The 55,971-nt window shown below is 54.4% G+C and carries 57 protein-coding genes and 2 tRNA genes (2 of these 59 running past the window's edge); 29 read left to right on the forward strand and 30 right to left on the reverse strand.

Translation table 11 applies throughout. The features are described from left to right. The 11 genes from ABHF33_RS07905 to ABHF33_RS07955 all read right to left on the reverse strand — a co-directional run. A protein-coding gene (locus ABHF33_RS07905; RefSeq protein WP_348946451.1) for a DUF4253 domain-containing protein crosses the window boundary here: on the reverse strand, positions 1–584 show its 5' portion. 133 nt of this gene lie to the left of the window's left edge; 584 of the gene's 717 nt are visible here — the first part of the coding sequence; it begins with the start codon at positions 582–584; the stop codon falls past the left edge of the window. Between the two features lie 212 nt (positions 585–796). Next, a complete protein-coding gene (gene ybgF / locus ABHF33_RS07910) occupies positions 797–1,543 on the reverse strand; it encodes a tol-pal system protein YbgF (protein WP_348946452.1) in 747 nt (248 codons plus the stop codon). A 106-nt stretch (positions 1,544–1,649) separates the two neighbouring features. Next, positions 1,650–2,192 carry a peptidoglycan-associated lipoprotein Pal gene (gene pal, locus ABHF33_RS07915; protein ID WP_348946453.1) on the reverse strand — a complete coding sequence of 181 codons (543 nt, stop codon included), beginning with the start codon at positions 2,190–2,192 and terminating at the stop codon, positions 1,650–1,652. Between the two features lie 41 nt (positions 2,193–2,233). Next, entirely contained in the window at positions 2,234–3,511 is a 1,278-nt protein-coding gene (gene tolB / locus ABHF33_RS07920; RefSeq protein WP_348946454.1) for a Tol-Pal system beta propeller repeat protein TolB, read from the reverse strand. A 10-nt stretch (positions 3,512–3,521) separates the two neighbouring features. Further along, on the reverse strand, positions 3,522–4,400 hold the full coding sequence (locus ABHF33_RS07925) for a TonB C-terminal domain-containing protein (RefSeq protein WP_348946455.1): 879 nt from the start codon (positions 4,398–4,400) through the stop codon (positions 3,522–3,524). An 8-nt stretch (positions 4,401–4,408) separates the two neighbouring features. Then, entirely contained in the window at positions 4,409–4,825 is a 417-nt protein-coding gene (gene tolR / locus ABHF33_RS07930) for a protein TolR (RefSeq protein WP_348946456.1), read from the reverse strand. A gap of 9 nt (positions 4,826–4,834) precedes the next feature. Beyond that, the gene (gene tolQ / locus ABHF33_RS07935; protein WP_348946457.1) at positions 4,835–5,515 is read right to left on the reverse strand and encodes a protein TolQ; all 681 of its coding nucleotides are present in this window, start codon (positions 5,513–5,515) and stop codon (positions 4,835–4,837) included. Positions 5,516–5,762: 247 nt separating this feature from the next. Next, complete coding sequence (gene ruvB / locus ABHF33_RS07940) at positions 5,763–6,806, reverse strand: Holliday junction branch migration DNA helicase RuvB (RefSeq protein ID WP_348946458.1); 1,044 nt, start codon at positions 6,804–6,806, stop codon at positions 5,763–5,765. 64 nt (positions 6,807–6,870) lie between these two features. After that, positions 6,871–7,464 carry a Holliday junction branch migration protein RuvA gene (gene ruvA / locus ABHF33_RS07945; RefSeq protein WP_348946459.1) on the reverse strand — a complete coding sequence of 198 codons (594 nt, stop codon included), beginning with the start codon at positions 7,462–7,464 and terminating at the stop codon, positions 6,871–6,873. Positions 7,465–7,644: 180 nt separating this feature from the next. Then, positions 7,645–8,166, reverse strand: coding sequence for a crossover junction endodeoxyribonuclease RuvC (ruvC, locus tag ABHF33_RS07950; RefSeq protein ID WP_348946460.1), 522 nt, complete (start codon positions 8,164–8,166; stop codon positions 7,645–7,647). After that, positions 8,166–9,038, reverse strand: coding sequence for an energy transducer TonB (locus ABHF33_RS07955; RefSeq protein WP_348946461.1), 873 nt, complete (start codon positions 9,036–9,038; stop codon positions 8,166–8,168). Before ABHF33_RS07955 ends, ruvC begins: the two co-directional genes overlap by 1 nt. Before the next feature lie 133 nt (positions 9,039–9,171). Here ABHF33_RS07955 and ABHF33_RS07960 point away from each other — a divergent pair, with 133 nt between their 5' ends. From ABHF33_RS07960 to aroG, 4 genes are all read left to right on the forward strand, one after another. Next, positions 9,172–9,477, forward strand: coding sequence for a c-type cytochrome (locus ABHF33_RS07960; protein ID WP_348946462.1), 306 nt, complete (start codon positions 9,172–9,174; stop codon positions 9,475–9,477). A gap of 126 nt (positions 9,478–9,603) precedes the next feature. Further along, a complete protein-coding gene (gene dksA, locus ABHF33_RS07965) occupies positions 9,604–10,020 on the forward strand; it encodes an RNA polymerase-binding protein DksA (protein WP_157314930.1) in 417 nt (138 codons plus the stop codon). A 10-nt stretch (positions 10,021–10,030) separates the two neighbouring features. Continuing rightward, positions 10,031–10,447 (forward strand): Fur family transcriptional regulator, encoded by a 417-nt coding sequence (locus ABHF33_RS07970; RefSeq protein ID WP_348946463.1) that lies wholly within the window; start codon positions 10,031–10,033, stop codon positions 10,445–10,447. Positions 10,448–10,581: 134 nt separating this feature from the next. Beyond that, entirely contained in the window at positions 10,582–11,646 is a 1,065-nt protein-coding gene (gene aroG, locus ABHF33_RS07975) for a 3-deoxy-7-phosphoheptulonate synthase AroG (protein ID WP_348946464.1), read from the forward strand. Positions 11,647–11,864: 218 nt separating this feature from the next. Here aroG and ABHF33_RS07980 read toward each other — a convergent pair whose 3' ends face one another. Continuing rightward, a complete protein-coding gene (locus ABHF33_RS07980; protein ID WP_348946465.1) occupies positions 11,865–12,506 on the reverse strand; it encodes a chemotaxis protein CheD in 642 nt (213 codons plus the stop codon). 193 nt (positions 12,507–12,699) lie between these two features. On the opposite strand from ABHF33_RS07980, the gene ABHF33_RS07985 reads away from it, so the two are divergent. After that, positions 12,700–13,383, forward strand: a complete 684-nt coding sequence (locus ABHF33_RS07985) for a TIGR02117 family protein (RefSeq protein ID WP_348946466.1) — start codon at positions 12,700–12,702, stop codon at positions 13,381–13,383. 26 nt (positions 13,384–13,409) lie between these two features. Here the strand turns inward: ABHF33_RS07985 and zigA are convergent, their stop codons facing one another. Both zigA and ABHF33_RS07995 read right to left on the reverse strand, forming a co-directional pair. Continuing rightward, the gene (gene zigA, locus ABHF33_RS07990; protein WP_348946467.1) at positions 13,410–14,627 is read right to left on the reverse strand and encodes a zinc metallochaperone GTPase ZigA; all 1,218 of its coding nucleotides are present in this window, start codon (positions 14,625–14,627) and stop codon (positions 13,410–13,412) included. A gap of 153 nt (positions 14,628–14,780) precedes the next feature. Continuing rightward, positions 14,781–15,383: an FMN-dependent NADH-azoreductase gene (locus ABHF33_RS07995; protein ID WP_348946468.1), complete on the reverse strand. Its 603-nt coding sequence runs from the start codon at positions 15,381–15,383 to the stop codon at positions 14,781–14,783. Positions 15,384–15,480: 97 nt separating this feature from the next. Here ABHF33_RS07995 and ABHF33_RS08000 point away from each other — a divergent pair, with 97 nt between their 5' ends. Then, entirely contained in the window at positions 15,481–16,392 is a 912-nt protein-coding gene (locus ABHF33_RS08000) for a LysR substrate-binding domain-containing protein (protein ID WP_348946470.1), read from the forward strand. An 11-nt stretch (positions 16,393–16,403) separates the two neighbouring features. On the opposite strand, the gene ABHF33_RS08005 is transcribed toward ABHF33_RS08000, so the two are convergent. After that, entirely contained in the window at positions 16,404–17,138 is a 735-nt protein-coding gene (locus ABHF33_RS08005) for a substrate-binding periplasmic protein (protein WP_348946471.1), read from the reverse strand. Positions 17,139–17,324: 186 nt separating this feature from the next. Between ABHF33_RS08005 and ABHF33_RS08010 the strand changes: the two genes are divergently transcribed. Then, positions 17,325–18,806: an amino acid permease gene (locus ABHF33_RS08010; RefSeq protein ID WP_348946472.1), complete on the forward strand. Its 1,482-nt coding sequence runs from the start codon at positions 17,325–17,327 to the stop codon at positions 18,804–18,806. A gap of 103 nt (positions 18,807–18,909) precedes the next feature. Here the strand turns inward: ABHF33_RS08010 and ABHF33_RS08015 are convergent, their stop codons facing one another. Continuing rightward, positions 18,910–19,749, reverse strand: a complete 840-nt coding sequence (locus tag ABHF33_RS08015) for a substrate-binding periplasmic protein (RefSeq protein ID WP_348946473.1) — start codon at positions 19,747–19,749, stop codon at positions 18,910–18,912. A 126-nt stretch (positions 19,750–19,875) separates the two neighbouring features. On the opposite strand from ABHF33_RS08015, the gene ABHF33_RS08020 reads away from it, so the two are divergent. Continuing rightward, on the forward strand, positions 19,876–20,874 hold the full coding sequence (locus tag ABHF33_RS08020) for a hypothetical protein (RefSeq protein ID WP_348946474.1): 999 nt from the start codon (positions 19,876–19,878) through the stop codon (positions 20,872–20,874). A gap of 129 nt (positions 20,875–21,003) precedes the next feature. On the opposite strand, the gene ABHF33_RS08025 is transcribed toward ABHF33_RS08020, so the two are convergent. Beyond that, a complete protein-coding gene (locus ABHF33_RS08025) occupies positions 21,004–21,333 on the reverse strand; it encodes a DMT family transporter (RefSeq protein WP_348946475.1) in 330 nt (109 codons plus the stop codon). 272 nt (positions 21,334–21,605) lie between these two features. Here ABHF33_RS08025 and ABHF33_RS08030 point away from each other — a divergent pair, with 272 nt between their 5' ends. Continuing rightward, positions 21,606–23,126, forward strand: a complete 1,521-nt coding sequence (locus ABHF33_RS08030) for a methyl-accepting chemotaxis protein (protein WP_348946476.1) — start codon at positions 21,606–21,608, stop codon at positions 23,124–23,126. Positions 23,127–23,263: 137 nt separating this feature from the next. Then, positions 23,264–23,473: a hypothetical protein gene (locus tag ABHF33_RS08035; protein ID WP_348946478.1), complete on the forward strand. Its 210-nt coding sequence runs from the start codon at positions 23,264–23,266 to the stop codon at positions 23,471–23,473. A 132-nt stretch (positions 23,474–23,605) separates the two neighbouring features. On the opposite strand, the gene ABHF33_RS08040 is transcribed toward ABHF33_RS08035, so the two are convergent. From ABHF33_RS08040 to gloA, 4 genes are all read right to left on the reverse strand, one after another. Then, complete coding sequence (locus ABHF33_RS08040; RefSeq protein ID WP_348946615.1) at positions 23,606–24,376, reverse strand: inositol monophosphatase family protein; 771 nt, start codon at positions 24,374–24,376, stop codon at positions 23,606–23,608. A 269-nt stretch (positions 24,377–24,645) separates the two neighbouring features. After that, positions 24,646–27,120, reverse strand: coding sequence for a phosphoketolase family protein (locus ABHF33_RS08045; RefSeq protein ID WP_348946479.1), 2,475 nt, complete (start codon positions 27,118–27,120; stop codon positions 24,646–24,648). Positions 27,121–27,551: 431 nt separating this feature from the next. After that, complete coding sequence (locus ABHF33_RS08050; protein ID WP_348946480.1) at positions 27,552–28,952, reverse strand: sodium:proton antiporter; 1,401 nt, start codon at positions 28,950–28,952, stop codon at positions 27,552–27,554. 79 nt (positions 28,953–29,031) lie between these two features. Then, the gene (gloA, locus tag ABHF33_RS08055) at positions 29,032–29,412 is read right to left on the reverse strand and encodes a lactoylglutathione lyase (RefSeq protein ID WP_348946481.1); all 381 of its coding nucleotides are present in this window, start codon (positions 29,410–29,412) and stop codon (positions 29,032–29,034) included. 156 nt (positions 29,413–29,568) lie between these two features. Here gloA and ABHF33_RS08060 point away from each other — a divergent pair. The 9 genes from ABHF33_RS08060 (at position 29,569) to ABHF33_RS08100 (ending at position 37,305) form a co-directional block, all read left to right on the forward strand. Continuing rightward, positions 29,569–29,644, forward strand: a tRNA-Lys gene (locus tag ABHF33_RS08060). A 20-nt stretch (positions 29,645–29,664) separates the two neighbouring features. Beyond that, positions 29,665–29,737: transfer RNA gene (locus ABHF33_RS08065), tRNA-Lys, on the forward strand. 253 nt (positions 29,738–29,990) lie between these two features. Next, positions 29,991–30,800: a TlpA disulfide reductase family protein gene (locus ABHF33_RS08070; protein ID WP_348946617.1), complete on the forward strand. Its 810-nt coding sequence runs from the start codon at positions 29,991–29,993 to the stop codon at positions 30,798–30,800. A 20-nt stretch (positions 30,801–30,820) separates the two neighbouring features. Further along, positions 30,821–32,533, forward strand: a complete 1,713-nt coding sequence (gene dsbD / locus ABHF33_RS08075; protein ID WP_348946482.1) for a protein-disulfide reductase DsbD — start codon at positions 30,821–30,823, stop codon at positions 32,531–32,533. A 10-nt stretch (positions 32,534–32,543) separates the two neighbouring features. Further along, positions 32,544–33,407 carry a thiol:disulfide interchange protein DsbG gene (gene dsbG / locus ABHF33_RS08080; RefSeq protein ID WP_348946483.1) on the forward strand — a complete coding sequence of 288 codons (864 nt, stop codon included), beginning with the start codon at positions 32,544–32,546 and terminating at the stop codon, positions 33,405–33,407. 24 nt (positions 33,408–33,431) lie between these two features. Next, positions 33,432–34,067 (forward strand): response regulator, encoded by a 636-nt coding sequence (locus ABHF33_RS08085; protein ID WP_348946484.1) that lies wholly within the window; start codon positions 33,432–33,434, stop codon positions 34,065–34,067. 58 nt (positions 34,068–34,125) lie between these two features. Then, positions 34,126–35,433, forward strand: coding sequence for an ATP-binding protein (locus ABHF33_RS08090; protein WP_348946485.1), 1,308 nt, complete (start codon positions 34,126–34,128; stop codon positions 35,431–35,433). 12 nt (positions 35,434–35,445) lie between these two features. Next, positions 35,446–36,198, forward strand: coding sequence for a class I SAM-dependent methyltransferase (locus ABHF33_RS08095; protein ID WP_348946486.1), 753 nt, complete (start codon positions 35,446–35,448; stop codon positions 36,196–36,198). 357 nt (positions 36,199–36,555) lie between these two features. Next, entirely contained in the window at positions 36,556–37,305 is a 750-nt protein-coding gene (locus ABHF33_RS08100; RefSeq protein ID WP_348946487.1) for a 3-oxoacyl-ACP reductase family protein, read from the forward strand. Positions 37,306–37,586: 281 nt separating this feature from the next. On the opposite strand, the gene rtcR is transcribed toward ABHF33_RS08100, so the two are convergent. Together rtcR and ABHF33_RS08110 are read right to left on the reverse strand one after the other, a co-directional pair. Next, the gene (gene rtcR, locus ABHF33_RS08105) at positions 37,587–39,182 is read right to left on the reverse strand and encodes an RNA repair transcriptional activator RtcR (protein ID WP_348946488.1); all 1,596 of its coding nucleotides are present in this window, start codon (positions 39,180–39,182) and stop codon (positions 37,587–37,589) included. A gap of 51 nt (positions 39,183–39,233) precedes the next feature. Further along, complete coding sequence (locus ABHF33_RS08110; protein WP_348946489.1) at positions 39,234–39,458, reverse strand: hypothetical protein; 225 nt, start codon at positions 39,456–39,458, stop codon at positions 39,234–39,236. A gap of 331 nt (positions 39,459–39,789) precedes the next feature. Here ABHF33_RS08110 and ABHF33_RS08115 point away from each other — a divergent pair, with 331 nt between their 5' ends. The 4 genes from ABHF33_RS08115 to rtcA all read left to right on the forward strand — a co-directional run bounded on the left by ABHF33_RS08115 (position 39,790) and on the right by rtcA (position 44,272). Beyond that, positions 39,790–40,926, forward strand: coding sequence for a slipin family protein (locus ABHF33_RS08115; RefSeq protein ID WP_348946490.1), 1,137 nt, complete (start codon positions 39,790–39,792; stop codon positions 40,924–40,926). 65 nt (positions 40,927–40,991) lie between these two features. Further along, positions 40,992–42,212, forward strand: coding sequence for an RtcB family protein (locus ABHF33_RS08120; protein WP_348946491.1), 1,221 nt, complete (start codon positions 40,992–40,994; stop codon positions 42,210–42,212). A gap of 44 nt (positions 42,213–42,256) precedes the next feature. After that, on the forward strand, positions 42,257–43,189 hold the full coding sequence (locus tag ABHF33_RS08125) for a hypothetical protein (protein WP_348946492.1): 933 nt from the start codon (positions 42,257–42,259) through the stop codon (positions 43,187–43,189). Positions 43,190–43,219: 30 nt separating this feature from the next. Continuing rightward, entirely contained in the window at positions 43,220–44,272 is a 1,053-nt protein-coding gene (gene rtcA, locus ABHF33_RS08130) for an RNA 3'-terminal phosphate cyclase (RefSeq protein WP_348946493.1), read from the forward strand. Here rtcA and ABHF33_RS08135 read toward each other — a convergent pair. The 3 genes from ABHF33_RS08135 to ABHF33_RS08145 all read right to left on the reverse strand — a co-directional run bounded on the left by ABHF33_RS08135 (position 44,256) and on the right by ABHF33_RS08145 (position 46,452). Then, positions 44,256–44,603 carry a low molecular weight protein tyrosine phosphatase family protein gene (locus tag ABHF33_RS08135; RefSeq protein WP_348946494.1) on the reverse strand — a complete coding sequence of 116 codons (348 nt, stop codon included), beginning with the start codon at positions 44,601–44,603 and terminating at the stop codon, positions 44,256–44,258. The genes rtcA and ABHF33_RS08135 overlap by 17 nt on opposite strands. 77 nt (positions 44,604–44,680) lie before the next feature. Then, a complete protein-coding gene (gene prfH, locus ABHF33_RS08140) occupies positions 44,681–45,301 on the reverse strand; it encodes a peptide chain release factor H (protein ID WP_348946496.1) in 621 nt (206 codons plus the stop codon). Beyond that, positions 45,298–46,452 (reverse strand): RNA ligase RtcB family protein, encoded by a 1,155-nt coding sequence (locus ABHF33_RS08145; protein ID WP_348946497.1) that lies wholly within the window; start codon positions 46,450–46,452, stop codon positions 45,298–45,300. The genes prfH and ABHF33_RS08145 overlap by 4 nt, the downstream gene beginning before the upstream one ends. Positions 46,453–46,820: 368 nt before the next feature. Here ABHF33_RS08145 and ABHF33_RS08150 point away from each other — a divergent pair, with 368 nt between their 5' ends. Beyond that, a complete protein-coding gene (locus ABHF33_RS08150) occupies positions 46,821–49,223 on the forward strand; it encodes a putative bifunctional diguanylate cyclase/phosphodiesterase (RefSeq protein WP_348946498.1) in 2,403 nt (800 codons plus the stop codon). Here ABHF33_RS08150 and ABHF33_RS08155 read toward each other — a convergent pair. Further along, a complete protein-coding gene (locus ABHF33_RS08155; protein ID WP_348946499.1) occupies positions 49,194–49,559 on the reverse strand; it encodes a hypothetical protein in 366 nt (121 codons plus the stop codon). The two genes, ABHF33_RS08150 and ABHF33_RS08155, sit on opposite strands and share 30 nt — an antisense overlap. A 237-nt stretch (positions 49,560–49,796) precedes the next feature. Between ABHF33_RS08155 and ABHF33_RS08160 the strand changes: the two genes are divergently transcribed. Next, positions 49,797–50,018: a hypothetical protein gene (locus ABHF33_RS08160; protein WP_348946500.1), complete on the forward strand. Its 222-nt coding sequence runs from the start codon at positions 49,797–49,799 to the stop codon at positions 50,016–50,018. Positions 50,019–50,134: 116 nt separating this feature from the next. Here the strand turns inward: ABHF33_RS08160 and ABHF33_RS08165 are convergent, their stop codons facing one another. Then, a complete protein-coding gene (locus ABHF33_RS08165; RefSeq protein WP_157314895.1) occupies positions 50,135–50,356 on the reverse strand; it encodes a DUF2061 domain-containing protein in 222 nt (73 codons plus the stop codon). A 302-nt stretch (positions 50,357–50,658) separates the two neighbouring features. Between ABHF33_RS08165 and ABHF33_RS08170 the strand changes: the two genes are divergently transcribed. Together ABHF33_RS08170 and ABHF33_RS08175 are read left to right on the forward strand one after the other, a co-directional pair. Continuing rightward, positions 50,659–51,138, forward strand: coding sequence for a universal stress protein (locus ABHF33_RS08170; RefSeq protein ID WP_348946501.1), 480 nt, complete (start codon positions 50,659–50,661; stop codon positions 51,136–51,138). Between the two features lie 379 nt (positions 51,139–51,517). Beyond that, positions 51,518–53,155: a methyl-accepting chemotaxis protein gene (locus ABHF33_RS08175; RefSeq protein ID WP_348946502.1), complete on the forward strand. Its 1,638-nt coding sequence runs from the start codon at positions 51,518–51,520 to the stop codon at positions 53,153–53,155. Between the two features lie 17 nt (positions 53,156–53,172). Here the strand turns inward: ABHF33_RS08175 and ABHF33_RS08180 are convergent, their stop codons facing one another. Further along, positions 53,173–53,562, reverse strand: coding sequence for a VOC family protein (locus ABHF33_RS08180; RefSeq protein WP_348946503.1), 390 nt, complete (start codon positions 53,560–53,562; stop codon positions 53,173–53,175). 65 nt (positions 53,563–53,627) lie between these two features. Further along, positions 53,628–54,773: a pyridoxal-phosphate-dependent aminotransferase family protein gene (locus ABHF33_RS08185; protein WP_348946504.1), complete on the reverse strand. Its 1,146-nt coding sequence runs from the start codon at positions 54,771–54,773 to the stop codon at positions 53,628–53,630. Between the two features lie 161 nt (positions 54,774–54,934). Between ABHF33_RS08185 and ABHF33_RS08190 the strand changes: the two genes are divergently transcribed. Next, on the forward strand, positions 54,935–55,441 hold the full coding sequence (locus ABHF33_RS08190) for an alpha/beta hydrolase family protein (RefSeq protein WP_348946505.1): 507 nt from the start codon (positions 54,935–54,937) through the stop codon (positions 55,439–55,441). After that, on the forward strand, positions 55,438–55,971 hold the 5' portion of the coding sequence (locus ABHF33_RS08195) for a hypothetical protein (RefSeq protein WP_348946506.1). It continues 6 nt past the right edge of the window; only the first 534 of its 540 coding nucleotides appear in the window; it begins with the start codon at positions 55,438–55,440; its stop codon lies off the right edge, out of view. Before ABHF33_RS08190 ends, ABHF33_RS08195 begins: the two co-directional genes overlap by 4 nt.

A 55,971-nucleotide genomic window follows, 5' to 3' on the forward strand; every position in this document is an offset into this window, starting at 1 on the left:
AGCGTTTGTGGCGGGCGGCTAACCGACATTTCAATCACATCACCGGTGTAGCAGACAGGCACGGCACCGTAACGCTCGCCCCAGTAGCGAAATAAGGCGGCATGAACCGGGGCATCCGGGCATTCATTCCAACCGCCGATGCGCAGATGGCAAGGCACTTGCCAGGCCAGCTCGGCAGGAACCAGCGCTAGCGCCACTTGCTCATACGGCTTTCCGGTCATGATATTGCAATGGGCGCTCAGGCGAGCATCCGAGCCGTCTTCCGGCATGCCTCCGAAGTCGCCCTCACCCCAATCTTCTTCGTCCTCGTCTTCTTCATCAGTGTCATCTGCGCCAAACTCGAGCGCAAATGCCTTCGCTTCCTCGGCACGAGCCGCCAACCAGCGCTGCGCGTCTTCAAGCTCGGTACGCGCCAGCAGCTCGTCTAGAGACTCTTCGGACGTTTCAATATTTTCAAACAAGGCGTCGGTCTCATCCGCATTACCCAGAATAATGGGCACGACACCTGTGTTTTGCTGGAGCTCGGCCAGCTTGGCCAAAGCCTGCTGGCCTGGAACAACGATCATTTTGAAATCAATTTGCATCTTCAACTCCAAAGGGTGAACAGCAATGACAACCTGTTTGAAGCCTGGACAGACCCGACTGCAGAGCGCCAAGGTCGGTCTGCGACACTACAAGTCTGGCCAGACTATTGAGACACATCAAAAAACGAAGGGTATTGCCTTGAAAGCCAATTTGGAGAAAGGCTATAGCCACATACCTAGAGAGCGAGCTATTGCAATATTGCGCTTGTCGATCAATTAGGCGCTGCTAGCGCTTTTTTGGCTTTAGCGGCGGCTTCTGATTGCGGGTAGCGCTCCAGAATATTGATCAGGTAATTGCGCGAGCTTTTTTTATCACCCGTGGTCGCGGCGACGGATGCCAGGCCGAGCAGGGCGTCGGGAGCTTTTTCGTCATCGGGGGCGTTTTCAACGACGTTTTTAAAGGCGATATTGGCCGATTTGTAGTCTTTGCTAAATGCATAGTTCATGCCCATCCAGTATTGGGCTGCGGCCATTTTTTCGCTGCCGGGGTAATCGGCGACAAAACGGCTCCAGGCTGCACTGGCGTCTTTGAATTTCTTGCTTTGCACCAGCGCCACGGCGGCGTCAAAGCTGTCCTGCTCGCTCAGCTTGGCTTCCTGTTTAGCTTCGGCTTTGGCTTGTTCGATATTGCGCAGACGGGCGTCCAGATCGATATACAGGTCTTTCTGGCGTTTGACGGCTTCGTCCAGATTAAATTGCAGCACTTCATTGGCACCGCGCAATTTGGCGATTTCTTCTTTTTGCGCGTCCAGCTGACGCACCAGATCGAGGATGCGCGATTTGCTCGCTTCCAGTTGCTCCAGACGCTGGGTGTTTTGCTGTTGCAGCGTTTGCACGCTAGCAGCCAGATCGGCGACTTGTTTGCGGGCGACATCGTCATCAAACAAGCCGGCCTGGGCTTGCGTTGCCATCCCGGCCAATACCATGGCGATCAGGCTTGCTTTTAGTGTTTTCATCATTTCAAATCTCTATGGTATTAAAAACCCCGCAATGCGGGGTTGGGAAGGTGCCAGCTTGCCCACACAGGGCAAGCGTATGGCACGCGGCAAGTGTCAGGCAAGCGGCTTATTTGCTCTGTTCGCCGTTATACACAATATCGGCGCGGCGATTACGTTCCCACGCTTCATCGGTATCGCCGTTTTCCAGCGGGCGCTCTTCACCAAAGCTCACGGCTTCGATCTGGTTTTCGTTCACGCCCAAAGCGAGCAGCAATTTAGCCACTGCGTCGGCACGTTTCTGACCCAGCGCCAGATTGTACTCTGCCGTACCGCGATTATCGGTATTGCCTTGCAGGATGATTTTGTAATCGCGACGCTCAACTAGGAATTTGGCGTGCGCTTGCACCATGGCGTCGTATTCGCTCTTGACGGTGAATGAGTCGTAGTCGAAATACACCCGGCGTTGCGACAGAATATTGCTCGGGTCGCTCAGGCGTGGATCAAGTTTTACGCCCGTAGTGCCAGTGGCATCCACCGTGGTGATCTCGGAGCCGGTGTTGCTGGTGTTGCCCGTCGTCTGGTTGGCGTTTGGATCCGTGACTGGCGCTGGCGTGCTGGCACATGCAGCGAGCAGGGCGGTCATTAATACACTGAGTGCAATCTTTTTCATCGGTTTACTCCGTTGATTAAACAAAATGTGTTTGTACTAAATCAGCGCAACATCGGGCCCCAGGCTGGCTGGCGAACTTCGCCGCCCTGCGCTTTCAACCGCTGCTTGATCCGGCCATCGGCAGAGACAATGGCCAGCGTGCCACGGCGACCCACATCGGTTTCATACAGGATCATCTGGCTATTGGGCGCAAATGACGGTGAATCGTCGGCATTGGTATCGGTGAGCACCATGCTCTGGCGGCTGGCCAGATCCATAATGGCCACACGGTAGCCATTGCTGCGGCTTACATACGTCATCGAACGGCCATCGGGCGAGATTTTCGCACTGGCGTTGTAAGCACCCGAATTGGTCATCCGCACCGCCTCACCGCCCTCGATCGACTGGCGATAGATTTGCGGGCTGCCACCACGATCCGACGTGAAAACAATGCTGCGACCATCGGCAAGGAAGGAAGGTTCCGTATTGATTTCTCCGCTTTGCGTAATGCGGCGCGGGTTGCTGCCGTCGGCATTGATCACATAAATCTGGCTGCCCAAGTCCTTGCTCAAGACCACGGCCAGTTTTTTGCCGTCGGGCGACCAGGCCGGCGATGAATTGCTGCCTTTGAAATTGGCAGCTTCAATGCGTTTGCCGGTGGCCAGCTCGTGCACATAGACAATCGGTTTTTCTTTTTCAAACGACACATACGCCAGCTTGCCGCCATCGGGCGACCAGCGCGGCGACATAATCGGCTTGCGCGAAGCCAAAACAGTCTGCGCGCCATAGCCATCCGAATCAGCCACCTGCAATTGATAACGCCCCGGTGTTTTCAGCACATAAGCAATGCGCGATGCAAATGCGCCGGTTTTGCCGGTGAGCTTGGCGTAGATCATATCGGCGATTTGATGCGCCAAACGGCGAGTCTGGCTGGCATTGCCGCGTTTTTCAAAGGCGATCAATTCCTGCTTGGTGGCCAGATCAACCAGCCAGAAGCGCACCGTCACCTGATTGCCATCGGGAATCACCTGACCCACCAGCGCGGTTTGCGCGCCTTTGGCCTGCAGTGCCGGGAAATTGATTTCGCCAGATGAAAACGGTTGGGGCGCCACGTCGCCAGCGGGAATTACCTTGAACAAACCGCTATTGCCCAAATCAGTGCCAACCACTGGTGTAATCGCCTGTGCCAGACCGATTTCGCTTTTGAATGGCACGATGGCGATGGGGTATTGCTGGCTACCAACGCCAACCACTTCAATGGTCATATCGGCGTGCGCAGCGCCTGCAGCCAACAGCGTTGCTGCGACCAAACCACGTAAAAACTGTTTGAGCATCTTCATTGATAGATTCCTAATCAAGACGGAATTTGATATTCCACGTCCGCAATGAGCCACTGAAAGTCTGACCATCGGGCAGTGGCGGGAAACGCCCCATGCTTAAGATTGCCCGCTTGGTCGCCTCGGCATACGCCGGATCACCTGTGGCACTGATTTGTTGCAACTGGTCTTCCAGAATAGAGCCATCGGGCAGAACGATGACGCGGAATTCTGCCGTCGGGCTGCCGCCTTTGCTGTAAACCGTACGCGATTTGATTTGCTGGATGAGACGCCCTTTATAGCCTTCCAGACCCGCCGCATTGGCACCAGAGCCTTTGCCCGCGCCGCTATTACCCACCGCGTTCGGATTAGTCCCTGTACCGCCCGGTTTGCCACCAGCGACTGGCTTGGTATTGCTAGTGGAATTACTTGAAATCGTATTATCCAATGACAGCAAATCCTGCATTTCGCTGTTTTTCTTCGGCACGGCAGTCGCTTTCACCTTCGGTGCAGCGGTAGGTTTAGCCGCTGGTGCGCTCGTTGCTCTAGGTGCCACTGTGGCTTTCGGCGTAGGAGTTGGCGCAGCCGTTACTTTAGGCGTAGCGGTCGGCTTGGCCGTTGGTTTTGGCGTGCTTTTCACCTTCTCGGTAGCAATATCCACTTTTTCTGGCACGATTTCAGGCTTGGGCGGCTCGACCTTGACGGTTTTTTTCACCGGCGGTTCGGGCTGGGCTGGCTCGGGCGCAGCAGGCGGCTGGCCGCCCCAAAGCTCGACCACCACCGGCGTGGGCTTTTGCGTTTTCCACTGCACCGACAATAGCAAAGCCGCAGCTAGAACCACATGCATCAACACGGCCAGCACAAAGGCGAGGCCGCGTTTTTCTTCGTGAGCGGGGTTATGGATGTGATTCATAGGGCTTTCTATTTAGGCTGCACCATCAAGCCGACGCGGGCGATATTGGCCTGCTGTAGCTGATCCATCGTTTGCACGACAATTTCATACTTCACATTTTTGTCGGCCGAGATAATCACCGGGCGATCGGTTTGTGTACCCATTTTGGCTTTGATCGCCGCCACCAGCTCAGGCACGCTGGCTTGCGTTTCAGCCTTGCTGCCAGGCGCATCGACCAGACCTAACGCACCTTCGGCGGAGATTTCAACGGTGAGCGGTTTGGCCGCCACTTCGATATTCGATTTGCCAACGCTAGGCAGATTAATCACCGACGGCTGCATCATCGGGGCGGCCACCATAAAGATCACCAGCAGCACCAACATCACATCGATATACGGGACGACATTGATCTCGCTTTTGGCGCGACGAGGGCGACGATTTTGCATACCGCCGCCTTAACGCACTTGGCGCTGCAAAACGTTGGAAAACTCTTCGATGAAAGTATCAAAGCGGTTGGCCAGGCGGTCTACATCGTAGGCAAAACGGTTGTAGGCGACCACAGCAGGAATTGCGGCAAACAGGCCAATTGCTGTCGCGACCAGCGCCTCGGCAATGTGCGGCGCTACCGTGGCCAGCGTGGCCTGGCCGACATTACCCAAGCCTTTGAACGCGTACATAATGCCCCACACCGTACCGAATAGACCGATGTAAGGGCTGACCGAGCCGACTGAAGCCAAGAAGGCATTGTGTTTATCAAGGAAATCGAGCTCGCGCTGGCACGAAGCACGCATGGCGCGGCGAGTGCCTTCCATGACATCGGACAACTCCATATTGCCGCGCTGACGCAACTTGAGAAATTCGCCAAATCCGGCTTCAAAAATTTTTTCCATGCCAACGCTGCGGCTGCGTTTGACGTGTTCGTAGAGGCCATTCAGATCAGAGCCGCTCCAGAAGCGGTCTTCAAATTCTTCGCTGTGTTTTTTCGCATTCGCCAAGGTGAAATGTTTGCTGAAAATATGCCACCACGACATAAACGACAGCGCCATCAAAATCACCATTACCATCTGTACGACAAAACTAGCTTGCAATACCAAGCTGATAATCGACATATCTTGTACGCCAGCGCTGACATCCACGGGAAATACTCCAAAAAATAATCGCTTGAATTAGGAAAACACTCAGCCAAAAAAGTTCAGCTTTGATGAAAAGCCCCGCTGCCTGCGTGGCTTTCAGTATTCGGATAGCTATTGTGCATAAAAAATGCCCCAGTCGGGGCATTTAGCGTTGATTTTGTATGAAATTACCAATCATTCATCGGTTTTAGAGTGCGATTTAAAAGTAGCGAGCACTCGTCACATCGCTATCACGAGATGCTCCGCAATTTTAAAGCTCACTCTTGGGCGCATTCAGCCCAAAATGCGCATAAGCGCCTAAGGTGGCCATGCGGCCGCGCGGTGTGCGCTGCATCAGGCCTTGCTGGATCAAATAAGGCTCGACCACTTCCTCAATCGTATCGGTTGATTCGCCAATCGCCGCACCGACATTATCCAGCCCCACCGGGCCACCGCCGAATTTTTCCAGAATCGCCAGTAGCAATTTTCTATCCATCACATCCAGCCCAGCGTGATCGACGTCGAGCATTTGCAGCGCCGCATCAGCGACTTCGCGCGTCACGATGCCATCGTGTTTGACCTCAGCAAAATCGCGCACCCGGCGCAGCAGACGGTTGGCAATCCGTGGTGTACCGCGCGAGCGGCGCGCGATTTCAAATGCGCCGTCGTCGGCCATTTCGACATTGAGCAAGCCGGCCGAGCGGCTCACAATCCGCGTGAGTTCTTCCGGCGTATAAAATTCCAGCCGCGCGACGATGCCGAAACGGTCGCGCAATGGATTGGTCAACATCCCGGCGCGCGTGGTCGCACCGACCAAAGTGAATGGCGGCAGATCGAGTTTGACCGAACGAGCAGCCGGGCCTTCACCGATCATAATGTCGAGCTGAAAATCTTCGAGCGCAGGGTACAAAATCTCTTCAACTACCGGTGAAAGGCGGTGAATTTCGTCGATAAATAGCACATCATGCGGCTCAAGATTGGTCAGCAGCGCCGCTAGGTCGCCAGCGCGCTCGAGCACCGGCCCCGAGGTTTGGCGCAAATTCACGCCCAATTCGCGCGCGATAATATGCGCCAGCGTCGTTTTACCGAGGCCGGGCGGGCCGAATAGCAGCACGTGATCGAGTGCCTCGCCACGCTTTTTCGCCGCCTCGATAAAAATCTCCAGCTGACCACGCGCCTTCATTTGCCCGACGTATTCATCGAGCAATTTCGGCCGCAGCGCGCGCTCAAGCTGCTCTTCATTATTCGAGAGCTTTTGCGCGGTGATCAGGCGATCAGGCGGTGGGGCGGAAAACAGCGAATCGGTTTCGATCATCTTGATACCCTTGCAGGTATGGCTCTGAAATTAAGATTGAATATGCCTTGCGAAGAAATACCCATTAGCCTTTCGCCAGCGATTTGAGCGCCATCCGGATGCCGTCGCTGACTGAGGCATCGGCGGGCAGCGCTTTCATCGCCAGATTGGCTTCGCGCTCGTTATAACCCAGCGCCAGCAAGGCATTGAGAATATCACTGCGATCGTCCGGCGTGGTGGCCAATGGCAATTCACCGGGCATGGAGACCAAGCCGCCAGTCGCGAGCTTGCCGCGCAATTCAAGCACCAGACGTTCGGCGGTTTTCTTGCCGATGCCGGGTACAGCCGACAGGCGCTTGATGTCTTCTGATGCCACCGCCAGCGCCAGCTCGTCCGCTGTCATGCCCGACAAGACCGCGAGCGCGATTTTGGCGCCGATGCCCGATACCTTGATCAAGGTGCGAAAACTATTGCGCTCCTCGCGAGTCGCAAAACCATAGAGCAGCTGGGCATCTTCACGCACCACCAGATGGGTAAACAGCGTCGTAGCTTCGCCCAGATGCGGCAAGACATAGAAAGTACTCATCGGCACGTCCACTTCGTAACCGACGCCGCCAACGTCGAGTAGGATTTGCGGCGGTTGTTTTTCCAGTAGTTTGCCTGTGAGACGACCAATCATGATGCAGCTCTGCGCCTAGCGCCAAAGTGAACGAACGTACAGTATAACGGCTTTGCGGGGCGAAAATCAAAATCGTCTGTCCGTTACCGCGCAATTCGCTCATGAACAGTAGCGCGCCTCAATACATGGCAATGTATATGCCTGTAGGGCAATCACAAAAAAGCTTACAAGAATATACCCCTAGGCCATTCGCCCGCGTTTCATCGACATCCGGTACGCCGCGAGTTGCTTGGCTGCACCGCCCTGATGCTGGGCGTGTGTCAGAGCGACACCGAGTGCGTCGGCGGCGTCGGCTTGCGGCACGCCCGACAGGCGCAAATGGCGCTGCACCATCAGCCCGACCTGATCCTTGTCGGCATGACCGTTGCCGACGACGGCCTGTTTGACTTGCAAGGCGGTGTAGTCCGTCACCGGCAGCCCAGCCAGCACCAAGGCCGCCACAGCGGCGCCGCGCGCCTGCCCTAGCATCAAGGTGGCTGCGGGGTTTACATTGACGAAGACCTGCTCGATGGCCGATTCGTTCGGCTGATAAGTGGCGACAATTTGCGCGATGCCGTCGAGGATGATTTTGATGCGCTCGGGCAGCGGCCCGCCCTGGGTTTTGATGCAGCCCGAAGCGATATAAACGCGATTCTGGCCAACAACGTCGATGACGCCAAAACCAGTCGTGCGCGAGCCGGGGTCGATGCCGAGGATGCGCATTAATCGGAGGTCAGCGTTTGGCGCTCGAAGGTCCAGGTGCGGGTGATCACCAGCACCGTGGCGGGTTTGCCGCTGGAGTCGAGCATATCGGGCGGCAATCTGGAAAATGGCGCGGCCATTTTTAAAATGCGCAGCGCGGCGGCATCGAGCTGTGGATTGCCCGAGCTTTTGTCAATTTGGGCGTTACGCATTGAGCCATCGGCGTCAATTTCAACCGTAACGCGCAATTGACCGTAGATTTTCTTGCCTGTGGCATCGACCGGATAGGCCATGGTGCCCACTTTCTCGATTTTCTGCCGCCAGCCGTCCATATACATGGCCACACTGGTTTGCTTGGCGCGCGCGCCGACAAAGGCTTTGCGCGGCTTGCTCTGATATTCGTGATTTTGCTTGGCAATCTGGGCGGCCAGGCCGGCGATTTCCTGCTGCTTGCGCACCTGGTCTTTGAGTTCTTCCAGATCCAGCGGCTGACCGTCGGGTTTATCCTGCACATTTTTGCTATCGGTTGCGGCTTTCTGCGGCGATTTCAACTGCGTCATCAGCTGGTTGTTTTGCTCTTCCAGCTTTTTCAGGCGTGACTCCACCTGCTCCAGCTCCAGCTCGGTTTGCTTGGATTTGGCAGGCAGCGCCGATTTAACGCGGTGATCGGGCGCGTCGGTATTGCCGCCGCCATCCAGATCGGCCTGCGCTTCAACTTCGGCATTGCTGGGGCGAGTGGTGGTTTTCTGGTTAACCAGCACAATATCTAGCGGTTGCTGCGAAATAAACTGGCGTGGATCAGGCAGGACAAACTGAATGCCAAAAATGGGGAAGGCGTGCGCAATCAGCGATAAAACCATCGCCGCAGCCATAAAACGTTGCCCACGATCCATCTCTTGTCTTCCCAAATCAATTGTCCGCTCAATCGCGCGAGTGTAGCACAGCCGAGATAAGGGCTTATCGCAGGCGCGCATCTGCTGTGAAGCGGAGTAGAATAGTTGCACATTTTGGGAAGGAATGATGATTATGCGCAACACTTTGATGGTTCTGGCTTTGCTATGCTCTAGCTCGGTATTTGCTGCTGACGACGGCGCCAAGGTCGCCGCCAAGTACAATTGTCTGGCCTGTCACTCGGTCGATCAGAAAATCGTTGGCCCCTCGTACAAAGAAGTGGCCAAGCGCTATAAAGGCCAGAAAGACGCCGAAGCAATGCTGATGGCTGAAGTACGCAAAGGCCTGCCCGGCGGGAAATGGGGCAAGATTCCGATGCCAGCCCAGCAGATTGAAGACAAAGACCTGCGCGTGATTATTCGCTGGGTTTTGGCGCAATAAAACGCTAGATTTAATACGATTGTCACGCAACCTTATTGCATTGCTCTGCGGAGTTGATTAAGCTGCGTGCCCTACTGGGTTGCTTATTTTGTAAGCGGCCAACCTTGTCAAAAAGCGAGAATAATCATGGCAAAACTCACGGAACAAGACATCCGGGACTGGAAAGGCCCCGAAGATGACTATATGAACGCGGATCACCTCGAGTTCTTCCGCGAGCGTCTGGTGCAAATGAAAGCTGAATTGGTCGCCAATGCCAGCCAGACCACCAGCCATCTGCAAGAGCAAGAAGCCACACCTGATCCGGCTGACCGTGCCACTCTGGAAGAAGAATACGCATTGGAATTGCGTACGCGTGACCGCGAACGCAAGCTATTGCTGAAAATCGACTCGACATTGCGCAAAATCGCCGAAGAAAACTACGGCTACTGCGAAGATACGGGCGAGCCGATTGGCCTGCTGCGTCTGCTGGCGCGTCCAACCGCGTCTTTGTCGCTGGAAGCGCAAGAACGCCGCGAACGGCAGAAAAAACAGTACGCGGATTGATTGCCCTCCCATGAATGACACCACACGCGCCACCGCGCGTGAACTGATCAGCAAAACCCGCGCTCGCATCACGCCAGCGCGGGTTGATATTTTGGCGACCCTGCTTGGCGCGCAGCGCCCGCTGTCGCATCTGGATATTCAGGAATTGCTCGCGCCGGGGCTTGATCGCGTTACCGTTTACCGCGTACTCGACTGGCTGACCGCCGAAAATCTGGCGCATAAATTATCCGGCGACGATCGGGTTTGGCGCTTCTCGGCAGCCAAAGCGCCGCATCATCATGCGCATTTTCATTGCCAGCAATGCGGCCGGTTTTATTGCCTGGAAGACGCCAAAACCGATCTGCCAGTGGCGCTGCCCAAGTCTTTTATCGCCGACTCGGTAGAAATTACCGTCAAAGGCATTTGCGCCGACTGCAAATCAGCCTGATTTATTCCCATCCAGTCACCTGCCACGCGCTTTTTGCGTTTCGTCGCTTGCCGCCAGGCGCTTTAGACGATAATCTCTTCTCTTTAAAGAATATACAGGCAATCTCTGATTGCACTTAGCCTGCAGGGAAGATCATGCATTACCAAACCGACGACGTCCGCATCCGCGAAATCAAAGAGTTACTTCCGCCCGTGGCAGTAATCGAAAAATATCCAGTGAATGAAACCGCGTCGACCTCGGTATTTGAAACGCGCCAGGCGATTCATCAAATGCTGACTGGTAATGACGACCGCCTGCTGGTGATCATTGGCCCCTGTTCGATTCACGATCCGAAATCAGCACTGGAATACGGCCAGCGCCTGCTGAAATTGCGCGAGCAATACAAAGGCCAGCTGGAAATCGTGATGCGCGTTTACTTTGAAAAACCGCGTACCACCGTTGGCTGGAAAGGTCTGATCAACGATCCATTCCTTAATGGCAGCTTCAATATCAACGAAGGCCTGCGCATTGCGCGCAAATTGCTGGTTGATTTGAACAACACCGGCATGCCGACGGCGGGCGAGTTCCTCGATATGATCACGCCGCAGTACGTGGCCGATCTGATGAGCTGGGGCGCGATTGGCGCACGTACAACCGAATCGCAAGTTCACCGCGAGCTGGCTTCAGGTCTGTCTTGCCCGGTGGGCTTTAAAAACGGCACCGACGGCAATCTGAAAATCGCGTTTGATGCGATTAAATCCGCCGGTCAGCCGCACCATTTCCTGTCAGTAACGAAGTACGGACACTCTGCGATTGTTGCGACTGGCGGCAATCCGGATTGCCACGTGATTCTGCGCGGCGGTAAAGAGCCGAACTACGATGAAACGCATGTACGCGCAGCCAGCGCGGACTTGGCAGCAGCCGGCCTGGCAAAAAAGATCATGATCGACTTTAGCCACGCGAACAGCCGCAAGGATTTCCGTCGCCAGATGGAAGTGTGCGCTGATACCTGTGCGCAAGTATCGAGCGGCAATGACGCAATCTTCGGCGTGATGGTGGAAAGCCATCTGGTTGAAGGCCGCCAGGACGACGGCGCGGGTAAAGAATTGTGCTACGGCCAATCGATTACCGACGCGTGTATCGGCTGGGACGACACCGAGAAACTGCTGTCGGATCTGGCCAACGCAGTGGCCACACGCCGCGCACTGAGCAAGCTCTAAACTCATCCAAGCTGTAAACCCGGCCAGACTGAGCAGCACTGAGCGGCTCAGTCTGGCCCTGGCAAAAACCACCGGAACCCGGCGCAATGCTTGATCAGACATTGCACCGGCTCCGGTTTTTTTGTACTTCTCTACGAATACATCCAGTATGTATTGCCATGCAGACCAATAATTGATTGATCTGCATGGAAATACCCGTACCAATTTCTCATACCAGACTAGAAGTAATCAATCTTGGTCACGCGCTGCGCTTGCTGCAATTGTGCAGCGTATTGCAGCTCGGCCTTACCCAGCTCGCGGCTGCGGGCGGCGTGTGCGCTAAAGCGGCGACAAAATACATCGCCGGTCGACGGCTCAAAAATCACCTGCCGCGCCCATTTGCCACCCAGATCACTGGCGACCAGCGGTATTTTCTCGTTGCGTAACCAGCTTTCGGTAAATTCGATATTGGCCTGACCCACAGTCGGGCGCTGGTTCATATCCAGCACATCGCCGCCGCCAAACGCTTTGGCGAGCAAATGATGCTTGAGCGCGCCCGCCTTCATCATCGCGTTGACCAGCACTTCCATCGACGCCATGCCGGAAAAATAGCCGTCCAGATCATCCTTGCTATGGCGTAGCGGCACCATGAAATGATTCATGCCGATCAGCCTGCTGTGCGGATCAAACAGACACACCGCGATGCACGAGCCCAGCGTGGTTTTAATTGGGCAACGGTGATGCACGGCCACTTCGCCCGCCACAATCGAATGCGCCAGCTTGCCCAGATGGTGAGGCTGCAGATTGCCATACATGGGCTCGTGCAGGCGGCGCAGCGCAGGCTCTTCGATATGCAGCCAGGTTGGGGTGGGCAAAGTCATGGCAGATGTCAGACTAGAGGCAATGTTTTAACTTAGCTTGCCAGCCCCAATTAGGCAGCCTTTTTGCCGAAAAATCTGCTGAGCCCCCCGCACCTTGTACCTGCGCTCAACACGCAGGCACCCACCGTAACATCGCCTTCATGGACACTGCTTTTGCCCGCATTTATGCTGCTGGCTTCAAGTGTGAGTGCCCATGTTGACCCAATTCAAACGCGACTTATCCCAACGCATCAAGCGGATCGGCCAGATCATCGCTGCGCTGGCTTTGTATGCACTCCTGTACGCACTGCCACCTCTGGCGCGCGCAGAAACTGCACTGAATCAGCAGACCGTGTATGTGGTCAATAATGGCTGGCATACCGGCCTGATCGTGCCTGCGGCACCGTTTAAACAACGCTTTCCTGCGCTGCAAAAACGCTTTGCAGCGGCCAGTCATTTTGAAATTGGCTGGGGGGACAAGGGGTTTTATCAGGCGAGAGAAATCACCGCCAAAATCACGCTCAAGGCCATGTTTGGCCTCTCTGGCTCGATTATGCATATTGTCGGACTCACCAATACCCCAGCCAAGTATGCCACCAAAGAGCAAATCAAACCTTTATGTCTGAGCAATACCCAACTGGAGCAGCTTAACGCAGCGATTAGCGAGAGTCTGGCACTGAACGCGCAGCAAGACGTGCAGCCACTGGGGCCGGGGTTGTATGGCGATAGCGAATTTTATGCCGCCGTCGGCAACTATTACCTGCTGAACACCTGCAATAGCTGGACGGCCCAGCGCTTGAGCCGCGCCGGGCTGCCGGTCTGGAGTCGTTTTAAACTCACTGCGAGCAGCGTCATGGATGCGATTGCCGATCTGCCGGGGCAGTGTATTCCCAAGTAGGCACACACTAGGGCATGCCGTTCGATTTACGCCGGTACAGCCTCGGGTTCATCGGCGACGACACCCCACGCCGGGAATGGGTCAGGGTAGTTGCTCCAATCTTTACTGGCCAATTCGGCGTCGGTTAGCAGACAGGCATTCAGTCGTGATTTGAGCAAATCTTCGTCCATCTCTATGCCAATAAACACGATTTGCTGCTTACGGTCGCCAAAATCGTCATCCCAATTATCGGCAATCGCATCAAGCGCATCGTCGTCTTGCGGCCAATGCGCTTTCGGCACGCTGGCCCACCAGTAGCCACCAGCGCCATGGCGACACGCCCCACCGGCTTGTGACCAGCTACCGGCAAAACTCGGGCGGCTCGCCAACCAGAAAAAACCTTTTGAGCGCAACACGCCGTCCCATTCGCTGTGAATCAGATCCCAGAAACGCTGCGGGTGCAGCGGGCGGCGCGCATTCCAGACAAAGCTGCTAATGCCATATTCTTCGGTTTCTGGCACTTTTACAGCAGGTTCACCACGCAATTGGGCCAGCCAGCCCGGTGCGTTGGCGGCTTCGTCAAAGTCAAAACGGCCGGTTCCCAAAATTGCATTCAGTGGCACTTCGCCGTTTTCAGCGACCCATTGCACTGCACGTGGATTAAGCGCGGCCAGAATGCTTTGCAATTGCTCCAGCTGCTCAGCGCTGACCAGGTCTGGCTTGCTAATCACCAGCACATCACAAAATTCGACTTGCTCGACCAGCAAATCCACCACGGTGCGATCGTCTTCTTCACCAGCGGTTTCGCCCCGTTCGGCCAGCAAATCGCCTCCCGCGTAATCGCGCAAAAAGTTAAACGCATCGACCACCGTCACCATTGTATCGAGCTGCGCCAGATCAGATAGCGATTGGCCTTGCTCGTCGCGGAAGGTAAATGTCTCGGCCACCGGCAAAGGCTCGGCAATACCGGTGGATTCGATCAGCAGATAATCAAAGCGATCTTCTTTGGCCAAACGCGCCACTTCTTCGAGCAAATCCTCGCGCAGCGTGCAGCAAATACAGCCATTGCTCATTTCCACCAGACGCTCTTCACCGCGCGCAAAGCCGCCCTGATGGATCAGCTCGCCGTCGATATTCACATCCGATAGATCATTCACAATCACCGCCACGCGCAGGCCGGCGCGGTTTTTCAGCACGTGATTCATCAAGGTGGTTTTACCTGCGCCCAGAAAGCCGGATAAAACGGTGACAGTTAGTTTTTTCATGCTACGGCTCCGCCAAAAAAGCCATTAGCATAGACAATTGCAACATGGTTGCGCAACTTTGTTGCAAATAGGGGCATAAAAAAACGGCCAATTCAATACTAAAATTGGCCGTTTTTAATTGCAAATAGCAACTTTAAATGATTTTTAGCTCATTTAGGCCGCAATTTCACTCAATTGCGCACGCGCAGCCGCCAGCGCGGGATCACGCACTTCGGGGCCCATCGCCAAGCCTTCGGCGGCAATCACGCGAATATCGCTAATGCCCAAAAAGCCCAGCAAGACGCGCAGGTAATCAATGTGCGCAATGCCGGTCGGCGTGCCCGCATGCTGGCCGCCTGCGGTCGCAACAATCACCGCGCGTTTGTCACCAGCCAGGCCTTCTGCACCGTTAGGGCCGTATTTGAACGTTACACCCGCCACGCTAATCATATCGATCCACGCTTTAAGCTGGCTGGGGATCGAGAAGTTGTACATTGGCGCGCCAATCACCAGCACGTCGGCAGCTAAAAACTCGGCCATCACCGCCTCGGCGATACTAACCTGATGCACTTGTTGCGCGTTGCGTTGTTGCTCGGGCGTACCTTTGGCGGCCAGTAATTGGCCATCCAGATGCAAAGTCGCCGAGCTGGTCACATCGCGGTAAGTCACATTCAGCGCTGGCTCGGCCAGACGGATACTTTCAACGACTTCTTTACTCAGCTGGCGTGATACCGAGTGATCACCCAGGATGCTGGAATCGATATGGAGCAGGTTCATGATGCTTTCCTTTTTGGTGCAATGTTTTGATGTGCTCATCTTATATTTGGCGCAAAATAGGCACTAGATAGCAAAATCAGGAAGGATCGTTCTATTTATGACGCCAATCTGTGCAGACTTTAACGATTATGTGTATTTCGCCCGCGTGATCGAATTTGGCGGTTTTTCTGCGGCGGCGCGGCAATTGGGGATACCCAAATCGCGCCTGTCGCGGCGGATTGCCGGACTGGAAGAACGCCTTGGCGTACGCCTGCTCCAGCGCAGCACACGCAAGCTGACACTCACCGACGTTGGGCAGAAATTTCTAGGTCACTGTCAGGCTTTGCTACGCGAAGCCGAGGCTGCCGAATGTGTGGTGGCCAGCCAGCGCATCGAACCGGCTGGCCGGGTCAGGCTAAGCATGCCGCCCGCGATGATGGACGGACTGAGCCAAACCTTGCTGCGCTATATCAGCGAAAATCCGAAAGTGGTGCTTGAAACCATCGCAACACCGCGCCGGGTTGATCTGCTGGAAGAAAATATCGATGTTGCACTGCGCGTACGCGCCACCGACGATGAAGATTTGCAATGGGCCACCCGGCGTTTGCGCCCCAGCCAGATCAAGCTGGTGGCCAGCCCCGCACTGATCGCCAGACTGGGTGGCATTAACACACCGGGCGCACTGGCGATGGCACCGGCACTGGGCATGCTGGGGCCCGACCAGCGCATTCATTGGCGGCTGGTCAACGCGGCCGGAGAAAGCCGCGAATTTATCCTGCCACCTCGGCTGGCCACCGAGCATTTCGGCCTCAGGCGACAAGCTGCCATTGCCGGACTGGGCGTCACCATTCTGCCCGCTGACGCCGTGGTAGCCGATCTGGCCAGTGGCGATCTAGTGGAAGTGCTACCCGACTGGCATTTCCCACTCGGCCACGTGCAAGCGGTGTATGTCAGCCAGCGCGGCCTAGCGCCAGCAGTTCGCACATTGCTCGACATTCTGGCCGAAGAGCTGGGCACGACGCCAATCTGATTCGGAAACAACTAATCGAGCGCTGCGGCGCGTTTTTTCAGTAGCTTGATGGTCTCGGGCTTACTGGAACTGTTGATGGCGATATACAGATTGCTGTCGAGTTCGAGCAAAGGATAGGCAATGCTGACGCGTTCGGGTTTTTCGTTGAGCTGGGCGAGTTTGCTGTGGATACCGATTTCGGTGAGGATGGCCAGATCGCAGCGCCCGGCAAGGAATTTCTTCAGGTTGGCCGTTGAATCGGGCGCCAGATCAATGCGCCCAAACCGCTGGCTTTGCAGGTATTCGGCCCGGTAGTCGCCGCGCACGGCGCAGACGCGGTATTTTTTAGCGCTGGCCAGATTATTCACCCGGATATCGGTGCGCTCACTAAGCCGGTAAAAATAGACGCTGGCATCGTATAGCCGGTACAGATAAGTCAGCCGCGCTTCACGCTCCGGAGTTTTGGCAATCGGGTAAATCAGGACATTGGGCTGGCTCATCGCCTCTTTATAGGCGCGTACCCAAGGCTGGACTTTGATATCGCGGGCTGAATAGCCGATTGATTGCAAAAAGCGCTGCAGCCTAGGCTTGGTCAGGCCGCCAACCTGGCCTTGTTCGTCCACGGTGACGTACGGCGGATCGTTTTCGGTATAAATGGTCAGCTCGGGCAAGTCAGCTGCCTGTACCGTGCTGCTGCCATACAGCAATACGCCGGCGCCCAGAACAGCCATCAGGCCTGATCGTAGCAGCGATACTTCAGGCAACATAAAACCTCCAAACAAGCCTAAAAATCAGATCATGAGCAAGCCTGAAAATCGGCTTGAACTATAGTCAGCTATCAGGGCATTCACAAGGCTGGGGCTTTATTCTAGGGGATAGCCACAAACGACAATTCCCACAGTTTAGGGCATCATCATTGCTTATTTTTTAATCAAATTACTGAAGCAGAAACGATGAGCACCACTTCACCTCCGGGTACTTTGCGGCGCAATTTAAAAGCGCGCCATCTTTCCATGATTGCAATCGGCGGCTCAATCGGCACCGGGCTGTTTGTCGCCTCAGGTGCAACCATTGCACAAGCAGGGCCGGGCGGAGCCATTGCCGCCTACCTGCTGATTGGCCTGATGGTGTATTTTCTAATGACCAGCTTAGGCGAGCTGGCGGCGTATATGCCGGTTTCGGGCTCGTTTGCCACTTACGGCGCACGCTTTGTTGATCCCGGCTTTGGCTTCGCGCTGGGCTGGAATTACTGGTACAACTGGGCGGTAACGATTGCCGTCGAGCTGGTCGCAGCGCAGCTGATTATGGCGTTCTGGTTTCCCGATGTGCCGGGCATTTACTGGAGTGGTCTGTTTTTAGCCGTGATGTTTGCGCTCAATGTCATCTCGGTGCGCGGCTTTGGCGAGGCCGAATTCTGGTGCTCGCTAATCAAGGTAGTGACGGTGATCGTGTTTATTGTGACTGGCGTACTGATGATCGCCGGCATTATGCACGGCGGCGAACAGGCTGGCTGGCATAACTTCACGACAGGCGATGCGCCTTTTGTGGGTGGCTTGCCTGCGATGATCGGTGTAATGATGGTGGCCGGGTTTTCATTCCAGGGCACCGAGCTGATCGGCGTCGCGGCGGGTGAAGCAGAAAACCCGCACCGTGCGATTCCGCGCGCGATTCGCCAAGTGTTTTGGCGTATTTTGCTATTTTATGTGATTGCGATTTTCCTGATCGGCATGCTGATTCCGTACACCGATCCACATTTGCTCAAGAACGACATCGCCGATATTGGCCTGAGCCCATTTACGCTGGTGTTCCAGAATGCAGGTTTAGCCTTCTCGGCAGCGCTGATGAACGCGGTGATTTTGACGGCGATTATTTCGGCGGGTAACTCGGGCATGTACGCGTCAACGCGCATGCTGTATACGCTGGCGACGCAAGGCTTGGCGCCCAAAATCTTTGGCAAACTGGCCAATAATGGCGTACCGCGCAATGCGCTGTATGCAACTACAGCGGTCGGCATGCTGTGCTTTCTGACTGCGCTGGGCGAAGATAAAACCGTGTATCTATGGCTCTTGAATATGTCGGGGATGACCGGCTTTATTGCCTGGCTCGGTATCGCGGTGAGCCACTTTCGCTTCCGTCAGGGCTTTTTGGCGCAAGGCCACTCCTTGGATGAGCTGCCGTATCAATCGCCGTTCTTTCCCTACGGGCCGCTGTTTGCATTTGCGCTGTGTGTGCTGGTGATGCTGGGGCAGAATTACCAGGCGTTTATGGCGGGAAATATCGACTGGATCGGCGTGATTGCCACGTATATTGGCATCCCGATGTTTTTCGCCATCTGGTTCGGCTATCGCATCAAGTACAAAACGCGGTTTGTGAAAAACCATGAAATGAGTTTTGCCGATGCCAACGAAGCCCTGCTGCACGGGGAAAAACGCTAAATCCTGGGTATGTTACCGCAACCATTACTAAGATTGAGCTGCGGACATATACATGCAGCAGGTATTCAGAAGCCCCGTATTCCGGGGTTTCTGCCATTTGGTCTTAGTTGTTTTCGGGGATTTTAGGCATGTCGATACTGTAATATTGCTTGTAAAGTTTTGCCGTAAAACCATCTTTACTCAGCTGCAAAACCGCCTGGCTAAAGCGCCCAAGTGGCGAATCAAGAGCAAGCTTGATTGGATCATTCTCGACAGAAATTTCGTGAAATGGGTCAAACTCCGGGTTAGGAATATAGCGGGCGTTTTTGCTTTTGCGTGAGACTCCCATCGTGAAATGACTGGGACCACCACAGCAATTGGGATGGAGCATCAATCGGTCTTTTTTTGGATAGTCTTTCAAATAAAAACTCAAGGAGCTCAATTCGTCGACATACACATCGCCCTTTCCTTCTTCAATAAATTCGATGCCTTTTGCAACCTCTAGCTCGGGTGGAGTACGAAGATTGATGCCATATTGAATGGCATGCTTGTAAGCACCGCCCATCGCCATAATCAGTGTTTTACCTCGCATGCTTTGCAATGAGCTCATCAGCGGCAAACCACTACGAGTGAGCGCCACCTGCTGCGAAGGCAAACCATTGGGAACAAAGAAGAAATCTTTAGCACGCTCAGGCGAAAAAATGAGTCCCGGATAGAAATCAATCCTGCCATTTTTGACCGACTCCATAATCCGATTTTTCGGTTCACGGATCACTTTCAGCTGGCAGCCGATGCGCCGACTGGCCTCGGCATATAATTCTAGATAAAGCCCTGAGTTATTGGGCGCAGCCTCAATATAAGGCAGTCGATCCGTAGTGCGATACCCCATAATCAAGGTACAGTCTTGGGCCTCGGCCAAACGGGTCAGCATTAAAATAGTAAAGAAAATCAAGCAGCGGTCCATGAGAGCCCCCTCCCGCACTTCGACCTGACCAAGTGTTGTGCAGCAAAAATCAAGTTTAGCCCTGATTTATCAACTTGGCACGGCTTATGCACGGCAATGACTTCTACCCTTGCCAGGAGTAAAGCCATGCATATTTTGTCCAGCCAATTGCAACTGAGCAGCGCGCACGAGGCGCAGAGCGAGCGCTGGCTCAGCAGCGAAATCACACTATCGAAGCAGCCCAGCTTCAGCAGCCTGCTGGCACAAGTCAAAGCCGAAATAGGCAGTAATCCGGCCACACCAGCAGCCACGGCGGCAGCCGACACCGAGGCGGCACTGGAAGCCAAGCGCAAGCGTTTTCAGTCTTTGCTCGCCCTCCTGTTTGGCGATCACTCGCCTTGTCAGGCCAAGCCCATCACCCCGCTACCCACCACCGACCTCGGCAACACAGGCACAGCACCAGCAGCGCCGCAATGGCTGGAGACCACCACTCGGGTACATGTGCGCGAAAGCGAATCGTGCAGCATGAATGCGGTCGGCAAAGTTTGCCTTGCCGATGGCAGCCAGCGGCAATTTGCGGTGGATTACACACTGCGGCGCGAGGCCAGCTATAGCAGCGTGACCAGCACCAGCAGCGTTCTGCGCGACCCGCTGGTGCTTGATTTTGGCGCGCCTAGCATGGCGCTTAATCAAGACACGGTGAATTTTGATCTGAATGCCGATGGCCAAGCCGAAGCGCTGCGCCTGCCGCAAGCCGAGCTGCTGTTTGTCGATCGCAACCAGAATGGCCAAGCGGACGATGGCACCGAGCTGTTTGGCGCACAAAGCGGCAATGGCTTTGCCGAGCTGGCGCTGCTTGATCGTGATGGCAATGGCTGGCTCGATAGCGGCGACGCCGCATTTGAGCAGCTCAAGCTATGGCATAGCGGCAGCGATCAGGTACGCAGCCTGAATCAGGCTGGCGTAGGCGCGATTTCGGTGCAATCGGTGTCCACGCCTTTTAGCGAAAAAGCCGCCGATGTCGTGCTGGCCCAACTGCGCGCCAGCGGCGTCTGGCTGGGCGAGCAGGGTGGCGCTGGCACGGTGCGACAGATTGATTTAAATACCGATCTGGATCGGCGAACCCAAGTCACGCAAAAGGCCTAAGCGCTGCGTCATCCATCGCCCCGATGGATGACGGCTCCTTTTTCATGCTTCGTTTAGTCAATGGGGTATATCAATGTAGATCAATATGAGCATTGCCTACACGCCAATACCACAGCCAGTATATCGAGCTTAATGCACGGCGGTTTTGGAAAACAGATTAATCACCAGCACCCCGCTGATAATCAGCGCAATGCCCACCATCGCCGGCAGATCCAGGCTTTGGCGATACAGCAACCAGCCGACCATGCTGACCAAGACAATCCCCACGCCAGACCACAGCGCATAGGCTATTCCCAGCGGGATGCTGCGCAGCGTGAGCGACAAAAAATAAAACGCCGTGCCATAGCCTGCCACAACCAGCAGCGACGGTAATAGACGGCTAAAGCCCGCCGTGGCCTTGAGCGCCGAGGTGGCGATCACCTCGGCAATAATCGCGATGGCCAGATATAGCCAGTTCATAAGCGCTCCTGATTCACACTGCGTACAACTGCGATCATCTACCGGTATATGGCTGCATGCCACGCAAATACTACCATTGCAGCGCATACACTTGGCGGTATTTCGACTCTGCCATCTCACCGACACGATTTACAGCGCTCGACGTGCAGGTGGTGACAGCTGGCCTGTGGTGATCGTGACACGACTCTGTCAGCAAAGAGCGGCGGATTTTCTATACTCCATGAGCGCTTGCTAATCCGGGTGGCTATCGCAATCAAACTAAGGGGTTTTGTATGGCATGGTTTTCCAATCTTCGTCTGATGAGCAAATTGATCGTCTCCTTCCTGGTGGTCGCCACCATTGCCTTGCTGATTGGCGGCATCGCCGTCAAGGAACTGAAGGTGATGACACATTTGATGTCCAGCATGTACGCCGACCGGCTGGTGCCGATTCGTGATCTGTCCAAGGTGGAGACACAAAATCTGCACCACTATCGCCGCCTCTACGTGGCCATCATGTTCCAGAACAGAGAGCGCACGCTTGATCTGGTCAAACAGAATACCGACACCGAACAAGCACTGGACAGCCTGTTTACCGCCTATGAAAACACCCTGCTGATCGATGAAGAAAAGCGCCTGATCACCGTATACAAGCAGCAATTACCCGCCTATCGTGCGTCGGCCAAAAAAGTCACCGATCTGCTGCTGGCCGAGCAGCCAGCCGAAGCGCAAAGCGTGCTGAGCAATGAAACGCGGCCACTGTACGACGCGCTGGCGGCGACCATCGGCAAGCTGATCAAGGTCAATGACGACTACGCCACGCAGATCGACCAGGAATCCCGCAGCACCGCCGAGCAAATGGTGCAGCTGATGGTAGGCCTGATGCTGGGTGGCTTTGTGCTGGCAGTCGTGATCGGCCTGTTTGTCACCCGCATGATTATGCGTCAGGTGGGCGGCGAGCCCAGCGAAGCCGTTGCCGTGTTGCAGCGAGTGGCGGACGGCGATCTGACTGTGCGCGTGAATCTGAACGCCAACGATCACAGCTCGATGCTCTTTAGCATCCAGCAAATGGTCAGCAAGCTGACCAGCGTGATTGGCGAAGTCACCCAGTCGGCCAATGCGCTGGCGTCAGCATCCGAAGAAGTCAGCGCCTCGGCGCAAACACTGAGCCAGAATTCGTCCGAACAGGCGGCCAGCGTCGAGCAGACCAGCGCGGCGGTCGAAGAAATCACCTCAACCATTTCGCAAAATGCCGACAATGCCCGCATTACCGACGGCATGGCGAGCAAATCGGCCAGCGACGCGGGTGATGGCGGCGAAGCGGTGAAAAAAACCGTCGTCGCCATGCAGCAGATCGCCAATAAAATCAGCATTGTTGACGATATTGCCTACCAGACCAATCTGCTGGCACTCAATGCCGCGATTGAAGCGGCACGCGCAGGCGAGCACGGCAAAGGCTTTGCGGTGGTCGCAGCCGAAGTGCGCAAGCTGGCCGAACGCAGCCAGATTGCGGCCCAGGAAATCAGCGAGCTGGCGAGCAATAGCGTGACACAGGCGCAAAATGCCGGACATTTGCTCGATGAAATGCTGCCATCAATCCGCAAAACGGCCGATCTGGTACAGGAAATCTCCGCCGCCTCGCGCGAGCAAAGCAATGGCATCGACCAGATCAATAGCGCGATTAACCAGTTGGCGCACACCACCCAGCTCAATGCCTCGTCATCGGAAGAACTCTCGGCCACCGCCGAAGAAATGAGCACGCAAGCGATCCATCTGCAAGAAACGGTGGGCTTTTTCCGCGTCGGCACCATCTAAACCCGGAGCTTGCTTTCAGCGCCCAGTCGCGAGCACTCGATTGGGCGCTAGAGCGCAGCAAACCTGAGCGCCATCGCAACCCACTGGTCGGGTTTGCTACGGTCAGATTTGCTACAATCGCGCTAAAGGAGAACAGCATGGGCATTAATCAAGCCAAGCAGGATGCCAAGGCACTCAAACAGGCGATGCAGGAAGCCGGGCATATGGAAGACGAGCTGATCAATGCGCAGCGGCGCAAAGCGCTGAACGAAGCACTGAGCCAGCGCAAACAAACCGGCCGCGAAGCTGCCGCGCAGCGCTATCTGGACAAGCAGGAAGTCGAACAGCTGAAACACAAAAAGAAATAAACTGCCAGCGTCTGTGGCGCACACACAGCGCTTGCCCAGTCAAATCGCTGAAGTCCGTAAATAGAATGGAATTTGCAATTCAAAGGGTATAGAGCCAGACAGCATACCCAACAAGACCCTCAAGCCTATACCCTACTTATTTTTCTGCACCCACGCCATCCAACTGGTAAACAGGCTGGGCGTTCGTGCGGCGATGGCGCTGCGGTGCCACGGATTTTCATCCCAGTAATCATCGTGAAACAGCGCGCCGACCTGGCCGCCCGATTCAAGCAGAATCAGCACGCCCGCCGCATAATCCCACAGCTTTTGCGCACCGTGCAGCATCACATCGGTGCGCCCGGCCGCCAGCCAGCACCAGTCGATGGTCGATGCGCCAAAATTGCGGTGGCTGTGATAGGGGTTGACGGTGACGACGCGCGTCGCCAGATGGCCCGACAGCCATTTGGTTTCAATCGACGCCATCGCGTGCTTGAGCACTTTATCATCACCCAGCAGCGGCAGACGCTCGCTATTGAGCCACGCGCCCTGCCCGGCTTCGGCGGCAAAGCATTCATCCAGCACCGGGATATACACCACGCCCAGCACCGGTCGATGCTCGCGATACAAGGCAATTGAGACGGCAAAGTAGGGCAGGCCATGCGCGAAATTGCTGGTGCCATCAATCGGATCGACAATCCACAGCCCGGCCGGATGCGCATGCCACAGCGCTTCCTGCTCGCTCTGGCTCATTTCTTCGCCCAGTACCGGGCAATCAACCAGCTGGGGCAGCAGGCGCTGCAAGGCGGTTTGCGCGGCCAGATCGGCTTCGGTGAACAGGCTGCCGTCGTGTTTGAGTTCGGCCACTACTTTTTGATAGCGCGGCATAATCTCGCTCGCGGCCACTTCGCGGGCGATCTGGATCAGGGCTTGCAATGAGGAGCTGGGAACTTTATTCACGAATCATCTCTTTGTGAGTACAACAGCAAAATCGCCCACGCAGTCCCGCCTTGCGTGGCGGAGTGGCCTTGGAACAAAACTTTTGTTCATCTACTGCCGGGGTACGACCTTGTAAAGGCATAGTTTACGGGGAATGCAGACCAAAAAAAACCCGCGCTGATGATTCAACGCGGGTTTCTCTATTCTGGATGATCCTATCCGTAGGGCAGGTTAGCGTAGCGTAACCCGCCGTATGATCAGTAAGGCCATTTCCAGTCTTTCACTTCTGGCATGTCATCGCCGTATTTCGCGATGTACTGAGCGTGTTCAACCAGTTTGTCGGTCAGTTTCTGACGAACATGTGCACCGATTTTTTGCAGTTTAGGTACACGGTCGATCACGTCGATAGCCAGGTTGAAGCGATCCAGCTGGTTCACCACAACCATGTCGAACGGCGTCGAAGTAGAACCTTCTTCGATGTAACCACGAGCATGGATGTTAGCGTGGCCGTTACGGCGGTAAGTCAGACGGTGGATCAACCATGGGTAGCCGTGGAAGGCAAACATCACTGGTTTGTCAGTCGTGAAGATCGCGTCGAATTCGCGGTCTGACAAGCCGTGTGGGTGCTCTTCTTCAGGTTGCAACGTCATCAAATCGCAAACGTTAACGAAGCGGATTTTCAGATCTGGGAAGTGTTGACGCAGCATATCAGTTGCAGCCAAAGCTTCCATCGTTGGGATTTCACCCGCACACGCCATCACTACATCTGGCTCGCCGTCTTGATCGTTTGATGCCCAATCCCAGATACCCAGACCTTTAGTTGCGTGTTTGATCGCTTGGTCCATAGTCAGGTATTGCAGCGCTGGCTGTTTACCGGCTACGACCACGTTCACATAGTGACGTGAACGCAATACGTGGTCAGTTACAGACAACAAGGTGTTCGCATCAGCTGGCAAGTAAACGCGGATCACTTCAGCTTTTTTGTTCACCACGTGATCGATAAAGCCTGGATCCTGGTGAGAGAAGCCGTTGTGGTCTTGACGCCATACGTGTGAAGTCAACAAGTAGTTCAACGATGGAATCGGTTTGCGCCAGTTGATGTGACGAGTTGTTTTCAGCCATTTAGCGTGCTGGTTAAACATTGAATCGATCACGTGGATGAACGCTTCGTAGCAGCTAAAGAAACCGTGACGACCAGTCAAGTTGTACGCTTCGAGCCAACCTTGGCAAGTGTGCTCAGACAAGATTTCCATTACGCGGCCATCTTGTTGCAGGTTGTCATTCTTGTTCACGCCGTCCACTTCAAAGTGGTTAGCCAACCAAGTTTTACCAGAGTACTCAATCGTAGCATTCCAGCGATTCGATGCAGTTTCATCTGGGCCGAAGATGCGGAAGTTTTTCTCAGCTTCGTTCTCTTTCATGATGTCGGCCAGGAAGTTGCCCATCACGCGAGTCATTTCAGCGTTTTCAGTACCTGGTTTGGCAAACTTCACTTCGTAGTTACGGAAGTCTGGCATTTTCAGGTCTTTAGACACTTGGCCGTGTACGACTGGGTTAGAGCCGATCCGTTTGATGCCTTTTGGTGCCAATGACACGATGTCTTCTTTGACAGAACCATCAGCATTGAACAATGTGTCTACATTGTATGAACGCATCCAGTTTTCCAAGTTGATCACATTCTCTCCATCGATATCAGAGAATGGCACTTGGTGGCTGCGCCAGTAATCCTCAACTTTCTTCCCTTTGATTTCTTTCGGGCCAGTCCAGCCTTTTGGCGTGCGCATTACAATCATTGGCCAACGTGGGCGAGTGATTGGTTTGCCAGCGTCTTTTTCAGCAATCGCAGCGGCGCGGATTGCAGCGAATTTGTCCATACACAAGTCCATTGCCGCAGCCATGTCTTGGTGGATTTGCACGAATGTTTCTGGCTTGTCGTTGAAGGTTTCGTTGGTCAATTCAACGAAGATTGGCTCGTAGCCGTAACCCGTGAACAATGCAGTCACTTCTTCTTTGTCCATACGGGCAAGAAGCGTTGGGTTGGCAATTTTGTAGCCGTTCAGGTGCAAGATTGGCAATACAAAACCGTCATTGATCGGGTGGATGTATTTAGTTGAGTGCCAAGAAGCAGCCAATGGGCCAGTTTCAGCTTCACCGTCACCCACTACAGCGATCACCACTTGGTCTGGATTGTCCAAAGCCGCGCCGTAAGCGTGTGATACTGAGTAACCCAACTCACCACCTTCGTGCATAGAACCTGGCGTTTCAGGTGCTACGTGCGATGGGATGCCGCGTGGGAAAGAGAATTGTTTGAACAGGCGTTGCATACCTGCTTCAGTACGGTCGATGCTTGGGAAGAACTCTTCGTAAGATCCTTCCAACCAAGTATTCGCAACGAAACCAGGACCACCATGGCCAGGGCCGGTGATGTAGATCATGTTGACTTCACGCTCGGTAATGATGCGGTTGGCGTGAGCGAAAATGAAGTTCAAACCAGGTGTAGTACCCCAGTGGCCCAACAAACGTGGCTTGATGTGCTCGCGTTTCAGCGGCAATTTCAGCATTGGGTTGTCGAGCAAGTAAATTTGACCAACAGACAAATAGTTCGCCGCTTGGAAATAGCGGTGCATTCTATCTAATACGCTTGGAGATAACGGTTGAGCCACGGTAACACCTCTTATATGGGTTGTGTTTGTGATTGCTGGGTAAAAGGCTTTTGCTTGCTTTCCCTTCACCCGATGAAGCCAGTATACGGAGTGCTGGCTGGCCGCTACTGATACAAATCAAATCCTGCGTCGGCTTTTAGGCCCCAGAAGCCCGAATGCTTGATACAGCGCAAAAATCCGGGCTATTTCTGTAATTTTATTACTTGGCCAGTGGCGTCTTTTGCCACCGGATACAACAAATTGCGCCAAAACTCATCCTGCCAAAATTGCACAATCGCGATTGCTGCATAGTTAGGGGCAAACGCAGCAGCAAGCCTGACGCACGAAAAGCCCCCACAAGCCGCCCACTCTATCGTTTACAAATTTCACTGCGATTGCTGTCGTAGAATACGAATTAAAATTGCAACTTGGCAAGGTAGTATTGCCGAGCATAAAAAAAGCCCACCATGGCTGGTGGGCTTGACTGAGCATTATTAGAGCGGACTAAGCCGTTAAAACGCTTAGTAGTGGAAAAACACCATCGTCATCACCACGCAGACCGGCAGTAATAGGCAAACCGACCAGGCCATATAGCCAAAGAAGCTTGGCATTTTGATGCCACGATCTTCCGCCACGGCTTTAACCATGAAGTTGGGCGCATTACCGATATAACTCATCGCGCCCATAAAGACCGAGCCGCAGGAAATGGCCAGCAAAGTCGTCGCCATCGGCCCCATCATATGCGCGGCGTCGCCGTGCGCCAGATTAAAGAACACCAGATACGTTGGGGCATTATCCAGAAAGGCCGATAGCAAACCGGTCATCCAGAAATACATCGCGTCATGCGGCGTACCATCGGCGTAGCTAACCAGCTTGACCAAGCTGGCCATCGCACCATCCGGGCCCGCCTTCAAAATGGCAATCGCCGGTGCCATGGCAATAAATATCCCGGCAAACAGCTTGGCCACTTCCAGAATCGGCCCCCAGTTAAAATCATTGCCCGCACGGACTTGTGCCGGGGTGATCTTGAGCGAGAGCAAGCCGATCAACAGCAGGCCAAAATCGCGAACCAGGTTTTGCAATTGCAGATGCGAACCCAGCACTTCAAAGCTCACACCCGGCTTCCAGATGCCGGACATCACCACCAGCGCAATAATGGCCCCCAGCAGGAAAAAATTGCGTTTGCCGTAGATTTTCAAAGCGCTATCCGGCGTTTTGTCTTTGGGCAACACGCCTTCTTTGTTGAAGTAGTAGCTGTCTATCGCGTAAAACATCGCCAGCAGCAGCGCGCTCATCAGCAACACCGGGCCTGCCATATGCTCGACAGTCCACATGAAATCCACGCCTTTCAAAAAGCCCAGAAACAAAGGCGGATCGCCCAGCGGCGTTAAACCACCGCCGACGTTAGCGACGAGGAAAATAAAAAACACCACCACATGCACATTGTGCACCCGATTATCGTTGGCTTTCAGAATCGGCCGGATCAGCAGCATGGCCGCGCCCGTCGTCCCCATCAATGAGGCCAGCACGGTGCCCAAAGCCAGAATACCGGTATTGAGCTTGGGCGAGCCATGCAGATTGCCCCAGACCAGAATCCCGCCCGACACGGTGTATAGCGCAAACAGAATCAAGATAAAGGGGATGTATTCTTCCAGAATCGCATGGGCAATCACGCCGATTGTTGGCCCGGCACCGGCGTATAGCGCAAATGGCAGCACAAACAAAGCGCCCCAGAAGGCCGCGACCTTACCAAAATTTTCGTGCCAGAAATGCGGTGCAAAAATCGGAAACAGCGCAATTGACAGCAATAGGCCGGCAAACGGAATCACCCAGGTCAGCGACATGCTGCTGCCATCCAGCCCCGCCGCCATTGCCACGCCGGGCAGCAGCGCCAGCAGGAGTAAAGCAGATTTAAACATCATTAAATATTCACCTACGAAATACCACATTAAGGTATATGGCTAGAGGCAACGTCCAGCAATACACTCAGAGACATACCCATCAAGGCTGGATAAATTCGATTTTGTAGCCATCCGGGTCTTCGACAAAAGCAATCACCGTCGTGCCATGTTTCATCGGCCCCGGCTCACGGATTACTTTGCCCCCCTTGGCGCGTACCGCCTCGCAGGTGGCCACAATATCGTCGGTTTCCAGCGCAATATGGCCATAGCCGGTGCCCAAGTCGTAAGCCGGCGTATCCCAGTTGTGGGTCAACTCCAGCACGGCTTGTTCCGCCTCTGCGCCATAACCAACAAAGGCCAGCGTAAAGCGCCCCTCCGGATAATCCTTGCGCCGCAATAAACTCATCCCCAGCACCTCGGTGTAAAACGCAATCGAGCGCTCCAGATCACCAACGCGCAACATCGTATGCAAAATCCGCATGATTTTTCCTTTTTTCCACAATGTGGCAGTAGTTTACCGCGAGCCAGTGCGCATAGTCGCGTGGCATAATGCCAAAGCAGCGCAAAATTTCTGCAGATTAATCGTTGACAGCCGCAAAAATAACCTTATAATGCGCATCTCTGTATGTGACGACGCGGGTCGGTAGCTCAGTCGGTAGAGCAGCGGACTTTTAATCCGTTGGTCGAGGGTTCGAATCCCTCCCGACCCACCATCGCCAAATACAAGACCTCTGGGTCGGTAGCTCAGTCGGTAGAGCAGCGGACTTTTAATCCGTTGGTCGAGGGTTCGAATCCCTCCCGACCCACACGAATTAAGTAAAAAGCCTCAACTTCGGTTGGGGCTTTTTGTTTTTCCGCGCACAAGCATCACCAAACTCAAGACCCCGCATGCAGCGATAGGCATGGATAGGGTTCTGAAGCTGAGATCAATTCAACCTTCATGCTTCTGCAGACAAAACCATGCCTCGGAATCAGCCGGGATCTTGGGCCATCACTCTTAATCCTGAGTTAATCGCCTTGCATTAAGCTCGCTGTAATTTCCTCATTCAGTTGCGCAAAATGCATACAGTCAATCTTGGCCCCATGGCTCTACCCATGGCGCTTGTTATCTTGTTAGCCGCGATTTTTGCCAGCCTTGCTGTAGCTCATTGGGCTGCACGAACCAATAAAATCAATATTGAATCTCAGCTTTGGATCGTATTGTTACTCGGCTTAGTGGCGGCACGACTTGCTTTTGTTGCGATGTACTTCGCTCAATATCAGGCTGCACCACTCAGTATTATCAATATCCGCGATGGTGGTTTTAGTGCAGCAGCAGGTATTGCAACCGTCTTGCTGGTTACCGCCTGGTTAGCCTGGCGCCATGCAAATCAACGAAAGCCACTGATATTGGCGGTTTTAAGCGGCGTCTTACTGTGGTTTGGCGGCTCGTTTTTGGCAAAGCAATTCACATCAGAGCCGCCAATTCCTAATCTCAGCCTCGTTGCGCTAGATGGGACGAGCGTGAGTTTGCCAACGCTCAAAGGCAAACCTGTCGTTATCAATCTTTGGGCTTCCTGGTGCCCGCCTTGCCATCGTGAAATGCCCGTACTTCGTGATGCGCAAATCAATAACCAAGACGTGATGTTTGTTTTTGCCAATCAGGGCGAATCAGCCGAGCTGATCAAACGCTATCTCAGTACCAACCAGCTCAAGTTAAATAATGTCTTGGTCGACCCGGAAATGCAGCTGAGCAAGTCCACGAGCAGCGTCGCCTATCCAACAACACTATTTTTCAACGCCCAAGGCCAATTGATTGAGCGTCGGGCAGGTGAAGTGTCATCTGCAACACTGGCTCGAAGTATCGAAGCCTTACGCCCGAAACCTTAGCCCGTTTGAGTGAGACATTCATGATTAAAATATGGATTACGCAGTTCATCATCTTGCTGGGCCTGGCTCTGCCAGCGTGGGCCAGCCCCAATTTTTTGCCCCCTGAACAAGCATTTAAATTCTCGGCAAAGTTAATCGATGCCAATACAGCCGAGGTCAGATATGACATTGCAGATGGCTACTACATGTATCAAGAGCAGTTTAAATTTACTGCAACCGGTGCAACGCTGGGCAAACCAGCCATTCCAGCCGGGCAGGTGAAATTTGACGAGACTTTTGCGAAGGATGTCGAGGCACACCGGCAATCGGTCGTGATCCGTATTCCGGTCAAGGCATCAGCACCATTTAACTTAACGGCAATTAGCCAGGGATGTGCAGATGCAGGTTTATGTTATCCACCACAGGAGGCCAGCGTTCGGCTCGATCCTGCCAAGCTAACGGCGGACAGCAACCCAGAGCAATTACCAGCCGATGACTTAGGCAAAATTGCGGCATCGCTCAATAGCGGAGAATTACTGACGATTCTGCCCTTATTTCTACTCATTGGACTGGGCTTGGCGTTCACGCCTTGTGTATTGCCGATGATGCCCATTTTGTCGTCCATTATTATTGGCGATACTGCAAAACAATCCCGTCGCCGCGGTTTGGCGCTGTCCGCGATCTACGCCTTGGGTATGGCGCTGGTTTATACCCTATTAGGTGTCGCCGCAGGTCTAGCAGGTGAAGGACTGGCGGCCAATCTGCAAAACCCTTGGGTGCTGAGTGCATTTGCGATTTTGTTGGTGCTGTTATCTCTATCGATGTTTGGTGTGTATCAATTACAAATGCCTGCGTCGATCCAAAGCAAGCTCAGCAGCATGTCGGGCCATCATCCAAATCGCAAATACTTGGGTGTCTTTACCATGGGCGCTTTATCGGCACTCATCGTCGGGCCTTGTGTGGCGGCTCCGCTGGCGGGCTCTTTGCTCTATATCAGCCAAACCCGTGATGTCGTGATTGGTGGCAGTGCCTTGTTTGCTATGGCAGTGGGGATGAGTATTCCGCTGTTATTGCTCGGCGCTTCAGCAGGTACTTTATTACCACGCGCTGGCGCATGGATGGATGCAGTGAAGCGTTTCTTCGGCGTTTTAATGCTGGCCACTGCGCTGTGGATGGTTTACTCCATTCTTCCTGCCGTGGTGAATATGCTTGCGTGGGCAACGCTGACACTGAGTTACGCCGGGTATTTGGTTTGGACAGGCGGGGCAAAGAGCAAAATAGTGGCGCTGATTTTTGCGCTGATTGGCTTAATACAATTGTTTGGTGTTGCCACAGGTGGGCGGGATGCACTTGCCCCATTGGCTCATCTCAGCTCACAGGGAAGCTCGCAAAAATTACCATTTACTCCGGTGAAATCGCTGGCTGAACTGGATGCCATCCTCGCTAGCTCGCCGAATAAGATCGTGATGCTCGATTTTTATGCCGACTGGTGCGTGTCATGTATCGAAATGGAAAAGCGCACTTTTATCGACCCGCGTGTGCAGCAACAATTAGGCACGATGTTATTGTTGAAAGCGGACGTTACCGCTAACAATGCCGACGATAAAGCATTGCTGAAACGTTTTAATCTATTCGGCCCACCAGGCATCATTTTCTTTAATCAACAAGGCCAGGAAATACCCCAAAGTCGTGTCATCGGGTTTCAAAATGCCGAAACATTTCTGCAATCGCTAACGCGTGCAACACGCCAATAAAGGACATAGGATGCCCAACTTTAACGCAAGCCCGTTGCTGCGCTCCAAGTCTGCCATTGCTGGCACCAGCCTACTCCTGCTCTCAATCATCGGCGGAGACGTTTATTTGAACTCGGCTGACAAGGAGCCTCAATATCCTCGGGTGATTCAAGCAGACGTAGAGCAAGGCATGCTGGAAGTTGTTCGTTCTTTCCCCGCCCCTTCCGGTTTGACGGGGTGGGTTTTATCCCAAGCAGGCCAGCATTCGATTGCGTATACCACTCAAGACGGGGAAACTTTGTTAGCTGGCATGCTAATCAGCGAAGAGGGTAAAAATCTGTCAGCAGAACATGAAGCCCAGTTTGTTCCAAAACCGGATTTTACTGCGCTCTATAGTACCTTAGAGCAATCAGCCTATATTGCAGAGGGCGAATTGGAAAACCCGAAAAAGATTATTTACGCTTTTACCGATGCCAATTGCCCCTATTGCCACAGGGTTTGGAAAGCCTTACAACCATATGAAAAAGTGGGTTTGCAAGTCCGCTGGTTACAAGTTGCTATCCTTGGGCCTACCAGCATGACAAAAGCCATTGAAGTGATGAGTGCCGCAGACAAGCCTGCTGCGTTTGCTCAGTTGGCGCTCGATCATGGCAAACCATGGGCTGCCAAGGCGGAATATAGTGCAGAAAGTCAGCCTGAAATTGCGGAGCAAATTCGCAGTCATGCGCAATTAATGGGGCAATTCAATATCGCAGCAACACCGGGCATGATCTGGAAAGATGCCCAGGGTAAATTGCAAGTGAAAGTAGGTATGCCGCGTTTATCCGAATTACCAGCCATCACTGGTTTGGCCGAACAAGCGACGACTGATCCAGCGCTGTTACAGTATCAATGATGATTAACAACCGGGCGTTATCCAATGCCCGGTTTATTTTTTGCGGTGAAGCTCACAATGCATGTGTTATTAATTGAAGACGACGAACTGATTGCCAGTGGCATTCGTTCTGGCCTGCATTTACACGCCATGACGGTCGATGGCTTTACAACCGCAAGCGCTGCCACACAAGCGTTGGCAGTGGGTCATTTTGATGTCGCAGTGCTCGATTTAGGCTTGCCAGATGACGATGGCCTCTCTGTACTCAAGCGTTGGCGCCAAGCCGGGTATGATTTGCCCGTGTTGATTCTGACCGCGCGTGATGCGATTGAAAACCGTATTACCGGATTGCAAGCGGGTGCCGATGATTACTTGATTAAGCCGTTTGACCTAGGTGAATTAGTGGCGCGTTTGCAGGCCTTACAGCGCCGCGTAGCTGGTCGCAGCGTTTCGCTACTACAGCACGGTGAGCTTAGTTTTGACCCGGTTTCGTTTCAAGTCACCCTCGGTGGCGAACCAATAGAATTATCCCGCCGCGAGTTGCTGTTATTACAGGCCTTCCTCAACAAACCCAATCATATTCTCACACCAGATCAGGTTAAAGACAGCCTGTATGGCATGGATGACGAGATTGAAAGCAATGCGCTCAATGTACATTTGCATAATTTACGAAAAAATTAGGCCCTAATATCATCAAAACAGTGCGGGGATTGGGCTATCGCTTAGGGGAGGCAGAGCTTTGAGTTTACGCTTACGCCTGCTGATTATCCTGAGCTTATCACTCACTTTGCTGTGGGGCGGCGCATCAACTTGGATGATGCTGGAGCTACGCAAAGAATTGAACCAAACCCTGGACAAACACCTCGTTTCATCTGCCAAACTGGTCGCCGGCATTGCGACAGAATTTGCAAGAAACACCTCCCCCAGCGCCAGCACAAATATTCTCAATGTCTTAACTCAAGAAGGATTGGCCTGTGAAGTAAGTCTGCTCAGAGGAAAAGTGATCGCCCGAACAGCAACAAGCCCACCAGAAATCGCCCAGCCGAAGACGGGGTATCACACGCAAATCATTGATGGACAAGCCTGGCGGAGCTATACCCTTGAGCACGATGGTCTGCGCATTACGACAGCAGACCGGATTTCAACCCGCCATACACTGCAAAACGGCATGATTCTGGCGGCAGCCATTCCATTCCTGATCGCAGTGCTGGGCAGTCTGATCGCTTTGTGGCTAGGTATCCGTCAGGGGCTGGCGCCATTAGAGTCGATCCGCCGTGCACTCTCACAACGCAATCCGGCTTCAGGGCAAAAACTGCCTGAAACGGCGGTTCCCAGTGAACTGAAACCCTTGATTGCCACCATGAACGGCCTATTGGAACGGATTCAACATCTAATTGCACGCGAGCGTAGTTTTACCGGCAATGCCGCGCATGAGCTGCGCAGCCCACTCACGGCAATTAAAACGCATTTGCAAGTTGCGCGGCTCGCCCATGATCAAGAACAGGATGTCGCGCTTGGGCATGCGGAAGAAGGCGTTGCTCGAATGCAAAATATGCTCAATCAATTACTCACGCTGGCGCAGGTCGAAGGCAGCGATACAGCGACACAAGAAAATGACAGTAGTACGTCTACTGTGTGTGATTTAGTGATGCAAATGATCCCCGCTAACGAGCGAAAACGCATCTCAATCGTAGATGCCAGCAAATCGGCCCAGTTAGCCATCCCGTCAGCCTTAGCGGCAACGGCGCTACGCAATCTGGTCGACAACGCCTTGCGCTACTCAGCGGGTGCGGTGTTGCTACATCTGAGCGCCGATCAAGAACGCGTGACTTTCCGTGTCGAAGATGAAGGATCGGGCATGTCCGAATTGGAGCGCCAGCAAGCAGTTCAGCGGTTCTGGCGTAGCGGCAAAGGCCAAGGTAGTGGCCTGGGGCTTTCGATTGTCGAGGCAATTACACAGCGCTATCACGGCCAGTTTCAGCTACTTGAGCGTGAAGAAGGTGGTTTGATTGCGCAGTTGAGCTTCCCAAGAAATTCAGTCCAATAACCGGATTTAAATATGCAGTCTAACTTAGCGCAAAACTGGTTTGAGCAAGGCGGAGAAGCCTACGCGCGTTACCGACCAGACTACCCAATTGCGCTGGCTAAGTTTCTCGCTTCGGTGGTTTGTGATCATACGCTCGCAGTCGATGTGGGCTGTGGGAATGGTCAACTGACCGCGCAATTGGCCAATTACTTTGATGCTGTGCTCGGCGTAGACCCTAGTGCCAATCAGCTGACGAATGCCATTGCTCATCCACGAATTGAGTATCAGTGCGCCCCAGCCGAAAAGCTGCCATTACCAACGCAATCGGTCAGCCTGCTCACTGCAGCTCAAGCCGCACATTGGTTTGATCTGCCAGCGTTCTATGGTGAAGTTCGTCGAGTCATGAAACCTGAAGGCGTTATCAGTTTGCTAAGCTATGGTGTACTCCAACTTGAGGCCGAGCTGGACGAGCGTTTTAAGTATTTCTACTGGCATGAAATCGCCCCCTACTGGCCAGCTGAGCGAAAGTTAGTCGATAGCGGTTACGCGACAATCGACTTCCCTTTTGCAGCCATCTTAGCCCCCTCGCTAGCGATTGAAAAAAACTGGAATTTGCGTGAGTTTTTGGGCTACATCACAACTTGGTCAGCCGTCACTCATGCTGGACACGCGGGTCAAGCGCATATTTTGCTGAACTTCGCCGAGGAAATGGCAACGCTTTGGGGAGATGCCAATACCCAGCGCACCATCAGTTGGCCTATCCATATGCGGATTGGAAAAGTCTGACGATTGAGTTGGCACGACCTGCGCTGACCAAGGCGAACGCTAGGCTCTGTTGAGCCCGAGCCATTCCCAGTGGAGCCCCAAACACCTGATATCTGAAGGGGTATTTTATTCAGGCTCTTAATCCTGATTTAATCGCCAGCCATTAAGCTCACTGTAACTTCTGTTTACGGCACTGCATTTAAATGGAAATGACTTGATTCCAGTGATAGATAGCTGGCTTGCTCTTTTATTTTGCACTCGCTGAAGTAGCGTTGGTAATCAGAAAAATGACCCTTGATTGTGATTAGTTAAGATCATCCAAGTTCAAATTAATCATTTTAAATTTATCTATATTCAAGCCTCAAAAAGGAGTTTCAAATGGAAAATACCAATCATCTGCAAGGTAAAGTCGCTTTTGTGCAGGGCGGCTCACGTGGTATCGGTGCAGCTATCGTTAAGCGCCTAGCGCGCGAAGGCGCTGCGGTCGCATTCACCTATGTGTCTTCTGCCGCAAAAGCCGAACAAGCCGTTGCTGAAATTGTACAAGCGGGTGGTAAAGCCTTGGCTATTCAGGCCGATAGCGCTGACTCAAATGCATTGCAGCAGGCCATTCGCCAAACCGTAAAGCATTTTGGCGCACTGGATATTCTGGTCAATAGCGCTGGCGTGCTGGTTTGGGGCCCGCTGGAAGAGCTCACACTAGAAGACCTCGACCGCACACTGGCAATCAATGTACGCAGTATTTTTGTGGCCAGCCAAGAAGCCGCTCGCCATATGAGCGAGGGGGGGCGGATTATCAATATTGGCAGTATCAACGCTGACCGCATCCCGATTGCGGGCGGCTCAATCTACGCCATGAGTAAATCAGCGCTAGTCGGTTTGACCAAAGGGATGGCGCGTGATCTAGGTCCACGCAAAATTACCGTGAATAATGTTCAGCCTGGCCCGGTTGATACCGAAATGAATCCTGCGGATAGTGAAACTGCGACGCAGTTGAAGGCTTCAATGGCGCTAGGGCGATACGGCCAGGCCGACGAAATTGCTAGCTTTGTTGCTTATCTTGCAGGGCCGGAAGCAGGCTACATCACCGGTGCGAGCTTAAGTATTGATGGTGGTTTTACTGTGTAAAACCCACCTCTATTAAGTAAATCAATGCCATTTACTTCAGAAAAAACCTCAATTTCTTTACTAGAAATTGAGGTTTTTTTTTTACAAATATCTGGTGGCCTTTTGAGGCTCCGCAGCTCAAACCATAGATTGCCATCAAAGAAATCAGTAATACATATACATCAAGACAGATCCTGCCATTCAGCAAGCTCAAGTGAACGGCATTACACAATAAGTGCCATATTCATTCAGTAATTCATTGCAACTGATTGGAAAATCATTACCCTTATGCTGAAGTAAAGCTAATGAAAATAAGCCTCTTTCACGCTCGCCCAATCCAGCCCAAACCGCGTCAGATATTTGCGCAAGCGGTCGGCGTCGTTGCTTTTGGCTTTTTCCTGTCGCGATATATTGAACAAGCGCCGCCCGGCGTCAGAGAGCGAATCGGCGGCCTGGCACACCTGAATCACTCGCTCGAGTTGCAGCCGGTCAAATAGGTCAAGCTCGCTGGCGCGCTCACCCAGCAGCTCATCAATCACGCTCGGCGAGCTAACTTGCCAGGACAGGCGCAGCCGGTCGATTTCCTCATCGGCCTGCGTCAGCGTGATGCGACCATTTTCCGCCAGTGTCGCCATCCGCGTCACCGCGGCCGACAGCTCGCGAAAATTGCCCGACCATTTCGCGTCTGATGAAGCGGCAAATTTCAGAAAACGCTGTCGAGCCTCCGAATTAAACCGTACTTGCTCGCCGTGCTCTTTGGCAAAGCGAAGCAATTCAAAATCCAGATTGGGCGCCAGATCTTCGGCACGCTCGGCCAGCCCCGGCAGCTCATACAGCCACAAATTAATCCGCGCGTATAAATCCTCGCGAAATTTACCTTCTGCCACCCACTGCTTCAAATCGCGCACCGTCCCAGCAATCAGCTGAAAATCGCTGGCGACTTCCTTGTCACTACCAAACGGGAAAAAGCGCTTTTCCTCGATGGCTTTGAGCAGCATGGCTTGCTCGTCCAGCCCCAGCTCGCCAATCTCGTCCAGAAACAGCAGCCCGCCGTCAGCGCTGCGCAGCAAGCCTGCGCGCTCGGTTTGTGCGCCGGTAAATGCGCCTTTCACATGCCCGAACAAAGTCGACATCGCGCTATCGCCGCGCAGCGTGGCGCAATTGACCTCGACAAAACGCCCGCTGATTTGATGGCGCGCGACCTTCATTTCGTAAATCCGCCGCGCCAGAAACGATTTGCCCGCACCCGTTGGCCCGCAAAGCAAAATCGGCGCTTTCGAGCGGATGGCAACACGCTCGATCTGCTCGATCATCCGGTTAAAGCGCGGGTTGCGCGTGGCAATGCCCGATTTCAAAAACGACACGGCTTCGTCGCGCACTTGGGCAAAGCGGCTGGCGATCTTGTTATAACGCGACAAATCCAGATCAATCAGCGTGTATTTGCCCGCTACGCCATCGGTTTCGCGCTTGCGCGGCGGCGAAGTCTGCACCAGCCGCGCAGGAAAATAACGCGCCTCGGCCAGCAGAAACCAGCCAATCTGCGCCACGTGCGTGCCGGTAGTAATGTGGATCAGATAATCCTCCATCTCAACATCAAACGCATAGCTGCGCCCAAAATCGTGCAGGCAGGCGTACACCTCCTCGAAATCCCACGGATCGCTTAGATTCACCTCAACACTCACCACCTCGGTTTCGGGCGACACCTGCGCAATATCCTGCTTCAGGCGCTCGAACAGGCTTTTGCTGCGGCTATCGTGCAGCAACTCGATCCGGCTGATCAGCAAATCATCGTGCTGGCACAAACCGATTGTTGGCCGCCATTTCTCCCAACGCTGACTACCCCGCCCGGCAAAATCCAATACCGTGCCAACAAAGCCAAACACCACTGTGCGCTTCATAAGTTTATCTTTTTAGATAAATAACGATCTGATTATATCGCTATTATCAGATCAACCCCATCCGAAATTTCCATAAAAATCCAGATCAATACAAATATTTTCATTAAAAATCATCAGCTTGAATAAATTAAACATCCAGAAATCCAGATTGGCACAGCCGTTGCTATTCATTAGGCATGCAGATCGGCTCAGACCGGCAACAGGCAGCGGCTCCCACCCCGCTCCGGTACTGCTGGCATTTTGCCAGTGGGTATACCGCCCGATGATCTCCTGCATGACGGTGATGGCAATGGATTGCGTTATCCGGGTTCGATTCCCGGTTCACCACCTCTGGATGGCTCAACGGTAGAGCATCGGCCCAATGGCCGAGCAAGCGGGTTCGACTCCCGCTCCACGCCTGCAAGGGCTTATTGAACGTAATAACGCAGTACCCGGTGTGGCTCACTGAGCCACCGCAGCAATGCCGCCGGTGTCCGGTTCTCCGCGCATCAGCGGGAACAACAGGAAATGCCGCAATACTGGGCGGCTCCCCTTGCTCCTGCCCATGCGTAGGTCAACCGCACATCCGCACTGCGCTGCAGCCGGGATTCAAACAAGGAGAATAAAAATGTGGCAACGCTTTCAAGTTAAAAAGAACGAACGTGGCCTGTTGCTGCGCAACGGGGATGTACAAAAACTGCTGGAGCCCGGTGAATTTCATCTGTGGAACTGGCCCAAACGCTATACCTTGCTGACCTTTTCGCTCGACGAGGCCGCCTTTACCCACTCGCTGGCCGATTATCTGTGCCGCAATGAGGCCGCGCTGGTCGAGACGCATTTCCAGCGTATCGAGCTGGCCGACCACGAAGCGGCGCTGCGCTATGAAAACGGCGTGCTGGCTGAAATCCTGCTGCCCGGCTCACGCCAGCTGTACTGGAAAGCCGCCGCGCCACAGACTTTTGAACGGATTGATTTGCGTACGCAATTTGAATTGTCGCCTGCGGTGCTGGCAACGCTGACTCAGGCCGCGCTGCGCGCCAAAACTATCCGTAACAACAATACCGTGCTGCAGGTACAAGTGCCGGAAAGCCATATCGGCCTGCTGCATATCAATGGCCAATTTCAGCGCCAGCTCAAGCCGGGGCGTTATGGCTTCTGGCGTTTTGGCCGCGAGCTGACGGTTGAGCTGGTCGATACCCGCCAGCAAACCGTCGAAGTCAGCGGGCAGGAAATCCTGACCCGGGACAAAGTCTCCTTGCGGCTCAATCTGGCGGCCAACTGGCAGTTCACCGATATCGAGCTGGCGTTTACCCAACTGCCCAAGCCTGTGGATTTTCTGTACCGCGAATTGCAGTTTGGCTTGCGCGCTGCGGTAGGCACCCGCACGCTGGACGAATTGCTGGAAAACAAGCAACTGATTGATGATGTCGTCGTTGCACATATGCGCACCCGACTGGCCGGATTGGGGCTGTGCGTTCACAGCGTGGGCGTGAAAGACATCGTGCTGCCCGGAGAAATGAAAACGCTGCTGGCGCAAGTGGTCGAGGCTGAAAAAGCCGCACAGGCCAATGTGATCCGCCGCCGCGAAGAAACCGGTGCGACGCGTTCGCTACTCAATACCGCGAAAGTGATGGAAGACAACCCAACCGCGCTACGGCTGAAAGAGCTGGAAACGCTGGAAAAACTAGCCGAACGGATAGACAAAATCTCGGTATTTGGGGGATTTGATCAATTGCTCAACGGCATGATCAAGCTAGGGTCTTAGGGGTATATCCACACAGGCATTACTCACAATAAGCTACAACAATATACCCCTACAAAGGAAAGATCATGAGCAAGTTTGATATTCTGGAAGTTAAAAACGGTAAACCCATCAAACTGTGGACCCAAGGCGTCCCTGTTGAAGACGAAGCGCGCGAGCAACTGATCAACACCGCCAAAATGCCGTTTATTTTTAAACATCTGGCCGTCATGCCCGACGTGCATCTGGGAAAGGGTTCGACCATCGGTAGCGTGATTCCCACGCACGGCGCGATTATTCCGGCGGCGGTCGGCGTGGATATTGGCTGTGGAATGATGGCGGCGCGCACCACGCTGACAGCCAGCGATTTGCCTGACAATCTGGCCGGATTGCGTAGCGCGATTGAAGCCGCTGTACCGCATGGTCGCACCAATAGCCGCGCGGGCCGCGATAAAGGTTCGTGGGATACGCCACCTGCGACAGTCGACGCGATGTGGGGCGAATTGCATGAAGGCTTCAAGCGCATTACCGATAAATACCCGCGCTTGAAAAACACCAATAACCATAAGCACCTGGGGACTTTGGGAACGGGAAACCACTTTATCGAGGTGTGTCTGGATGAAGAAAACCGCGTCTGGTTTATGTTGCACTCGGGCTCGCGCGGCGTGGGAAATGCGATTGGAACGCACTTTATCGAGCTGGCGCAGGCCGATATGCGATCACACATCGCCAACCTGCCGCACCGCGATCTGGCTTACTTTACCGAAGGTAGCCAACATTTTGACGACTACGTCGAAGCCGTGGGTTGGGCGCAGGATTTCGCGCGTCGCAACCGTCTGGTGATGATGCAAAACGTCATCGCTGCCGCGCGCAAAATCATCACCAAACCCTTTGCCGCCGACGTGGAAGCGGTGAACTGCCACCATAACTATGTGCAGAAAGAAACGCATTTCGGGAGCGAAGTACTGGTGACGCGCAAAGGTGCGGTGTCAGCTCAGAAAGGCCAGCTGGGAATTATTCCGGGTTCGATGGGTGCGAAAAGCTTTATCGTGCGCGGGCTAGGAAATGAAGAATCATTCTGTTCATGCAGCCACGGTGCAGGTCGCACGATGAGCCGTACCAAGGCGCAGAAACTGTTTACCGTCGAAGACCAGATCAAAGCCACGGCACACGTCGAATGCCGAAAAGACGCCGACGTGATCGATGAAATTCCGATGGCGTACAAAGACATTGACGCTGTGATGGCCGCGCAATCCGATCTGGTCGAAGTCGTGCATACGCTGCGTCAGGTGGTGTGTGTGAAGGGGTAACTCCTCGAAACCACAAGTGCTCATTCAAAGATCAAGGAAATGTAATGCAAGCAAGCACACCTGAAGCAATGAGACCATCCTGCCACCTTGCCATTAAATTGGCTCGGAATGCTGATACAGCCGTGTTGTTGCGAAGAGGGCCGAGCAAATGGGTGCAATTGATTAAATGGGATTTGCGGAACGACCAGTTTGAACATGGGCAATGGTTTCGCGGGCGAATTTATGAGTCCGTCAGTGATTTATCTGACGATGGTGAATTACTGGTGTACATGGCCAGAAAAGATGCTCTGCGATCACTGAAGGAACTAGGTTCAACCACTTGGACAGCGATTTGCCGACCCCCTTTTCTAACCGCCCTGCAGCTCTGGCCACATCCGGTATATTGCGGAGGAGGCCAATTTACCCAAGAAGGAGCACTTAATCTTGGTTTGCATCACAGCTGGATTAAGCAGGAATACACCCGGACACAAGCATCAATAAAAATCCGAGAGCAAGAGCATGGCTACCACGGCCACAATTTGCCGCTGGATTTACAGTTAAAACAGGGCTGGCACCCCATTAACCGGAGGCTTGATCAACTAACACATTATGGTTGGCCAACAGACACACTCTGGAAAAAAACCAATGCGCAGAGCAATGTGACACTGATATGTGAAACACAAAAGAGCCGGCAACCATACCAAAAAGCCCAATTGCATAAATGCTTCAGCGTGCAAACAGCACAAGGAACTCATGATCTGGGGACGGCTGATTTTGTCGAATTTGATCATCAAGGGCAATTGCTAATGGGAAAGGAAGGGAGACTATTTCGCTGCGCCAAACCACTTGCTGACGTGTTGGCCTGGAAACTACTTCATGATTTCAGCACAGCGGCTCCCGTATCCCTGCAATCTCCGCATTGGGCGATGCAATGGCCGAAAATCAAAAAACAGAAAACTGCCAAAGAACGCCATTTGCGTATACGCCAACACGATTAAAGTAATATTCAATTGAAAAAATGAAGAGAAATGAAAAATATATCCATTGAAATCGATGGCGCTAGCGGCGAAGGCGGTGGCCAGATTTTGCGTAGCGCGCTGACGCTCTCGATGATCACAGGTCAAGCATTTCAGATTAAAAATATCCGCGCCAAGCGCCCCAAGCCCGGCTTGCTACGCCAGCATTTAACAGCGGTTGAAGCGGCGGCAGCGATTTGCGGTGCGCAGATGACGGGGGCCCAAATCGGCTCAACCTCACTCAGCTTCAAGCCCGGCGCGATTCGCGCTGGCGATTACCATTTTGCGATTGGTACGGCGGGAAGCTGCACGCTGGTGCTCCAAACCATATTGCCTGCACTATGGTTTGCTAAACCGACGTTTGCGGATGCACCAAGCAGCGTGACCGTCTCCGGCGGGACGCACAATAAAGCCGCGCCGCCAGCCGATTTTCTAATTCGCGTCTGGCAGCCGCTGATGGCGCGTATGGGTGTGCAGCAAGAAATCACGCTGAATCGGCACGGCTTTTATCCGGCGGGCGGCGGTGAAATCGCGGCAACGGTGTCACCATGCCAATCATTGCAGGGCTTTGATTTGTGTCAGCGCGGCGCTTTGCGCCAAATCAGCGCCACGGCGCTGATTGCTGGCGTTCCAGCCAAAGTCGCGCAGCGTGAACTGGCCGAAATCGAGCAAAAAATCGCTGGCGTCAGCACTGCGATACGCGGACTCAGCAACGATCAAGGCCCCGGCAATGCGGTGCTGATTGAAATCGAGCATGAAAATATCACGGAAATGTTCACCAGCTTTGGCGAAAAAGGCGTCAGCGCCGAAGCGGTGGGCAAGCAAGTGGCCAATCAGGCGCAACATTACCTGCACAGCGGCGCGGCAGTGGACGAATTTCTGGCTGATCAACTGGTGCTGGCTTTGGCGCTAGCCGGATCAGGCCGATTTACTACCACGCATGTGTCGGCGCATTTGCTGAGTAATATCGACGTTATTGAGCAATTCCTGCCGGTCAACATCACGCAAACGCCTGTGGATGATGATGTCGAAATTCGGGTGACATCGCTCAGCCAAGGTCAATGATGCTAACCAGCGACTGCTCCAACAATTCAATTAGCTCCGGATCCATAAACTGATAATCATCGGGAATATCGAGTACATGAATCGACTTGTTACTCAATAAGCGCGTAAATTGCGCGCGCAGCCGGGATTGGTGCTTTTCTTCCATCACCAAAATCACATCCGCCCAGCGAATATCATCGACCGACACCGTATGCCGCGCATTCGGGCTTGTGCCCGCCGAGCGCGTCAGCAGCTTTGGATGCTTGCGCCAATGCTGCTCGGCCGTCGGGCTGCGCCACTGATTGCGGCTGCAAATAAACAGCACTTTGGTGCGCTCTGATTTTTGTGCCATTGCTTCACTCCCGATCTTTTACCTACGGGTATTGCCATAAAAGCCATATTAAATAAGACCTGTATGGCAATACCCAATCAGGCTAAGTTTTCAATAAATTGCTCGCCCTTGAAAACCCGTTTCGGGCTACCGCGTTCTAGCTGGTAATGCTGCAGGCGTCGCTCAGCACGCTGTGCTCCCATTTCGTCGGCGGCGCGGCAAGCTAGGCGATAGGCAATCAGTTGCTCGGCCAGCCGTTTATTGGCGTGCTGGCTGCGCTCGGTTTGCACTTTCACCGTAATGCCGCTGGCGATGTGCGTGGCGCGCACTGCCGATTCGGTTTTATTGACATGCTGCCCGCCAGGGCCGGAAGAACGAGTGGTTTCAAAGCGGATTTCACCCGCCAGATCGCTCGCTGGCATGGCGCAGCGAAACACGCCAATAAACCAGTTTTTACGCAGATGCCGGGGGCGATACGGGCTGGCGCAAATCCACTGAATCGTGCCTTCCCATTGCGCAATCAATTGCTCTGCGCCTTCGCCATCAATACTGAGCAACACCGAGCGCAAGGTGCCGACTTTGTCGCCCGCTTCTTGCTCCAGCAGATCCAGCACCAGCTTGCGCTGTGCGGCCTCTTCAATGATGCTGCTGAGCGCTTTGGCGACCGCCAGCTGGCATTCCAGCGGGCCTTGCGCGGCGGAGATTTGACATAAACTCATTCGCAGCACTCCCCACGCGTTTTGTAGGTGAGTACCGGCTTGAGCCGCGCAATCACGTTGACCAACCCTGCGCCGACCAAGGTAGCAATGATATTGCTGGCCGGTTTGTAGGCCTCCGGCGCTTCCTCGTAAATTAGCACGCGATCAGCGCAAATTACCTGGCTACCCAATTTGGTGCGGCTCAGTTGCGCCACGGTATAACGGCTACTTAAACGCCCTTTGCACTCGCTGCGCATCCATTTTCGTCCCGCGCCATGCGCGAGCGATTGCAGGCTAAGGTCACTCGCCATCGGCTGAACCAGATAGCTGTAATCGCCGCGCGAACCGGGAATCACCACCGCACCTTGATCGGCAGGCGTCGCACCTTTGCGGTGTATCCAGCCTGGCTGGCCGTGCATTTGCGCTGGCAGCACCAGATTGTGGTTTACATCCAGAATCTGCGCGCCATCCGTGCCCAGTTTGGCCAGAATGCGTTGCGCAATCAGGAGTCGATTGACTTCAGCAAAACGCACGGCCTGATCATGCTCGGCCAGATACGCCCGGCATTCATTTGAATCGGCCAGCAAACCCTGATGGCCGTGCTGATCGATATGCTGGCGCAAAATATGCTGCCCCAGCCCGCGCGAACCGCTGTGCACCAACAGTTGCAGCTGCGCTTTGTTCAGCCCCAAGGCCGCAAATGCTTCAACATCGTGAATCTCGTCAAAGCACTGCAATTCGGCAAAGTGATTGCCACCACCAATCGTACCCAGCGCTGGCCGGAAACCAATCTCGGCGGGTAATTGGCTGGCAATCAGCGCCTGCCATTCTTCGCCCTGTGCCTCGTCGCACAAAGGGCCATCGATATTGCCGATTTTTTTATCCAGCTTGCTATGGCTGACTTTTCTGGTGTCCAGATTGGTTTGCCAGAGCGCCATACCGCATCCAATGTCGCCACCGATCAGCGCCGGATAAATATATTCAGTAGAGAAAAATGCCGCACCAACCGGATAGCCGCGACCGGGGTGTAAATCCGGCATGCCGGAAACGTAGTGCATACCGGGGAGTTTGGCGGTGTTTTGGAGCTGGGCGATGGCATCGCCTTCGATCCAAGTATCTGCAGACGCAATTAAATTAACGCGCGCAGACAACAATTGAACGTAGTTGCCCATGATAAATCCATATCAATTTTTGAAATATTTGATGTGGCAGGCCGCAGCCTTGGGCAAGACGAGGGATTTACAGCGAGGAAATCTCGATCAAGCTAGGCGCGGACTGCGGAGAATGTGGTGGTGTTTTGCATGGTGTGTTCTCCTTTTTACAGTACGGTTGATCAATAGAATGGCCTGCAGCATATACGCAGCGAAGCGCAAATCAAAGCACGGCGATGTTGCGGTATGTAACCTTGCAACACCACTGATGAGCGGCTAATGACGATGCAGATTCTTTCTGCGGCTCTGCTAATTACTTAATTTTATTTGTATATTCAGTCGTTTGGTAGTAAGAGTAATAACTGGAATCATCCCGGTGACGATCAATCATGTGGCATGCCATTCTCAGCTTTTATTCCAGATTTTCATCCGCGCAAAGCGTGCGTGGCCGTGTTTCTACGGCGATGGGTGTGGCTGGTATTGTGCTGGGCATTGTCCTCACCGCAGTGATGCACTGGCGCTGGGAAGACAGCGTGCGCTCGGCAGCCCAGACCCGCTTGCAACTCACCGCCCAACGCGCAGCCGACGCCTTGCTGGAAAATCTGGGCAATCGCCAGCTGCAAATTCAGCAGATGGCCGACGTGATTTCATCATCGCCGCAGCCAGAGCCAGCCAGCATCCGCCGGCTATTTGACCAGCTACAGCAACGGCAGGCTGACTACGCCTGGATCGGTCTGGTCAATGCCGACGGACTGGTACAGGTATCAAGCCGTGGCCTGCTGGAAAACAGAAACGTGGCGCAGCGCTACTGGTTTCAGGCCGGTTTGCGCGGGCCATTTTTTGGCGAACCGCATGAAGCCGTGCTGCTGGCCAAGCATTTTCCTGCCAGAGTGGATGGTGAGCCTTTGCGCTTTATTGATGTGGCGGTGCCGATACGCAACGCCAGCAATCAACTCACTGGCGTGCTGGGGGCACATCTGTACTGGGATTGGGCCAAATCCATCGTTCACAGTGTCAACGAAACCGAGGAAATCGAAGTCCTGCTGGCCGATCAGAAAGGCAACTGGATTATGAAGCCCTTGGCCGAGCCCTCGCACAATCTGGCGCAATTGGCGGCGCAACAGGACCCGGAACGCTATCTGTCAGCACAAACCACGCTGCATTTTCAGCACTCGGTCGAGCAAGTAAGCTGGACTGTGGTGGTGCGCGAACAGGCACAGCATGTTCTGGCGCCGATCAAATACACGCGCAATCTGATGCTGCTGCTGGTGATTACCGGGGCGGCGATCTTTGCACTGGTGTCCTGGAGCATTGCTGGGCGGGTGGTGCGACCGATTGTAGCGCTGGCCGAGCTGGCCAGAATGTATCCGGTCTCCGGCAGCGACGCCCCCGCTAAACCGGCACCAGAGCAGCGCGACGAAGTGGGAATGATGGGGCAGGTGATGCACCAGCTGGCCTATTTTGACCTGCTCACCGGGCTGGCAAATCGGCGGCGGGCGCGTGAATATTTAAACACAGCCCTGCAAAAACAGCCTCCGCACGCACAGTTTGGTGCCATTGTGCTGATTGATCTGGATCACTTCAGCCATCTGAACGACACCCTAGGCGATGAAGCGGGTGATCAGTTGCTGATTGAAATAACCCGCCGGATGCAAGGCATTTCCATGCCATGCGATATGCTGGCACGGCTGGGTAGCGACGAGTTTGTTGCGCTGTTTTCAGCGCCGCACAAAGAGCAGGCACGGCAGCTGGCCGCCGACTGGGCGCAACAGGCCCTCACACGCATCAAGCAGCTTGTTGATCTGGGCGGCAAGCTTTATCACTGCCACGCCTCGGTGGGCATTAGCCTGTTTGGCGAGCGCAGCATCACCGCCAACGAAGTATTCAAGCAAGCCGAAGTGGCGATGTTTGGCGCCAAAAATTCGCATCACAGCAAAATTGTGTTTTTTGACGAAGCCATGCAGGCCAGCCTGGACGAGCGCGTGCTGATGGAGCGCCTGCTGCGCCAAGCCATGCCGGGCGAAATGTACCTGCTGTATCAGCCACAAATCGACCAGAACGGCCATATTCTGGGAGCCGAGCTGCTGGCGCGCTGGCAGCAACCGCAGCTGGGCATGATTTCTCCGGCGCGCTTTATTCCATTGGCCGAAGAAACCGGGCTGATTATCGTGATCGGGCACTGGGCGCTGGAAGAAGCGTGCAAACAGCTCAGACGCTGGGCCAGCGAGCCGGAGACGGCGCATCTGGTGCTGGCGGTGAATGTCTCGGCACAAGAGTTTGTCTTGCCCGATTACGTCGAGCGCGTCGTCAGCGTTCTGGAAAAGAGCGGCGCCAATCCTCGCCGTCTGAAGCTGGAGCTCACCGAAAGCATTCTGGCCTCCGATGTCGAGCAAGTGACGAGCAATATGCAAATCCTGCGCGACTATGGGGTGAGCTTTGCGCTGGATGATTTTGGCACCGGTTTTTCTTCGCTGTCCTACCTGAAAAATATGCCGTTTGATCAGCTCAAGATTGACCAGTCATTTGTGTGCGATATGACGGTGAATCCCAGCGATGCCGCGATTGTTAAAGCGATTGTCGCATTGGGTCACAGCCTGAATCTGGACGTGATCGCCGAAGGCGTTGAAACCGAGGCGCAGCAGCAGTTTCTGCTGGAAAACCACTGCTACCGTTTTCAGGGCTATCTGTTTGGCAAGCCCATGCTGATGGCCGAATTCGAGCAAGCCTGCCGTCTGGACTGGCAATCGCGCAGCCCGCAAGATTTACCGCTGGGCGTCAATATCCGCCAGTGATTCCTCACCCTTGGCGGTGATAAAGTGCCCGACTTCACCTTCGCGGGTTTCCAGATGGCCTTTGCGCAGCAAAAAGGCCAGCGCCTCGCCATTCACTTTAAGGCAGGGGTCGGCTTTCAGCTGGCGCAGGCAATCAATGCACAGCGTCATGAAAATGGTCTGCTTGCCCAGATCGGTAATTTGCAAAATGCCGGTTTTGCGCTCGTAGGCCGCCAGCTTCTGGCTAGTCAACGCTTTCACGTTTTTAAACACCTTGTGGCTTAGCCGCGTGGTTTTTAGGCCGCGTGCCACTTCTTTTAATGCGTCCATTTCGTCTTTGGATAATTTACCGCTCATGCCGCTGTCCTGTCTTTCGATCAAATTTGCCCGCTATGGTACGCGCCCCGCGCGCAGATGGGGAAATTTGCACACCTGAGCGGTCAGCTAGGCGGCCTTTGCGCTGCATCAAGCGCCAATTAGATGATAACGATTTGCAATTGCATTTATATTTGAAAGCAGCTAGATTGAATCCATCATCACTCAATCGGCAGGCCCGTGGGCTAAAGCCTCCCAACACCGACAGGAAAGCAAGCCATGACGCATTCACCCCTTTGGGCTGGCGCACTCAGCCTGGTGCTGATCCACGCCGAAACCGGCTGTAATCACGCGGCACAACAGGCCGCCAGCCTGCTGGCCCATCTGGCCGAAGACGAGGCAATGGAATACGAAACCCGCGCCCTGTGCGAAAGAGCTAGCGAGCGCCTGCGCAACGCTGCCGAGCGCACCGCCATGCCTGCCATTGCGCGCAAAGCCTGATGATTACTGACCAAGGGTATAGGCATGCAGTAATTGCTGAAAAAAGCGTACAGGCATATACCCTAGCCCTGTGATGATCTGCATATGAATCACCTCTTGATGGACGCGTTTTGATCTCAGGCCAGCATGCCGGTTTCGTGAGTGGCATCGCTCTGCTGCGCAGCCTGTGCACCACGATAGGCATCCCACACTTTTTCATGGAAAAAATACGCCACGGTGTTGACCATGGGTTCGATCAGCGCCAAGGCACTGGCAATGCCAAAACTGCCGGTCAACACATAGGCAACGGTAAAGGCCACGGTGAAATGCACCACCGCAAAAGTAATCGTTTTAGTCATGATGAGCTCCTTGAGTGGCGGTCGCTTCGAGTTTTCACGCCAGCTAATTAGGCGGGGAAACGCTGGCCTCTGAATACATTGATCATCACAGGCTTGAACCGATAATAATCATTCTCATCAACAAGATAAAATTGATTGTATTCAGCGAATCAATAGACGTTCACTATCGAATCGCAAGCCCGATTCCCAGCACGCACCGTTCAAGCCTCTATCACGCCCGGCATGGCAGCACCAGTGCCGCGCAGACACTAGACTGAAGTATTCCCTCCAACTCAGCGCCGCAGGCCGGCAAGGAGTTCATCATGTATCAACATATACTTGTTCCGCTGGATCAGGGCGATACGGCAGCGGCGGCGTTCGAGCATGCGCTGGAAATGGCCGCGCTGTGCAATGCCCGCCTGTATCTGGTGCATGTCCTCGATATTGCGCCCGCCGTGATGGCGGCCGGGGCTTTGCCGGGGCTGGATTACCCGGGCTATGGCGTGGCGCGTGAAACGCAGGCGGCAGCCAGCCGCGAGTTTCTGCAAGCCTATGCCGCGCGTGCCAAAGCCTGCGATCTGGCCTGTGAAACCCGGCTGATCGAGCAATGGGGCGGCGATCCGGCGCGCACCCTGCTCAGCGCCGCCAGCGATTGCCACGCCGACCTGATCGTGATGGGCACGCATGGCTACTCGGGCTTTATTCACCTGATTTTTGGCAGCGTCGCCGAAAGCCTGCTGCACCACACCACCATCCCGGTGTTGCTGGTGCGCAAAAACGATGACGACGATGATGACGAGTAAATCAGCCGCATCAGCCGCTCTTGAATCGGCACTGCGCCCAGCCGACAAGAGCTACTGCCCGAATGGCTGGTCTGGCTGGCCGGCCTGATTGCTTGGGGCCTGATCTGGCCAGTGTGGCTACTGGCCGCCACAGCAGTTTTTGCCTGGTCTTGGCGTCGTCGTCACTAAAGGGTATATTGCTGCAGGCTAATTATTGCAACGCGCAGCAGCGCATACCGGCAATAGTATCTATCCTGTTCGGCTTGAGATGGCCGCAGGCAAGCCCACATCCACCCACAAACAACGGTGTAGCCGAGCAAGACGGCATCTCGATTGCATATACTTTCCGTACTTGATACTCTTGATTCAATATCAAGAAAGACAACTTGCGGAGCTGTCAATGCGCCTTTTTCACCGATTATCCCTGTTTACCCGCATTCTGCTCTGGCTGCTGGCGGTTCAGCTGCTGGCCATTCTGGTATTCAGTGTCAGCAGTTACTACGGCAAAATCGCCGATGTGCGCCACAGCATGGACGCTCGGCTGGTGGCCGCGGCCAATTCGGTGCCGTATATGCTCAGCACCGACTATATCAGCCGCGCCAGCCAGGCTGGCAGCATTGACGACAAAGAATACCGCGCACTGGTGCTGCGGCTGGGCGAATACTCGCGCCGCGTGGGTCTGGCTTACTGCTATGTGCTCACCGTACGCGACGGCAAAGTGTATTACTTGGGCGATGGCGCACCCGAAGCCGAAGTGGCCGCAGGCAGCTACGCCAAATATTTCGAGCAATACAGCGATGCCGACCCAGCGATTCTAACCGCCTGGCAAGGCAAGCAAACGCAATTTGCCGAATATCGCGATAAATACGGCGAATTCCGCTCGGTCTTTATGCCTATAACACAAGGCAATCAGCAATACCTGATCGGTGCTGACGTCACCACTGCGCAGGTCGCGCAAGCGCAACGCGACGAGCTGACCCACATCGTCGAGCTGGCCTTGCTGTGTCTGGCGCTGGGCAGCGTGCTGGCCTGGTTTGCCGCCCGGCAAATGGCGCGCCGTCTGCAAAGCTCGGCGCAGCGGATTGCGCAGATGGCTACCCAACGCGATTTGCGCCAGTCGCTACAGGAAGAGGGTGCAGATGAAATTGCCGCCATGATGAATCAGCTCAATCAGCTGCTGCAATTGCTGCGCGACACGCTGGCCAAAGCGGGCCATAGCGCCACCAGCAATGTGGTTGCCGCCAGCCAGTTTCATGGCCTCACCGAAAACATGAGCCGCAATCTGCAGCACAGCACCCAGCATCTTGAAGCGCTTAATCAGGACGTACAGGCCATTAGCCGCAGTGCGCAACATTCGGCCAATCTGGCCGGCGCAACGCGCGACCGCGTAATTCAGGCCGGCACCCGCCTGCAAAGCGCGGGCACCAGCTTTGGCAATATGTATGACGCGGTAAACCACAATGCCGGCGCAACGCAGAATCTGGCGCACGAGCTGGACCAGCTGGCGCAAGCCACCGGACAGATTACGCGCGTGCTCGATGCCATTGGCGCGATTTCGGATCAGATTAATTTGCTGGCGCTGAACGCGGCCATTGAAGCGGCGAGGGCAGGTGAAGCCGGGCGCGGCTTTGCCGTGGTGGCCGATGAAGTGCGCAAGCTGGCCGGGCAAACGCAGCTTTCCTTGCAGGATTCACGCACGGCGATTGCCCGCGTGGTCGACGGCATCAGCGTCACCGCCCGCGATATGAGCGGCATGTCCGAGCGCGCCAGCCAGCTGGTCACCACCGCCGATCAGGCCGTGAGCCAGATTCACGAGCTGGTCACCATGATGCACCAGACCGCAGGCGAAGCAGGCGAGGCAGTGAGCGAAGCCGAGCAGATCGAACAAGCCGTGCACCATATCGTCACCGAAGCGGCGCAAGCCAATCAGCAGCTGCACAGCACCGCGCAGCATTCGCAGCAGATTCACGCGATTGCCCGCCAGATTGGCGACGCCTCCAGCGATCTGCAGCGCCAGCTACAGCAATTCAATACCTGATCGTGCGGGCTGTGGCGCTAGACCATTGGCGTACACAGCTCCACCAGCGTGCCATCGGGGCAACGCAAATACGATACCGTTTGCCCCCAAGGCTTCTGGCCGGGTGCGGCCAGCTCGCTGGCACCGTACTCAAGCGCGAGCTGATGCGCCGCGTCGATGTCGGTGGTAACCAGCGCGATTTCTACGCCCAATGGCTGAGCGGACGCGTGGGCGGTGAGTACACCGCCCGCAAAATGGCTGCCAGCCAGATCCTGCTGGGCGAAAGCCAGCGTGGTCTCGCCGGTTGCCAGCTCTCCGTACTGGCCGGACTCATGCAAAAAGCGCAGGGAAAAGCCGAAAGCGCGCGAGAAAAATTCGAGTGACGCCGCAACGTCGGGCACATAAATAATCGTATAGCCAAATTTCACTTTATACCTCCACAGGTATTGCCCGCCAAGCTAATTCGAACAAGCTCTAGCAGGCAATACACCCATCAAGCCTTCAGCACATTCGTCAGCGCATTCATGAGCAGCGCCACATTCTCACGCCGTGCGCCGTAGCCCATCAAGCCGATCCGCCAGGCCTTACCCGCCAGCGCGCCCAGCCCGGCACCAATTTCCAGATTGTAGTCATTGAGCAGTTTGGCGCGCACGGCGGCATCATCGACGCCGGCGGGGATATGTACCGCATTCAGCTGCGGCAAGCGATATTCGGCATCCACAACAAATTGAATGCCGAGCTTTTCCAGCCCATCACGCAATAATTCATGCATTGCGGCGTGGCGCGCCCAGGCGTTTTCCAGGCCTTCGTTCGCCAATAGGCGTAATGATTCATGCAGCGCATACAGCGCATTCACTGGCGCAGTGTGGTGATAGCTGCGTTTCGCCCCTGTCGCATTCCCCCAGTAACCCATCACCAAGGTTTGATCGAGAAACCAACTTTGAATTGGTGTTTTGCGCGCTTTGAGTTTTTCCACTGCCGCCGGTGAAAACGACAGCGGCGACAAACCCGGTACGCAGGATAGACATTTCTGGCTGCCCGAATAAATCGCATCAATGCCCCATTCATCGACGCGCAGCTCAATGCCACCGAGCGAGGTGACTGCATCAACAATGGTCAAGCAGCCTGACTTTTTGGCCTGCGCACACAAAGCCTGCGCATCCGAGCGCGCGCCGGTGGAGGTTTCGGCGTGGACAAAAGCGAGAAACTTCGCGTCTGGATTGGCTTTGAGCGCTGCTTCAACGGCAGCTACGTCAACCGGCTTGCCCCATTCATTGTCAACCAGCACGGCCACTGCGCCGATGCGCTCAACGTTTTGTCGCATCCGTTCGCCAAATACGCCATTACGGCAGACGATGACTTTCTCGCCGGGCTCGACCAGATTCACAAAACACGCCTCCATCCCCGCTGAGCCGGGCGCAGACACTGCTAAGGTCATTTCATTGGTAGTCTGAAATGCATATTGCAATAGCGTTTTGACTTCATCCATCATGCCAACAAACAGCGGATCGAGATGGCCGAGCGTTGGCTTGGCGCCGGCGGCCAGTACCGATGGATACACATCGGATGGCCCCGGCCCCATCAAGGTGCGGCGTGGCGGATAGAAGGGGGCGATGCGAGGGGCGGCGATGGCTGGCATGATGCTCTCCTAGGTCGGGTGTGGCTTTATTATGGCTGTGCCTACGGCACTGGTCACGATTTTGCTGCGCTTGCACATCGAATCGGCGACATTTTGATTCAGCGGTCGATTGCCGCTGGTGACAAAGCTGATTAAGCTCGCAGCTCGATGAAGGGACTGAGATGAATAAAACAGGCTGGGTTTGGCAGCTGGCACAGTTGGCGATGGTGCTGCTTTTGACGGCGACACCGGTCTGGGCGGCGATGGGCGTGGTGCAACTGCCGGCGCAGCGTGGTGCGCCCGAGGTCACGGTGTTTTATCCGGCGGCGGGGCAAAATCAAACGCTGGAGCGCGCCGGTTTGCGCGTAGCAGCCTTGCCCGATGCGCCCGCATTGGCCGGTAATGGGCGCTTGATTGTGTTCTCGCACGGCTCGGGCAGTACGCCGTGGGCGTATGCCGATCTGGCGCAGCAGTTGGTGGCGGCGGGCTTTGTGGTGGTGGCACCCACGCACCCGTACGACCATCGCGGCAATAACGATCAGGCAGGCCCCGAGAGCTGGAAAACCCGCCCCGCAGAAGTGAGCCAAGCGATTGATGTGCTGGCGCGCACGCCCCGCTTTGCCAAGCAATTGCGGCTGGATCGGGTTGGGATGTATGGATTGTCGGTACCGGTGGCCACACCGCATTGACCTTGGCCGGTGGGCGCTGGTCGCCATCACGCTTGGTGGCGCATTGCCGTCAGCATATCGAGATTGATTTTAATGCTTGCGCAGGTTTGGTATTTGCCAAAACCGGTAGCTGGCTAGATCAAGTGAAAATCATCATCGTGCATGGGGTATTGCGCTGGCGCTTTAATGACCCGCAACACTACAGGCATCACGATCCACGGATTCGGGCGATTGTGGCCGGTATGCCATATGCCGCCGATTTTGATTTAAGCAGTTTGCAAACGCCACGCGTGCCGCTGGCCTTGATTACTGCGCGGCGCGATGTGTGGCTGCATCCGCAGTTTCATAGTGATCCGCTACTGAAGGTGTGCCGCAGCTGTGTGCGGTTGCATGATTTTCAGCATGGCGGGCATGGCGCGATGCTCTCACCGACGCGCTCGTATCGCGCGGGCTTATTGGCAGATTTGTTGGGTGATCCACCGCAATTTGACCGCCGTGAAACGGCCTTGGCGCATCAAAAAGTGGTGCAGTACTTCCAGCAGCAATTGCTG

The sequence above is a fragment of the Chitinibacter sp. FCG-7 genome, assembly GCF_040047665.1.
Taxonomy (GTDB): Bacteria; Pseudomonadota; Gammaproteobacteria; order Burkholderiales; family Chitinibacteraceae; genus Chitinibacter; species Chitinibacter mangrovi.

Bases quoted from the DNA above. Each gene is read 5' to 3' on its own strand.
- ybgF (WP_348946452.1), bottom strand. From the start codon at position 1,543: ATGATGAAAACACTAAAAGCAAGCCTGATCGCCATGGTATTGGCCGGG.
- pal (WP_348946453.1), bottom strand. From the start codon at position 2,192: ATGAAAAAGATTGCACTCAGTGTATTAATGACCGCCCTGCTCGCTGCA.
- tolB (WP_348946454.1), bottom strand. From the start codon at position 3,511: ATGAAGATGCTCAAACAGTTTTTACGTGGTTTGGTCGCAGCAACGCTG.
- ABHF33_RS07925 (WP_348946455.1), bottom strand. From the start codon at position 4,400: ATGAATCACATCCATAACCCCGCTCACGAAGAAAAACGCGGCCTCGCC.
- tolR (WP_348946456.1), bottom strand. From the start codon at position 4,825: ATGCAAAATCGTCGCCCTCGTCGCGCCAAAAGCGAGATCAATGTCGTC.
- ruvB (WP_348946458.1), bottom strand. From the start codon at position 6,806: ATGATCGAAACCGATTCGCTGTTTTCCGCCCCACCGCCTGATCGCCTG.
- ruvA (WP_348946459.1), bottom strand. From the start codon at position 7,464: ATGATTGGTCGTCTCACAGGCAAACTACTGGAAAAACAACCGCCGCAA.
- ruvC (WP_348946460.1), bottom strand. From the start codon at position 8,166: ATGCGCATCCTCGGCATCGACCCCGGCTCGCGCACGACTGGTTTTGGC.
- ABHF33_RS07955 (WP_348946461.1), bottom strand. From the start codon at position 9,038: ATGGATCGTGGGCAACGTTTTATGGCTGCGGCGATGGTTTTATCGCTG.
- ABHF33_RS07960 (WP_348946462.1), top strand. From the start codon at position 9,172: ATGCGCAACACTTTGATGGTTCTGGCTTTGCTATGCTCTAGCTCGGTA.
- dksA (WP_157314930.1), top strand. From the start codon at position 9,604: ATGGCAAAACTCACGGAACAAGACATCCGGGACTGGAAAGGCCCCGAA.
- ABHF33_RS07970 (WP_348946463.1), top strand. From the start codon at position 10,031: ATGAATGACACCACACGCGCCACCGCGCGTGAACTGATCAGCAAAACC.
- aroG (WP_348946464.1), top strand. From the start codon at position 10,582: ATGCATTACCAAACCGACGACGTCCGCATCCGCGAAATCAAAGAGTTA.
- ABHF33_RS07980 (WP_348946465.1), bottom strand. From the start codon at position 12,506: ATGACTTTGCCCACCCCAACCTGGCTGCATATCGAAGAGCCTGCGCTG.
- ABHF33_RS07985 (WP_348946466.1), top strand. From the start codon at position 12,700: ATGTTGACCCAATTCAAACGCGACTTATCCCAACGCATCAAGCGGATC.
- zigA (WP_348946467.1), bottom strand. From the start codon at position 14,627: ATGAAAAAACTAACTGTCACCGTTTTATCCGGCTTTCTGGGCGCAGGT.
- ABHF33_RS07995 (WP_348946468.1), bottom strand. From the start codon at position 15,383: ATGAACCTGCTCCATATCGATTCCAGCATCCTGGGTGATCACTCGGTA.
- ABHF33_RS08000 (WP_348946470.1), top strand. From the start codon at position 15,481: ATGACGCCAATCTGTGCAGACTTTAACGATTATGTGTATTTCGCCCGC.
- ABHF33_RS08005 (WP_348946471.1), bottom strand. From the start codon at position 17,138: ATGTTGCCTGAAGTATCGCTGCTACGATCAGGCCTGATGGCTGTTCTG.
- ABHF33_RS08010 (WP_348946472.1), top strand. From the start codon at position 17,325: ATGAGCACCACTTCACCTCCGGGTACTTTGCGGCGCAATTTAAAAGCG.
- ABHF33_RS08015 (WP_348946473.1), bottom strand. From the start codon at position 19,749: ATGGACCGCTGCTTGATTTTCTTTACTATTTTAATGCTGACCCGTTTG.
- ABHF33_RS08020 (WP_348946474.1), top strand. From the start codon at position 19,876: ATGCATATTTTGTCCAGCCAATTGCAACTGAGCAGCGCGCACGAGGCG.
- ABHF33_RS08025 (WP_348946475.1), bottom strand. From the start codon at position 21,333: ATGAACTGGCTATATCTGGCCATCGCGATTATTGCCGAGGTGATCGCC.
- ABHF33_RS08030 (WP_348946476.1), top strand. From the start codon at position 21,606: ATGGCATGGTTTTCCAATCTTCGTCTGATGAGCAAATTGATCGTCTCC.
- ABHF33_RS08035 (WP_348946478.1), top strand. From the start codon at position 23,264: ATGGGCATTAATCAAGCCAAGCAGGATGCCAAGGCACTCAAACAGGCG.
- ABHF33_RS08050 (WP_348946480.1), bottom strand. From the start codon at position 28,952: ATGATGTTTAAATCTGCTTTACTCCTGCTGGCGCTGCTGCCCGGCGTG.
- gloA (WP_348946481.1), bottom strand. From the start codon at position 29,412: ATGCGGATTTTGCATACGATGTTGCGCGTTGGTGATCTGGAGCGCTCG.
- ABHF33_RS08070 (WP_348946617.1), top strand. From the start codon at position 29,991: ATGCATACAGTCAATCTTGGCCCCATGGCTCTACCCATGGCGCTTGTT.
- dsbD (WP_348946482.1), top strand. From the start codon at position 30,821: ATGATTAAAATATGGATTACGCAGTTCATCATCTTGCTGGGCCTGGCT.
- dsbG (WP_348946483.1), top strand. From the start codon at position 32,544: ATGCCCAACTTTAACGCAAGCCCGTTGCTGCGCTCCAAGTCTGCCATT.
- ABHF33_RS08085 (WP_348946484.1), top strand. From the start codon at position 33,432: ATGCCCGGTTTATTTTTTGCGGTGAAGCTCACAATGCATGTGTTATTA.
- ABHF33_RS08095 (WP_348946486.1), top strand. From the start codon at position 35,446: ATGCAGTCTAACTTAGCGCAAAACTGGTTTGAGCAAGGCGGAGAAGCC.
- ABHF33_RS08100 (WP_348946487.1), top strand. From the start codon at position 36,556: ATGGAAAATACCAATCATCTGCAAGGTAAAGTCGCTTTTGTGCAGGGC.
- rtcR (WP_348946488.1), bottom strand. From the start codon at position 39,182: ATGAAGCGCACAGTGGTGTTTGGCTTTGTTGGCACGGTATTGGATTTT.
- ABHF33_RS08110 (WP_348946489.1), bottom strand. From the start codon at position 39,458: ATGCAGGAGATCATCGGGCGGTATACCCACTGGCAAAATGCCAGCAGT.
- ABHF33_RS08115 (WP_348946490.1), top strand. From the start codon at position 39,790: ATGTGGCAACGCTTTCAAGTTAAAAAGAACGAACGTGGCCTGTTGCTG.
- ABHF33_RS08120 (WP_348946491.1), top strand. From the start codon at position 40,992: ATGAGCAAGTTTGATATTCTGGAAGTTAAAAACGGTAAACCCATCAAA.
- ABHF33_RS08125 (WP_348946492.1), top strand. From the start codon at position 42,257: ATGCAAGCAAGCACACCTGAAGCAATGAGACCATCCTGCCACCTTGCC.
- rtcA (WP_348946493.1), top strand. From the start codon at position 43,220: ATGAAAAATATATCCATTGAAATCGATGGCGCTAGCGGCGAAGGCGGT.
- ABHF33_RS08135 (WP_348946494.1), bottom strand. From the start codon at position 44,603: ATGGCACAAAAATCAGAGCGCACCAAAGTGCTGTTTATTTGCAGCCGC.
- prfH (WP_348946496.1), bottom strand. From the start codon at position 45,301: ATGAGTTTATGTCAAATCTCCGCCGCGCAAGGCCCGCTGGAATGCCAG.
- ABHF33_RS08145 (WP_348946497.1), bottom strand. From the start codon at position 46,452: ATGGGCAACTACGTTCAATTGTTGTCTGCGCGCGTTAATTTAATTGCG.
- ABHF33_RS08150 (WP_348946498.1), top strand. From the start codon at position 46,821: ATGTGGCATGCCATTCTCAGCTTTTATTCCAGATTTTCATCCGCGCAA.
- ABHF33_RS08155 (WP_348946499.1), bottom strand. From the start codon at position 49,559: ATGAGCGGTAAATTATCCAAAGACGAAATGGACGCATTAAAAGAAGTG.
- ABHF33_RS08160 (WP_348946500.1), top strand. From the start codon at position 49,797: ATGACGCATTCACCCCTTTGGGCTGGCGCACTCAGCCTGGTGCTGATC.
- ABHF33_RS08165 (WP_157314895.1), bottom strand. From the start codon at position 50,356: ATGACTAAAACGATTACTTTTGCGGTGGTGCATTTCACCGTGGCCTTT.
- ABHF33_RS08170 (WP_348946501.1), top strand. From the start codon at position 50,659: ATGTATCAACATATACTTGTTCCGCTGGATCAGGGCGATACGGCAGCG.
- ABHF33_RS08175 (WP_348946502.1), top strand. From the start codon at position 51,518: ATGCGCCTTTTTCACCGATTATCCCTGTTTACCCGCATTCTGCTCTGG.
- ABHF33_RS08185 (WP_348946504.1), bottom strand. From the start codon at position 54,773: ATGCCAGCCATCGCCGCCCCTCGCATCGCCCCCTTCTATCCGCCACGC.
- ABHF33_RS08190 (WP_348946505.1), top strand. From the start codon at position 54,935: ATGAATAAAACAGGCTGGGTTTGGCAGCTGGCACAGTTGGCGATGGTG.